This is a genomic window from Mycobacterium sp. Root265, assembly GCF_001428895.1.
Classification (GTDB): Bacteria; Actinomycetota; Actinomycetes; order Mycobacteriales; family Mycobacteriaceae; genus Mycobacterium.
Window position 1 is genome coordinate 1 of record NZ_LMJA01000018.1, and the last position, 56755, is coordinate 56755.

The following is a 56755-nucleotide window of genomic DNA, read 5'->3' on the forward strand; positions in this document are numbered from 1 at the left end:
GCGCCGTCCAGGACCGCATCCACTGGTTCTTCTCCATGGACTACGCCGGCCGCCGCCAATACTCCGAAGACACCGCCACCAACGCCTTCTACGAACAGCTGGCCTGGAACTGGCCCAACTGGGCCAAGATCTTCTTCAACAACAAAGGCGTCGTCGCCCACTCCACTGCCGTCTGCATGAACTACCCACCCGACGACATGTCCGTCTGGGTCTGGTGACCCTATAGATTGACCCGGTGCAGAAGCATCGGACCACGACGGTCGGCGTCCTGACCATTGTCGGTGCGCTGCTCTGCGCGGCGGCCATCGGCGGATTCCTGCTCTACCGCTTTCATCTGCTGCGCCCGTATGTGTTCCACCCGTTGCTGTTCGGGGTCACCGGTGGTCTGGCCCTCGCCCTCGCGTGCGGCCTCGGTCTGCGCCGCCCCCTCGCCCGCTGGATCGGCGTCGCGGTCTGCGTACTGGGTGCTGCCGCCATCGGTTTCATCGGCTGGTTCGCCTCGGCCTTCCAGACCGACCTGACAGCCGAATCGCGCCTGGAGTCCGCCGACGGCAGTATGGAACTCGTGGTCTACAGCGGCAGCGCCGTCATGGCCCCGGATCCGATCTGGGAGCTGCGTCTGCACACCCGGCAGGGTCTGCTGTCGCAGGAGCGTGACCTCGGCTGCGTCAATGCGGATGTGCTGTCGCTCAACGGTATCGGCTGGACCGGACCGCGGACACTGCGGGTGGCGCTGTCCAGCGGTGTCGTCGACATCGCCGTCGACGGTGACGGCCGACCGGACCGCACCGTCGACGGCGGCTGCTAGCTGAGGTGGTGGACTTCCTGCAGCCCGTACACCGGCGTCGGGAGTCCTTCGTAGCGGGCCTTCAGCTGTAGGGCCAGGTACAACGAATAGTGCCGGGACTGATGGAGATTCCCGCCGTGGAACCACAGGTTGGGTTGCTGGGTGGGCTTCCACATGTTGCGCTGCTCGCCCTCCCAGGGGCCGGGGTCCTTGGTCGTCTCGCTGCCCAGGCCCCACACCTTGCCGACCTTGTCGGCGACGTCCTGGCCGATCAGATCGGCGGCCCAGCCGTTCATCGAACCGAACCCGGTGGCGTACACCACCACATCGGCGGGCAACTCGGTACCGTCGGCCAGCACCACGCTGTCCGCGGTCAGGTGTGACACATCGCCGTGCGCCAGCTTGATGCTGCCGTCGGCAATGAGATCGCAGGCGCCGACGTCGATGTAGTAACCGGATCCGCGACGCAGGTACTTCATGAACAGCCCGGAGTCGTCATCGCCCCAGTCCAGGTCGAAGCCCGCGGCTTCCAGCCGGGCGTAGAAATCCTTGTCCCGCTCCCGGATCGCGTCATAGATCGGGATCTGGAACTGGTGCATGATCCGGTACGGCAGGGAGGCGAACGTCAGATCGGCCTTCTCGGTGGTCATTCCGGCCGCCAGCGCGCGCTCGGAGTACAGGTCGCCGAGCCCGAGATCCATCAGCGAATCCGATTTCACGATATGGGTGGATGAGCGCTGCACCATCGTCACGTCGACACCGTTCTCGACCAGTGCCTTGCAGATGTCGTGCGCGGAGTTGTTGGAGCCGATGACCACCGCGCGTTTGCCCGCGTACCGGTCCGGGCCCGGGTGATGGCTCGAATGGTGTTGGTCGCCGATGAATTCATCCTGGCCGGGGAAGGTGGGCACATTCGGCTTGCCGGACATCCCGGTGGCCAGCACGAGCTGGGTCGGGTGCAGGGTGAGTCGCTCGCCGTCGCGGTCCACCTCGACCGTCCAGCGCTGTTCGGACTCGTCGAAGGAGGCGGACAGGCAGGTGGTCTTCGACCAGTACGGCACCTCCATGACGCGGGTGTAGAACTCCAGCCAGTCGCCGATCTTGTCCTTCGGCGCGAACACCGGCCAGTTCTGCGGGAACGGCAGGTAGGGCAGGTGGTCGTACCAGACCGGGTCGTGCAGGCACAGCGACTTGTAGCGCTTGCGCCACTGATCGCCGGGACGTTCGTGGCGGTCGACCACGATGGCGGGCACACCGAGCTGACGCAGCCTGGCGCCCAATGCGATTCCGCCCTGCCCGCCCCCGATCACCAGGATGTAGGGCTGCTCGGAGTAGCCGAGCGCACGATCCTCGTCGAGCTTGCGTTCCGCCCAGGACCGGGTGTCCGGGTCGGACCCGTGTACCGCACCGAGCACCCGGGTGGCGCCCTTGCGCTCCTCATGGTCCTTGAGTTCCTGCAGCGCGGTCAGCAAGGTCCACGCTGTGTCCGATCCGTCGTCGCCTCGTTTCAGGCGCAGGTGACCGGTGCCACGGCCCACCGCGGTCTCGAACTCGATGAACGCCGACACCACGCCGTCACCGTCATCGGTGGCGGGCTCACGGGTCCGGAACCGTGACGGGTCCGTGCCGGTGAGCCGGTTCTCCAGCATCTCGCCGATCGCGTCACGGCCCTCCATCGTCTTCAGATTCCAGGTGAACGACACCAGGTCGCGCCAGAAGCTGTCGACGGCGAACATCCCGGTGGCCCGCTGGATGTCGCGGGTGGCCAGGACCGTCTCGAACTCGGACAGCCAGGCGTCCACGCGTTCTTGCGCCGAGATGCGGGAGGTGGGGGCAACCGGAAGGTCAGCGATCTGTGTCATGTGAGCCAGCACACACCTGGGCCCGATGCGAGCGCAAGGGCTGCAACCCCCTGCAACTCTTTCGCGGTGTGCGCCAGGTCACATAGAACTGCAGGCATGAGAGCAGCTGTGTACTACGGGCCGAACAAAGTCGATGTAACCGACGTACCCGAGCCGGAGCCGGGGCCCGGGACCGTCAAGGTGAAGGTCGGATTCAACGGCATCTGCGGCACGGACCTGCACGAATACTATGCCGGGCCGATCTTCGTGCCGACCGAACCGCACCCGCTGACCGGCCAGCAGCTGCCGGTGGTGATGGGCCACGAATTCTCCGGCACCATCACCGCACTCGGCGCCGGGGTCCGCGGCTGGGCCGAGGGGGACCGGGTGGCGATCGAACCGATCTACCGGTGCGGGAAGTGCGGACCGTGTCAGGCGGGCAACTACAACATCTGCGCCCAGATCGGCTTCCACGGACTGATGTCCGACGGCGGGATGGCGGAGTACACCGTCGTGCCGGTGAACATGCTGCACAAGCTGCCCGACAATGTGTCACTGGAACTCGGCGCGCTGGTGGAGCCGATGTCGGTGGCCTATCACGCGGCCACCCTGGGCGACGCGCACCCCGGCGACACCGCGATGGTGTTCGGCGCGGGCCCCATCGGCATCGGACTGTGGTTCGCACTGCGCGGCAAGGGTATCGAGGACACCTTCGTCGTCGAGCCATCCGCCACGCGACGCGCCGCCATCGAAGCGCTCGGCGCGCGCACCCTGGATCCGACCGCCGTCGACGTACCGTCCTTCATCGCCGACCACACGAGCGGCCGCGGTGCCGGCGCGGTATACGACGCCGCCGGGGTGGCCCCCGCCGTCGAGACCGCGCTGGCCTGCGTCGGTGCGCGCAAGGCCATGGTCAGCGTGGCGATCTACGAGAAGCCGCTGACCACCCCGCTGCTGAACCTGGTGATGAACGAATCCCGGATCCAGGGCTCGCTGTGTTACACCGCAGCCGATTTCGAAGCCGTCATCGACCTGATGTCGCGCGGGACCTACGACACCACCGGGTGGGTGACCGCCATCGGTATCGAGGATGTCGTCGATGAGGGCTTCGAGGCCCTGCATGCCGGAACCAAGATGAAGGTTCTGGTCGATCCCGCCGACTCGAAGGGTCGGTCATGACACGCACCATCCCCGCCCCGCTGGTCGGCAAGGTGGCACTGGTGACCGGCGCGGGCCGAGGTATCGGCCGCGGCATCGCCCACGAGCTGGCCGGCCAGGGAGCCGACCTGGCGCTGGTCGATGTCAGTGCCGACGCGCTGGCCGGCGTCGCCGACGAGATCACCGAAATCGGCTCCAAAGTCACCACATTCGTCGCCGACGTCTCCGACCGCGCGGCCGTCTTCGACGCGGTGGAGCACGCCGCGAGCGCCCTCGGCGGATTCGACATCATGGTGAACAACGCCGGGATCGCCTTGGTGGGACCGATTGCGGAGGTGACCCCGGAACAGCTGTCACGGTTGTGGGCGATCAACGTCGACGGTGTGTTGTGGGGCATCCAGGCCGCGGTCGCCAAATTCACCGAGCTCGGCACCAGGGGCAAGGTGATCAATGCCTCGTCCATCGCGGGTCACGAGGGGTTCGCGATGCTGGGCCCGTACAGCGCCACCAAATTCGCGGTCCGGGCGCTCACCCAGGCCGCGGCCAAGGAGCACGCCGGGGCCGGCATCACCGTCAACGCGTACTGCCCGGGGGTCGTCGGCACCGACATGTGGGTCGAGATCGACAAGCGGTTCGCCGAACTGACCGGCGCCGCGGAGGGTGAGACCTTCGCGAAGTTCTCCGCCACCATTGCACTCGGCAGGCCGGAGACGCCGGAGGATGTCGCCGGATACGTCGCCTACCTGGCCGGACCCGGCGCGGACTACATGACGGGGCAGGCCGGCCTGATCGACGGGGGCATGGTCTACCGGTGACCCGCACGTGACAGCCCGTGTGACGGGGAGCACAATCGGGGCAATGGCAGGCTCCTCGATCCCCGAGCCCGCGGTCGCCGTCGGTGACGACCCGCGTCGGTACGCCATGCTGCTGTCCGAGGTGTATGACGCGACGATGGCCGGGTCCCGGGCTCCGGCGAAACCGCGCACCGTCATCGCGGACTCCTGGAACAGGCTGCTGGGCAGTGGAATTGACCCCGAGCATCACGACCCGCCGGATGTGGATCGCAGTGGGCTGGATCTGCTGCGGCAGTCCTCGGGTCTGACGGCGGTGCTCGAGGACATCTCGCGGGGCCTGGAATCGGTGATCGCCGACGGCAACAACATCCTGGTGGTGGCGGATGCGCGCGGCCGGGTGCTGTGGCGCTCCGGCACACCCCGGGTGTTGTCACAGGCTGACCGGCTGGGCTTCGTCGAGGGCGCCCACTGGGGCGAACCTGCGGTGGGGACCAACGCGATCGGTACCGCGCTGGTGTCCCGGCGGGCGGTGCAGATCTTCTCCGCCGAGCACTTCCTGCGCAGCCATCACGCCTGGACGTGTGCGGGCGCGCCGATCCGCGACCCGCGCACCGGGCATGTGATCGGTGCCGTCGACGTGTCCGGACCTGCCTCGACGGTGCATCCCACCACCGTGGCGCTGGTGGACCTGGTGGCGCGGCTGGCCGAATCGCGGCTGCGTGAAGCCCATGAACGCACGCTGAACCGGTTGCGGGCGGTCGCTGCCCCGATGCTGGCCCGGATGGGCTCGCCGGCGCTCGCGGTCGACCCGGAAGGCTGGGTCGCGGCGGTGGATTCACTTCCGCCGCACAATCGGATCCTGTTGCCGCACAACGCCGGGGCCGGCCGCGCGTGGATACCCGCACTCGGTGCCTGTGAGCTGGAGCCGCTGTCGGGCGGGTGGCTGGTGCGGCCGGTCGAGGAGATGGCCGCCGACGGTCCGGCGGGGCGCGCCACGCTGGACCTGCGGAACCACAGTGCGCCGACACTGTCGATGGTGGGGCAGTCGGGCACCTGGTGTCGCGACATCTCGCCGCGGCACGCCGAGATACTGCTGGTGCTCGCCACCCGTCCGGAGGGGCGCAGCGCACCGGAGCTGGCCGCGGATCTGTATGGCGACCGTTCCCGGGTGGTCACCGTGCGTGCCGAGATGTCGCGGCTGCGAAGGCAACTCGTCGGTCTGATCGCCGGGCAGCCGTACCGCTTCGCGGACGGCGTCGTGGTGGACGTGCTTCGACCCAGCGATCCGCGGGGGTTGCTACCGGCGTCGACCGCGCCCGCGGTCCGTGCCGCCCGTGATCAGAGCGTGTAGGACGTCATCGACAACGAGCCATAGGTGTAACCCTGGACAAGCACGGTGGCGGGTGTGGCTCCGGCCAGTCCGGCGAAGTACAGCATCGGGATGAAATGGTCGGCCGTGGGCACCGCTCGATCGAAATCAGGGTGCTCGCGCAGTCTCAGCACCTCGGCGGGCGCTGAGGTCAGCAGCTCACGGGCAGCGTCGTCAAACCTTGCGGCCCAGTCGAATCCGCTGTCGGGCAGAGTCGGAGACATCACTCGTAAGTTGTGCACGATGTTCCCGCTGCCGAGCACCAGGACGCCGCGTCGGCGCAACGGGGCCAACCGCGCACCGAGGTCGAGATGGTATTCCAGCGGTTGCTCGGCGTTGATGGACAGCTGCACCACGGGGATGTCGGCGTCCGGGAAGGCGTGCAGCAGCACCGACCAGGTGCCGTGGTCAATGCCCCAGCTGTCCTGGTCGGCGCCCACCCAGGTCGGCTTCACGATCTCAGCGACCTCGTCGACCAGGGCGGGCAGCCCCGGCGCCGGGTACCCGACCGCATAGAGCTCTGGCGGAAAACCGTAGAAATCATGGATGGTCCGGGGCCGTGCCATCGCGGTCACGGCGGTGGCGTTGATGTACCAGTGCGCGCTGACCACCAGGATGGCGCGCGGCCGCGGCACCGACTGCCCGAACGCCTGCCAGGCGTCGGTGTAGCGATTGGTGTCCAGCGCATTCATGGGGCTGCCGTGGCCTATGAAGGCTGCGGGCATGGCGCTCATGGGACGAAACTACCGCACCCGGCCGGGGTAGGCCTTGCGGTACCCGCGTACCAAGTTAGGGTTGCCTTACCCATATCTAAGCGAGGTGCTCATGCGAGAGATCCGTGTGGCGGTCATCGGGGCCGGCCCAGCCGGCATCTATGCGTCCGACACTCTGACCAGTGAATATGCGAATGCGCGGGTCGACCTGTTCGATCGTCTGCCGGCGCCGTACGGCCTGGTCCGCTATGGCGTCGCCCCCGATCACCCGCGGATCAAGGAGATCATCAAGGCCCTGCGCCGGGTGCTCTCGCGGGACGAGATTCGCTTCATCGGCAACGTCCACTACGGCACCGACATCACGCTGACGGACCTGCGGCGTCACTACGACGCCGTCATCTTCTCCACCGGCGCGCGCCGGGACCGCCCGCTGGACATCCCGGGTATCGACCTGCCCGGCAGTTACGGCGCTGCGGACTTCGTCTCCTGGTACGACGGGCACCCCGACGTGCCGCGCACCTGGCCATTGGAGGCCCGCGAGGTCGCCGTGCTCGGGGCGGGCAATGTGGCCCTCGACATCGCCCGGGTGCTGGCCAAGCCCGCCGAGGAACAGCTCGGCACCGAGATCGCCGGCAACGTCTATCAGGGATTGGCGCTGAACAAGGCGACCGACATCCATGTCTTCGCCCGGCGCGGTCCGGCCCAGATCAAGTTCTCGCCCATGGAGTTTCGTGAGCTGTCGCATTCACCGAGTGTCGACGTCATCGTGCATCCGGAGGGTTTCGAGATCGATGAGGCCAGTCAGAAGGCCATCAACTCGACCAAGTCCATCAAGCTCGTCGTCGACACCATGATGAAGTACATGGACCGGGAGCCCACCGGCGCGCCGCACCGCATCCACATCCACCTATGCCAGTCGCCGGTCGCGGTGCTGGGCACCGATGCGGTGGAGGGACTGCGCACCGAGCGCACCGAGCTGATCGGCGACGGAACCGTGAGGGGCACAGGAGAGTTCACCGACTGGCCGGTCCAGGCCGTCTACCGCGCGGTCGGTTACCTGTCCTCACACCTGGCCGATCTGCCTTTCGATCACCATGCCGGCGTGGTCCCCAACGACGCGGGCCGGGTGCTCGACGCGGACTGGATGGTGGTCGACGCCACCTACGTCACGGGCTGGATCAAGCGCGGCCCGATCGGATTGATCGGCCACACCAAATCCGATGCGGCCGAGACGATCGCCAGCCTGCTAGCCGACCTGCCGGGCATCCGCCCGCCCGAGGTCGGTGACCCGGACGCCATCCTGGGCCACCTGTCCGCCAACAACGTGGACTACACCACCTGGGCCGAATGGGAACGTCTGGACGCCCACGAGGTCGCACTCGGTGGGGAACAGGGCCGCGAACGGGTCAAGGTGGTGCCGCGGGCCGACATGATCACCGCAGGTAGGCGTCCGCCCACGCCCCGATGATGCGGCCGGCGCGCTTGGCCTGACCCGGGCCGGTGAGCAGATGCTCGGAACCCTCCAGCGAGACGAAGCTGCGAGGGTGCCGGGCGGTCCGGAAGATATCGCTGGCGTTCTCGGTGCCGACGGTGTTGTCCGTCGGCGAATGCAGGATCAGCAGCGGCAGCCGGAGAGCCTTGATCTTGTCGTCCAGCTTCGCGCGCCGCACGTCCTCGACGAACGCGCGCTTGAGGGTCAGCGTCTTGCCGCCCACCATCCACTGCCCGCTGCCCTCGGCGAACACCTGATCCAGACACGCGTCGTACTGGTGCTCGACATGGGTCGGGTCGAACGGCGCGCCCACGGTGACCACCGCGCGCACCCCGGCGCAATCACGCGCGCAGGCCAGCACCGCCGCGCCGCCCCACGAATGGCCCACCAGCAGATCGGCGGGGGTACCGCGCGCGGTCATGAAATGGCATGCCGCGATGACGTCGTCGACCTTGCAGGTGAACGATCCGTCACCCCAGTCCCCCTCGGAGCCGCCGAGGCCGAGCGCATCGAAGCGCAGCATGCCGATCCCGTCGGCGGCCAGCTGCTTGCAGATCCGCGCCGCGGCCGGTGAGTCCTTGCCGAGCGTGAATCCGTGCGAGAAGACGCCCCAACCGCGCACCGGACCCTCGGGCAGGTCGATGAGACCGGCCAGGGCGGGCCCGGTCGCGCTGGGGAAGGTGACGCGTTCAGCCATGCCCAGGGTTTACCACGGCGATGCTCCGCACCTTAGGGTGGCGGTCGTGCCGCTCAACACCGTCGCGCTCGAACTCGTCCCACCGAACGTGGAACGGGGTGCGCAGTACGCCGTCGAAGAGGCGATCAAGGTCCGGGCGTTGTCGCAGGAAACAGGCGTCGAGGTCGGGCACGTCATGATCCCCGGGATGATCGACGAGGACGACGACCGTCCCATCGAGATGAAGCCCAAGATGGACGTGCTGGAGTACTGGTCGTTGATCCAGCCCGAGCTGCCCGGCTCCCGCGGACTGTGCACCCAGGTGACGTCGTTCCTGGACGAACCGGCGCTGCGCGGCAGGCTCACCGAACTGAACGGGGCGAACTTCGACGGCATCGCCTTCGTCGGGGTGCCCCGCACGCTCAGCGACGGCGAGGGCGGCGGTGTCGCCCCCACCGACGCACTGTCCACGTTCGACAGCCTGGTGCCCAACCGCGGGGTCATCCTGATCCCGACCCGCGACGGTGAGCAGGGCCGGTTCAACTTCAAATGCAACCAGGGCGCCACCTATGGGATGACCCAGCTGCTGTACTCGGACGCCATCGTCGGCTTTCTGACCGAATTCGCCAGGACCACCGAACACCGTCCGGAGATCCTGTTGTCGTTCGGGTTCGTCCCGAAGCTGGAATCCAAGGTCAAGCTGATCAACTGGCTCATCCAGGACCCCGGCAACGCGGCCGTGGCCGCCGAACAGGAGTTCGTCAGCAGACTGGCTCCGCTGGATCCCGACGCCAAGCGCCGCGAGATGCTGGATCTGTACAAGCGGGTGATCGACGGCGTCGGCGGGCTCGGCTTCCCGCTGAGCGTGCACTTCGAGGCGGCCTACGGACCCTCCAAGCCGGCCTTCGACACCTTCGCCGCGATGCTCGACTACTGGGCGCCGGAGAGCTCCAACTCGAACGCCGGATAGTCGTCGAGCATCCTGCGCAGCGCGCTCGAACTGCCACATCGAGGTGAGGTCGTGGTCGAGGCGGCAGTCGACCGCGGCCACCGACCCGCCCGGTGGCGGCACATCGTGCACCCGATCGGCGATCTGGTCGAACAGGCTGTGCGGTGCGGCCAGGTAATGCCAGGGGCGCCGGTGTGGCGTCGACAGCACCGCCGCGTACACCAGGCCGTGTTCGGTGGCCAGGATGTGGGTGGCGGTGATCGTGAAGGGCGCGTGGGCCTCGGCCTGTCCCCATTCGGCAGCGGCCACCTGCCCGGCCAGGACGTGCAACCGGACGTCGTCGGTGATGAGTGCGGGGAAGTCGGGCCGGCCGATCTGCGGACCGACGTCCAGGCAGTCACGCAGCATGGCGCCGAAGTAATCGAACATGGAGGCCTCCCGGGAGAAATCCAGACGTCGAGGCCTCGAGCCTGCACCCGGGCGGGGGTGACGGTCAACCGCCTATCCTTGCCCGGGTGTCCGCCCAGTCCGAGTCCATCCGTGCGTTGCGCGCCAAGCTGGACGATCTGACCTTCCGGGACGCGTCCCGGTTGGGGCGACGCCTCAAGGGGCTGCACGGCGACCCGCCGGAATCCCTGATCAAACAGTTCGGCGCCGCCGAAGCACTGGTGCTGACCCGGCAAGCCGCCGTCCCGGAGATCACCTACCCCGACCTGCCGGTGACCGACAGCCGTGCCGAGCTGGCCGCAGCCATCAGTGCGAACCAGGTGGTGATCGTCGCCGGGGCCACCGGTTCGGGTAAGACCACTCAGCTGCCCAAGATCTGCCTGGAGCTCGGGCGCGGTATCCGCGGCACCATCGGGCACACCCAGCCGCGCCGGCTGGCTGCCCGTACGGTGGCCCAGCGCATCGCCGATGAGCTCGGCACCCCGCTGGGGTCGACGGTCGGCTACACCGTCCGGTTCACCGATCAAGCCAGCGACTCGACCCTGATCAAACTGATGACCGACGGCATTCTGCTCGCCGAGATCCAGCGTGACCGCCGACTGCTGCGCTACGACACCCTGATCCTCGACGAGGCACACGAACGCAGCCTCAACATCGACTTCCTGCTCGGATACCTGCGCGAGTTGTTACCGCGCCGACCCGACCTCAAGGTGATCGTCACCTCGGCGACCATCGAGCCCGAGCGCTTCGCCGAGCACTTCAACGGCGCGCCCATCGTCGAGGTGTCGGGGCGCACCTACCCGGTGGAGATCCGGTACCGGCCGCTGGAAGTGCCGGTAGGCGGCGGCAACGACGGGGACGACTCGGCTGACCCCGACGACCCCGATCACGAGATCGTCCGCACCGAGATGCGCGATCCGACCGAGGCGATCGTCGACGCCATCGGGGAGTTGGAGGCCGAACCGGCCGGCGACGTGCTGGTGTTCCTGTCCGGGGAACGCGAGATCCGCGACACCGCGGACGCCCTGCGCGGCCTGGTGGATCAGGGCACCGAGGTACTGCCGCTGTATGCCCGGCTCTCGACCGCCGAACAGCAGAAGGTGTTCACGACCAGCACCGCCCGCAGGCGAATCGTGCTGGCCACCAACGTCGCCGAGACCTCGCTGACGGTGCCGGGCATTCGGTACGTCGTCGACCCCGGTACCGCGCGGATCTCCCGTTACAGCAGGCGCACCAAGGTGCAACGGCTGCCCATCGAACCGATCTCGCAGGCCTCGGCCGCGCAGCGCGCGGGCAGGTCGGGGCGCACCGCCCCGGGCATCTGTATCCGGCTGTACTCGGAGGACGATTTCGAATCCCGGCCCCGCTACACCGATCCGGAGATCCTGCGCACCAACCTGGCCGCGGTGATCCTGCAGATGGCCGCACTCAAACTCGGTGACATCGAGGACTTTCCGTTCCTGGACCCGCCCGACGCGCGCAGCATCCGCGACGGCGTGCAGCTGCTACAGGAACTCGGCGCATTCGACGCAGGCGGCGCGCTCACCGAAGTGGGGCAACGCCTTGCCCGACTGCCGCTGGATCCCCGGGTCGGCCGGATGATCCTGGCCGCCGACACCGAGAACTGCGTGCGGGAGGTGCTGGTGCTGGCCGCCGCGCTGTCCATTCCCGACCCGCGGGAACGCCCCGCCGATCGGGAGGACGCCGCGCGCCAGAAGCACGCGCGGTTCGCCGACGACAACTCGGATTTCGTGTCCTATCTGAACCTCTGGAACTACCTGCGCGAGCAACGCAAGGAGCGCTCCGGCAGCGCCTTCCGGCGGATGTGTCGCGACGAGTTCCTGCACTACCTGCGCATCCGGGAATGGCAGGACCTCGCCGGCCAGTTGCGCAGCATCGCCGGCGACCTGGGCATCCGCGACTCCGGGGAGGACGCCGACCCGGCCCGGATCCACGCCGCACTGGCAGCAGGACTGTTGTCGCACATCGGCCTTCGGGAGGGCGAGAGCCGCGACTACATCGGCGCACGCAACACCAAGTTCGTGCTGGCCCCGGGATCGGTGCTCTCCAAGAAGCCGCCGCGCTGGATCGTGGTGGCCGATCTGGTGGAGACCAGTCGGCTGTTCGGCCGCACCGCCGCACGCATCGACCCCGAATCCATCGAACGGGTGGCCGGGCATCTGGTGCAGCGCAGTTACAGCGAGCCGCACTGGAATGCGCAGCGCGGCGCGGTGATGGCCTTCGAGCGGGTGACGCTCTACGGGCTGCCACTGGTGCCACGCCGAACCGTCGGCTACGCCCAGGTCGACCCGGCGGTGTCCCGCGACCTGTTCATCCAGCACGCTCTGGTCGAAGGTGACTGGCAGACCCGGCACCACTTCTTCCGGGACAACACCGCGTTGCGCGCCGAACTGGAGGAGATGGAGGAACGAGCCCGCCGCCGTGACCTGGTGATCGATGACCAGGAGCTGTTCGCCCTCTACGATGCGCGCATTCCGCCGGAAGCGGTGTCGGCCAGGCACTTCGACGCATGGTGGAAGAAGCAGCGACACCAGACGCCCGACCTGCTGACCTTCACCCGCGCCGACCTACTGCGCTCCGATGATGCCGACGAACATCCCGACACCTGGCGCACCGAGGATCTGGCCCTGCCGCTGACCTACCGGTTCGAGCCGGGCGCCGCCGACGACGGTGTGACGGTGCACATTCCCGTCGAGGTACTGACCCGCATCGGAGGTGACGGATTCGCCTGGCAGGTGCCCGCCCTGCGGGAAGAACTGGTGACGGCGTTGATCAAGTCGCTGCCGAAGGATCTGCGCCGCAACTTCGTGCCCGCCCCGGACACCGCGCGGGCCATCCTGGATGACCTGAACCCGGGGACCGGGTCCCTGCTGACCGAGATGCAGCGCGAGCTGCGCAGGCGCAGCGGTGTGGTGGTGCCGGTCGAGGCCTTCGACCTGAGCAAGATCCCCGACCACCTGCGGGTCACCTTCGCGGTGGAGACCGCCGACGGCACCGAGGTGGCCCGGGGCAAGGACCTTGCCGGCCTACAGGATCGGCTGGCCGCCCCGGTGCAGCGGGCGGTCGCCCAGGCCGTTGCCGGCGAATGGCAGCGAACCGGTCTGACGTCGTGGCCGGCCGATCTGGCCGAATTGCCGCGCACCGTCGAACAACTCAGCGGCGGACACACCGTCCGCGGATTCCCGGCCTTCGTCGACACCGGCGCCGCGGTGGATGTGCGGGTCTTCGCCACCAAGGCCGAACAGACTGCGTCGATGCGGCCCGGTCTGCGCCGACTGCTGCGGCTGACGGCGCCGTCGCCGGTCAAGGCGGTGGAACGCGGGCTCGACACCCGGGCCAGACTCACCTTGAACGCGAACCCGGACGGATCGCTGACCGCGCTGCTGGAGGACTGCGCCGATGCGGCCGTCGATGCGCTGGCCCGGGAATTGGTATGGACCAAAGCCGATTTCGATGCCGTGGCCGCGCGGATAGGCAAGGGTCTGGTTGCCACGACCGCCGATATCGCCGGGCGGGTCGGCAAGGTGCTGGCCGCCGCCCACGAGGCGCAGGTCGCCATACCGGACCGGCCGCCGGCTGCGCAGGCCGACGCCGTCGCCGATATTCGGGCGCAGCTGGATCGGTTGCTGCCCGAGGGTTTTGTCACCGTCGCCGGGGCCGCCCGGTTGGCCGATCTGACCCGCTATCTGATGGCGATCGGCAGGCGGCTGGAGCGGCTGCCGCACGCGCTCGGCGCCGACCGGGAGCGGATGGACCGGGTGCACGGCGTGGAAGACGCCTATGACGACCTGCTGCGCACGCTGTCCCCGGCCCGCGCCTCCGGGGCCGATGTCACCGATATCGGTTGGCAGATCGAGGAATTGCGGGTCAGCCTGTGGGCCCAGCAACTGGGCACCCCGCGCCCCGTCAGCGAGCAACGCATCTACAAGGCCATCGCGGCGATCAACTAGCGGCGGCGAAGGATGCGGGGCCTGAAATTAGCCCAGCTATCAAAAACGCCACCGAAAGACTTGCCGCCGGTTACCGTGTCGTGGTGCAGCGTGTTGTCATCGCCGGGCTCGGCGACACCGGAGTCCTGACCGCACTCAAGCTGGCGAAGCGCTTCGAGGTCACCGGCATCTCCGCCAAACCCGGACTGCTCAGCGGGCAGGAACTCGGGGTACGCATCGCCCGTCCGCACGAATGGGCACGCGACTACTGGACCGGGTTCGAACGGTTTCGCGGGCTGGACCGGGTGCGCACTCTGCACGGCACCCTGACCGGGCTCGATCTGGCCGCCAGTACCGTCGGCGTCGACCGCTCCGGCGCCGTCGAGCACGTTCCCTACGACATCCTGGTCATCTCCACCGGTGTCACGAACGGGTTCTGGCGCAGGCCGCACCTGCAGTCCGCCGACGAGATCGATGCGGACCTGCAGGCGGTGCACCGGCGGCTGGCCGCGGCGAAATCCATCGCGGTGATCGGGGGAGGCGCCGCCGCGGTGAGCGCGGCCGCCAACCTCGCGGCCGCGCTGCCCGGCGCCCGGATCGGTCTGTACTACCCCAGCGAACACGCACTGCCGCAGCATCATCGGCGGGTGTGGCGCAGGATCGAGACCCGGCTGACGGCGGCGGGGGTCGGATTGCATCCCGGACACCGGGCGGTCATCCCCGAGGACCACGGGGACATCACCAGCGCGCCGGTGCACTGGAGCACCGGGCAGCCGGCGGTCAGCGCCGATGCGGTGCTGTGGGCGATCGGCCGGGTCAGCCCGAACACCGGCTGGCTGCCCGCAGAACTGCTCGACGACGGCGGATTCGTCCGTGTCACACCACAACTGCAGGCCCCCGGCCACCCGGAGGTGTTCGCGATCGGTGATGTCGCGGCCACCGATCCGCTGCGCGCCTCGGCACGCAGCCGCGCCGACGGTCTGCTCGCCCGCAACATTGCCGCGTACGCCGCGGGAAAGCCGATGGGTGCCTACAAGCCACCGAAGGCCCGCTGGGGGTCGGTGCTCGGCGCCCAGGCCGACGGACTGGAGGTGTTCGCCCCGTCCGGTCAGGCGATGCGCTTCCCGGCCTGGTCGGTGCGTAACGTGCTCCAGCCCTGGATCGTCAAGCGGGGGATATACCGAGGCGTGCGGTCAGACTGATCAACTGATCCAGCAGTGCGTCGAGTTCACCCGCGCGGCGCTCCAGCGGAGTGAAACCGTCGGCGCCGAACTCCTGGAACAGGGACAGCGCGACCTGGGCCCGGACATCGAACATCTGAAAGTTCGCCACGATCTGCCGCCACTGCTCCACGGCACGCACGCCGCCGTCCGCTCCGTAGGACACGAAGCCGACCGCCTTGCCGGACCATTCGGGCCCCAGGCTGTCGACCGCATTCTTCAGCGCGCCGGGGACCCCGTGGTTGTACTCGGGCGTGACGAACACGAATCCGTCGCAGGCATCGATCGCCCGGCTCCACCGCCGGACGTGCTCCGAGTCGTACTCGCGGTTCGCTGCTGCGGGCGGCACCGGGGCGGTCAGCAGCGGGACGTCGAATTCCTTGAGGTCGATGACCTCGAACTCGCTGGCGTCCCGGCGTGCCGCCTGCTCGGCGACCCACTGCGCGACGGAGGCGCCGGCGCGGCCCTCCCGTATCGATCCGATGATGATGCCGATGGTCATATTCATGTTCTCCCTTCGGTAGGTGCATCGCCTGTCAACGGCTCGAGTCTTCCCGAAACGCGCCGATCGGTACCGTCGTCAATACGGTACGGTCGCCGGTAGACCAGTGGAGAGGACGACATATGGGCAAGGTCATGGAGGGCGTCCGCGTCCTGGAGGTCGCGCAGTTCACCTTCGTCCCCGCCGCCGGCGCGATCCTGGCCGATTGGGGCGCCGACGTGATCAAGGTCGAGCACCCGGTGCGCGGTGACACCCAGCGAGGGTTCATCAACATGGGCGGGTTCGCGCTCGACCCCAACCGGCATCCGCTCATCGAGCACCCCAACCGTGGCAAGCGCAGCGTCGGCATCGACGTCTCCACCCCGGGCGGCCAGGAGGTGCTCTACGAGATCGCCAAGACCGCCGACGTCTTCCTGACCAACTACATGCCCGCCCAGCGACAGAAGAACAAGTTCGATGTCGAGCACATCCGCGCGGTCAACCCCAACATCATCTATGCCCGCGGCAGTGCCTACGGCGACAAGGGCGACGAACGCGACACCGGCGGTTTCGACGGCACGGCGTTCTGGACCCGCAGCGGTGTCGGGCACGCGCTGACCCCGGAGGATCTGGGCGGCGCACTGTCACAGGGCATCCCGGCTTTCGGTGACTCGATCGGCGGGATGAACATCGCCGGCGGCATCTCCGCGGCGCTGTTCCACCGCGAGCGTACCGGCGAGACCTCCGAGATCGATGTGTCCCTGCTGAGCACGGCGTGGTGGGCGGCAGGAGCCAGTGTCACCCAGGGGATGGAGACCGGCGAGACGATGCGCTCGGTGATGCCGAATTCGGTTGGCCCGACGGTGAACCCGTTCCTGGGCAACTATCTGACGTCGGACGGCGGCACCATCAACCTGTGTATCGTCAGCCCGACCGGCTACATCCGGGACGCCTTCGAGCATCTCGGGCTGCCCGAACTGGCCGACGATCCTCGGTTCTCCGATGTACTGCCGCTGATCGAAAATGCCGCGGCCGCCGTCGAACTGATCACCGAATCGATCCGAAGCAGACCGTTCGAGTACTGGCGCAAGCACCTCAAGACCATGAAAGGCCAATGGGCGCCGTTCCAGAGCCTGGTGGACCTGGGCAGCGATGAACAGGCGCTGGCCAACGACATGGTCGTCGAGGTCGAAGGCTCAGACGGTCAACCGTTCAAGGTGGTGCGCGGGCCGGTGCAGTTCAACCACGAACCGCTCCAGACCACCCGGGCGCCGCAGGCCTCCGAACACACCGAGCTCGTGCTGATGGAAATCGGCCTGGACTGGGATCGCATCGAGGAGTTGAAGGACGCCGGCGCGATAGCCTGAGGATGTGCACTCCCTCCTGCTCCGGGGCGCGCCGCTGCTGTTGACGCCGGTGCTCCTGGCAGTGAGCACCTTTCCTGGCGAGTTCCGGGTGTCGGCCGGCTACTGGGTACTGGGCTGCGCAGCGGCCGTGGTCTTCCTCTTCGGGGGCCGGTGGCCGTTTCCGGTGTCGCTGACGCTGTCCGCGCTGGCGATCCCGATGTTCGCGGCGCAGGCGTGGGGGCTGTCCGGACTGGTGCCCTATCTCGCAGCGGTGTCTTTGGCCGAGCTCACAGCACGCACCGACCGGGACCGGGTCATCGCCGCCGCGGCCGCCGGTTGGCTGCTCGCCCTGGTGCTGGGAGTACAACTCGACGATCACGCCCCGAGGTGGAGCGCCGCCGATGTCACCACGGTGGCTGCGGCGTTCGGGCTGCCGCTGTTGCTCGGCCTGTACCTGCGCGGCCAACGGCAGGTCCGGGCCCTCGCGGAATCGGAGGTCCGCGCTCAGGAACGGGGTGCCATGGCCCGCGAGTTGCATGACCTGGTCGCCCACCACATGGCGTCCATCGCGCTGCGCGCCGGCGTCGCCGAACACGTGATCGGAACGGCGGACCCGCGGGTCGCCGAGGTGCTCGACGATGTGCACCGCACCGCGGCCGATGCGCTGGCCGATATCCGGCGCTGGCAGGCCGCGCTGCGTGACCCGGCCCTGCACGAGGTGGCCATGGTGGAGCCCGAGGCGCTGTGGAGCGAGATCGAGGCCGCCGTGCAACGCACCCGCGCAGCGGGTTTCACGGTGCACGCGGAGATCGACCGGGCGATCACCGGACTGGACGCGATGGCGCGGCTGACCGTGCTGCGGGTGACCCAGGAGGCGCTCACCAACGTGATGAAGCATGCCGATCCGGGCGGGCCCGTCGAACTGTCCATCGCGCGACACGGTGGCGGTGTGGAGATCCGCGTCGACAGCGCCGGGGTCGACGAACATCAGGGTGGTCTTGGGGTCATCGGCATGTCGGAGCGGATGCAACTGTGCGGCGGCACGTTCACCGCAGGCCGCAGCGAGCACCGCGGCGCTGATCGCCGCGGTGCATCGGGTGGCCGACGGCGACTTCGTGCTTTCGCCACACCTGTTGCAGCGGTTGGTATCCCGGGCGGTCGGCGCGCGTGTCCCCGACGGTCCCGAGGCGGTACCGCTGACGACGCGTGAAGAGGATGTGCTGCCGCTGATCGTCGAGGGCCTGTCCAATCAGGAGATCGCCGACCGGCTGCACCTCGGCGTCACCACGGTCAAGACGCATGTGGCCAACCTGATGGACAAGCTCGGAGCCCAGAACCGGGTGCAACTCGCGGTGTACGGGTATCAACGCATGGCGTGAGGCATGTCCATGGCCATCGGCTGCGGCTGCTGTCCGGGGTTGAGCACCAGGAACTGGCCCATCATGCCCCGGTCCTCGTGCAGGGCCAGATGGCAGTGATACATGTACGGGAAGGTCGGATCGGTGTAGTCGGAGAATCTGACCGCGAGCCGGATCCGTTGTCCAGGTGGGGTGTACACCGTGTCCTTGAGACCTGCCAGCTGCGGCGGTGGCGGCGCACCGTCGATGTCGATGATCCGGAACTGGGTGTCGTGCACGTGGAAGTTGTGCGGCCAGTTGTCCACGTTGCGCACGGTCCAGATCTCGTCGGCGTCCACCGTCGCATGAAAGTCGATGCGGTTCATGTCCATCCGGTTCCCGTTGATCATGAACCACTGCAGATCGAACTCGCGGTGCACGGCCGTCGCCTCATCCGGCAGCGTCGCCGACGTGGCCAGCGCTGCGGGGAGCGCGGCGCTGGGGCGCAGGTTGCGCTCCGGTTGCAGCCGCATGACGGTGAACGAGTCGCCGATGCCGAAGCGAGCCGCTTCCTCCTTCTCCAGGCCGGCGCGGTGTTCGATCGGAAAAGACTGCAGTGCATAGTCTTGCCCTGGTCTGGACTCGACCACGATCTCGGCGCGCTCGCCGGGGCTCAGCTGTACCCGGGTCGCCGGGACGGGCGCGGCGAGCAGCCCGCCGTCACCGGCGATGACATGAAAGACCCTGTCATCGGAGAAACCCAGGTTGTACAGCCGCCCGCCGGAACCGTTGAGCACGCGCAGCCGGACCCGCTCGGTGCGCACCGTCAGATGCGCCCCGGCAATCCCATTGGTCACGATGGTGTCGCCGAGCAGGCCGACGTCCGTCGGGTCGGATTCGTCGAGCGCACCCGAAGGTGTGAAACGGCGGTCCTGGATGATCAGCGGGATGTCGTCGACGCCGTAATCGCCCGGAAGACCGTCGGTGTCGTCGTCGACGAGAAACATCCCGGCCAGCCCCCGGTAGATGTGCTTCTCGGTCGCGCCGTGCGGATGCGGGTGATACCAGAGCGTCGCCGCGGGTTGCCGTACCTCCCAGCGTGGCTGCCACTGCCCACCGGCCGGCACCGTCTGGTGCGGCCCGCCGTCGCACTGGGCGGGCACGTGCATACCGTGCCAGTGCACGGTGGTCGGTTCGGGCAACGCGTTCTCGACATGGACGGCCACCGACTCGCCGCGCCGCGCGCGCAGCGTCGGCCCCAGGATCGAGCCGTTGAATCCCCAGGTGGCGGTGCGTACTCCGGGCAGCATCTCGGTCTCGCCGGCCGTCGCCCGCAGGGTGAAGACGCGGGTACCGTCCGCGCCGACGGTCGCTTCGGCCAGCGGTGGGATCGGCAACGGACGGGTCAGCGGTGGCGTGCGCCGGCCGGGCTGGGGACCCGAACAGGCCAGGGTCAGGGCCAGTGGGGTTGCGGTGAGGCCGACGAGGAGCTGCCGGCGGGACAGGATGGGCACACGTCGAGTCTTCGGGGTTCGGTGCCGGCCCGGATCCTCCGTGGGGCCCGGAAGTGCGGTCCGCTGGGACCTTGCGCATGCCGGTACTACCTGCTAACCCCCACCCGGGATTGGTGGCTGGCGTCGATGCCTGCCCGGGCAGGTCACGGGAGAGTCATGCCATGACCACATTCGAGACCGCCATCGTCCCGCGGTTCACCACGATCGACGGTGTCCGCATCCGATACGCCGAAAGCGGCCCGGCGCCCGCCGACGCGATACTGCTCAGCCCGTGGCCCGAGACGGTCTACGCCTTCGATCAGGTATGGCCGGAGCTGGCTGCGCATGCGCACCTGGTGGCCGTCGACCCGCCCGGATTCGGCGGATCACAGGGCCGGGAAGAGCTGCTGAACCCGAAGGCCCTCGGCGACTTCATCGTCCGGGTCGCCGACGAGTTCGGGCTGGAACACCCCCACCTCGTCGGACCCGATATCGGAACCTCCGCGGCGCTGTTCGCCGCTGCCGCCGCACCGGGCCGGTTCGCCTCGGTGGTGGTGGGATCCGGGGGCGCGGCGGTGCCCATCACCGTCACCGGGGTCCTGCAGGACTGGGTGTTCGCCACCGATCTGAAGCCCTACCGGGACATCGGGGGCGAGGCCATCGTCGAGTCTGCGCTGGACACGATCTCCGGCTACACGCCACCACCTGCCGTGCGCGCCGACTACATCGCCGGCTATGCCGGCGACCGGTTTGCAGGCACCATCCTGTATGCGCAGAGCTACCGGCAGTGGCTTCCGGTGCTGGCCGACCTGCTGCCCGGCATCACCACCCCGGTCCGCGTGATCGCGGGCAGTGACGATCAGGTGGTCCCGCCGGTCAACGCGACGTACCTCGCCGAACGCCTGCCGTCCGGTCGCGCGGATCTGGTCGACGGCGCCGGGCACTTCGTCTGGGAGGAACGACCTGCCGAGTACGCGGCCCTGATCACCGAGTGGTGGCGCCGGTAGCCACTCGCGGCGCCCTGGCATCGGCGGTGTCGAGCACCAGCTCGGCGACCCGGTGGCGGTGCGCTTCGGCGCTGCCCAGCAGCGCAGCGTCGGTGGTGGCCCGCTTGAAGTACAGGTGTGCCTGGTGCTCCCAGGTGAAGCCGATCCCGCCGTGCACCTGGATGGTGTCGGTGGCGATCCGGGAGAACGCCGTCGATGCCAGGGCCTGCGCGATGGCGGCCGCCAGTGCCGGGTCGTCGGAGCCGTCGCCCAGCGCCCACACCGCGTGGTAGGTGGCCGAGCGGGCATGCTCCAGATCGACCATGCCCTCGGCCAGCCGGTGCTTGACCGCCTGGAAGGACCCGATCGGACGGCCGAACTGCAGCCGTGACTTCGCGTACTCGACCGACAGACTCAGCAGATGTGCTGCCGCGCCGATCTGTTCGGCCGCCAGCAGCGCCGAGCCGACCTGCAGTGCGTGGCTGATCACCCGGTCGGCCTCATCGGGTCCGGCCACCAGCCGGGCCGGCGCATCGGACAGCTCGATGGTCGCCTGCGGCCTGGTCAGATCGAGGGTGATCAGCGCGGTGCGCTGCACACCCGGGCCATCGGCGTCCACGGCGTAGAGGGCCACACCGTCGGGACCGGTTGCGGCGACGAGAAGTTCGTCGGCGGCATCGGCGTCCACGACGCGTTCGACACGACCGGTCAGCCGGTCGGTCCCGGTGACGGTGACGGCGGTGGCGTCGAATGCGCCGGCCCGGTCCGGGACGGCGAAGGCCGCGGTGCGGGTGCCCTCGACCAGGGCGCCGAGCAGCTCGTCACGGTCCGGGCGACTCGATGCCGCGACCAGCGCGGGAATGGCCAGGAACACGGTGCCGAAGAGAGGCCCGGTCGCCAGCGCCGCGCCGAGTTCCTCGACGGCGATGGCCTGATCGACCAGGGTGCCGCCGACGCCACCGTCGGACTCGGGCACGGACAGTCCGAGCACACCGAGCTCAGACCCCAACCGCTGCCAGACATTCCGGTTGAAGCGCGGTTCGGATTCCATCTGAATGCGGGCGTTGGCCTCGCCGAAATTGTCGGCGCTGAACTTGCGCACTGCATCCCGGAGTTGGGCCTGCTCGCCGCTGAACACGAACTCCTGCACATCAGCCACATTGTCGGGCTGATCCGTAAACTCCTCAGCCACGCGGGATCTCCTTCCACGGCATGCCGGCGTCGGCCCGCAGATCGCCGGGCAGGCCCAGGATCCGTTCGGCCAGGATGTTGCGCATCACTTCGGATGTCCCGCCTTCGATGGTGTTGGCCTTGCTGCGCAGGAAGCGCTGCTGGATGGGTCCCCGCCAATCCGTCTCATCGTCACTGTCGTGCAGCCCGTACCCGTGATACAGAAGGCCTTCGGCGCCAAGCAGATCCATGCACCACGTGTAGATGTGCTGGTTGAGTTCGGCGCCGACCAGCTTGCCGATCGATCCCTCGGGGCCCGGCCCGCCGACGGTCGCGGTGGCCCGCGAGCGTTGCGCGGTCAACCGCTGGGCCTCCGAGCGCAGCCACAGCTGGGTCAGCCGGTCGCGCAGCACCGGGGTCTGCAGATCGGGGCGCGAGGCCCACAGCCCGACGGCCTCGGCGATGGTGCCGGCGCCGCGCTGGGAACCGCTGCCGCCGAGCGCACTGCGCTCGTTCATCAGCGTCGTCATCGCCACCCCCCAGCCGTTGCCGACGTCACCGAGCCGGTGCGCGTCGGGGATGCGGGCGTCGGTGATGTAGACCTCGTTGAACTCGGCCTGCCCGGTCAGCTGCCGCAGCGGCCGCGTCTCGACACCGGGCGCGTGCATGTCGAGCACGAAATAGGTGAGCCCCTTGTGCTTGGCCACATCGGGATCGGTACGCGCGAGCAGCAGACCCCAGCGCGCCCGGTGAGCCAGGCTGGTCCATACCTTCTGCCCGTTGATGATCCAGTCCTCACCGTCGCGGACGGCGGAGGTGGCCAGGCCGGCCAGATCGGATCCGGCGCCGGGCTCGGAGAACAGCTGACACCAGATGTCCTCGGTGCTCGCCAGCGGCCGCAGCCAGAACTTCTTGAGGTCCTCGGACTGCGCGTGTTCGCGCACGGTCGGCGCGGCCATCCCGTAGCCCATCGGGTTGAGCCCCAGCGGCATCGGACCACCGGCGCCCTGCAGGATGCCGTCCGCGACGGCCTGCAGCCCGCGGGAGACCCCGAGGCCGCCGAGTCCCTCCGGGAAGTGCACCCAGGCCAGCCCGGCGTCGTAGCCGGCCGTCAGGAACTCGGGGATCGGAACCTTTTTCGGATCGTGGTCTGCCACGACCTGCCGGGCCAGGTCAGCGACCCGGTCCGCATCGGCTTGCGCGCTCATCCAGTCACCATAGGTAAGCGTGATCGACATCACGTAGGCGGGTCTACCAACCGGTGGGGCAGGATGTGGTCCATGCACGTCACCGCGAACGCCACCGCCAACGTCCCGATCGAGAAGGTGTGGGCCACCCTGACCGACCATGTCGGCATGGCCGGCTGGGGGCCGGGTGTCCAGGTCCGCCTCGGCAAACCCGGCACACCCGACCCGAACGGGCTCGGCGCGGTCCGCCGGATCAGCACACCGGGACCGGGCCCGGACATCGTCGAAGAGGTGGTCACCTTCGACGCGCCGCATGTGTTCGGCTACAAGGCGCTGTCGGGTACCCCGTTTCCCGGCTACACCGGTGAGGTGCGGCTGACCGAAGCGGGCGCAAGCACCCACATCGAGTACACCATCGGCTCCACCGCATCGTTCCCCCTGGTGAAGATCCCGCTCGCGGGCATCGGGCAGGTGCTGTTGCGACTGCTGATACGGGCCGCCTCGCGCGCGTGAATTGACGCGTTCCATCGCGTTTCGGTCGTTCTGAAGCGGGCACCTCCTAAAAGGAAGCGAAAAGCCGCATTCAGGAGACGAACGCCATGAACGCCAGAACAATCGCAGCGATGGCGGCCGGAGTCGCCGTCGCCTTCGGGGTGACCGATGGTCCCCAGGCATCCGCGGATCCCGCCGTGGCCGGGTTCGGCACCCAGTTGCAGGCCGCCGACACCGACGGCGCCGGAGTGGGCGGATACACCGTCCACGATCTGCAGCGCAGTCCCACGGACGTGTTGAATGTGCCGATCGTCGGCAATGTGCCCCTTGCGGGCACGCTGTGGGAGGCGCGCACCGATGTGGACGCAGTGACCGGCTCGGTCGTGCCGGCCATGCAGTTCTTCAACGCGCGCGCCGCCGATGGCCAGAGCTACCGGGTTCTCGTTCAGACGTTCGCTCCCGATCTCGGCATCTCACCGCTGAGCCAGGGCGGATCATCCGGCGGGAAGATCTACTTCGACGTCACCGGGCCCGCCCCGACCGAGGTGGTCTACGACGACGGCCAGAGCCGGCTCACCTGGGCGGGCTGAGCCCCGATGGACTGGCTCGCGGCGTCGGAGTCATGGTGGGGCCGGGTCGTGCTGGAACGCGGTATCGCCGCCGTATATGTGGTCGCGTTCCTCTGCGCGGCGCTGCAGTTCCGGGCCCTGCTCGGCAGCAAGGGCCTGACTCCGATCCCGAAGTTTTTGGAGCGGAGACCATTTCGCTCCTCGCCCAGCCTATTTCACCTGCACTATTCTGATCGCTTCTTTGCGGCGGTGTGCTGGGCCGGTGTCGCGGTGTCGGTGGCAATGGTCTTCGGACTGGCCGACGTGGTGCCGATCTGGGCCGCGATGGCAGTGTGGCTGATTCTGTGGGCGGCGTACCTGTCGATCGTCAACGTCGGCCAGGTCTGGTATTCGTTCGGCTGGGAGTCCCTGCTGCTGGAAGCGGGCTTCCTCGCGGTGTTTCTGGGTAACGACGAGACCGCGCCGCCGCTACCGGTACTGGTGCTCGCGTGTTGGCTGCTGTTCCGCGTCGAGTTCGGGGCGGGCATGATCAAGATCCGCGGCGACCGGTGCTGGCGGAATCTCACGTGCCTGGATTACCACCACGAGACACAACCCATGCCCGGGCCGCTGAGCTGGTTCTTCCACCGGATGCCGAAACCCCTGCACCGCATCGAGGTTGCGGGCAATCACGTCGCCCAACTGCTGGTTCCGTTCGGCCTCTTCGCGCCACAACCGGTGGCCGGTGTCGCGGCTGCGATCATCATCGTGACCCAGTTGTGGCTGGTGGCATCGGGCAACTTCGCCTGGCTCAACTGGTTGACCATCGTGTTGGCCTGCAGTGTGATCGACGACAGCACCTATGGCCGGACGGAACCGGGCGATGCGCCCACAACCTTGCCGGTCTGGTTCGGTGTCGCGGTCCTCGCGTTCACCGTGTTGGTGGTGGTGCTCAGCTGGCGGCCCGCTCGCAATCTGCTGTCCCGCGAACAACGGATGAACAGCACATTCGACCCTCTGCACCTGGTCAACTCGTATGGCGCGTTCGGCAGCGTCGGGAAGATCCGCCATGAGGTGGTGTTCGAAGGCACTTCGGATACGGCCATCGACGAGCACACCACGTGGCGGGAGTACGAGTTCAAGGGCAAGCCCGGCGCACTCGCACGGACACCACGGCAGTGGAGCCCGTACCACCTGCGCCTGGACTGGCTCATGTGGTTCGCCGCGATCTCGCCGTCCTACGCCCGGCCCTGGATAGGCGCCCTGTGCGACGCCATGCTGTCCAATGACAAGGACATCATGAAACTGCTGCGCCACAACCCTTTCCGTGAACAGCCGCCGACCTGCGTGCGTGCCGTCCTCTACCGGTACCGATTCACTACCCCGAGCGAGTTGATCCGGGACCGGGCGTGGTGGCACCGCGAGCTCGTCGGTGGATACCTCGCGCCCGTCAGCCCAGCGCTGCGACCTGGGCGACCGTCAACGCCGAGGTGAGCCGCAACAGATCCCGCGGCCGCGACAACTGCAGTCCGGTCAACTCTTCGAGGCGCTTGATCCGCTGGGCAACCGTGTTGGGATGCAGATGGAGTGCGGTCGCGGTGGCGCGACGGTCCAGGCTGTGCTCCAGGTGCACGCGCGCGGTGTGGATGAGCTCGGTCTGCCGGGCCCGGTCGTAGTCGAGGACGGGGCCGAGCACGGTGCGCGCGAACGCGCGCAGCCGTTGCGGATCGTCGAGCTGCAGCAGCAGATGGTCGATCGTCACATCGGCCATGTCGATCACGGTATTCGCCTGTGCATTGGCCGCTAAATTCATTGCACCGCAAAGAGTTCGGTGGGCATCGGGTAGATCGTTCACCGTGCCGGTGGCGGAGACCGCGGCCACCGCGAACTCGACGGCCCCGGCTGCGGACAGGTGGCCGACGAGTCTGCGGGCCAGGTCCGCAGCGGCTGTGTGCGACTCCGGTGAGCACACCAGCACCAGATCTCCGCGGAACAATGCGGCCAGCGGCCGGGGTGCGATATCGGCGGCGAACCGGTCGGTGATCGCGAGAACCCGCTCGGCGCGTTCATGTTCGGGCCAGCGGGTGGTGATCAAGGTCTGGCTGCCCGACAGGTCCCAGCCCAGACGCCGCGCCCGGTCGAGTAGCGAGCTGGTTGCCGCGGCATCGGTGAAATCAGCAGTCAGCAGGTCGGCCAGTAGCGAGCCGCGCAGGCGTTGTTCCACCTCGGCAGCGGTGCGGGCCCGCAACAGTTCCAGCGCGGTGACCACCGCGGCGTGTTCCACCGCGCGGATATCGAGAGCCGACAGCGCCGTCTCACCCGCGACCTGTATCCGGGCCACCACCGCGCCGTCGAGGACCACGCCGGATTCCCAGTGATCGTCGACCGGGGTGACGGTGGGGCTGAGATCGCCGCCGTGGACCTCGTCGATCAGCACGGCCCGGCCGAGCAACTCGGCCAGTGCGTCGGCGACTCCGGCGACCCCCTCGCCGCGCAGTGCGGTGGCCATCAGCAGCCCGTGCACCTCCTCGGCGCGGCGGAGTTCCCGGATGGTGGCCTGCTCCTGGGCCCGCAGTTGCGCGGTCCCCAGTGCGATGGCCACCTGGGTCGCCAGCGTGGTGACGAGGCTGACCTCGGCGGCATCGAAGCTGTGCGGCCCGGTGCGGTAACCGTTGAGCGCACCGACGACCGCGCCGGCCCGGCGCAGCGGCACCGAGATCAGTGCCCGGTAACCCTGTTCGTGGGCCACCCCGCCCCAGCCGAACCCGGGTACCAGCTCGATGTCCTCCAGGGTCACCACCTCGCCGGTGCGGAACGCGATGCTGGTCGGGGCCTCCTGTTCGCCGTGGACGTCCAGCAGGATCGGGCGGTCGGCATTGACCTGCGCGATGTAGTCGCCGGACAGGCCGTGCGACCCGACGATGGTGAGCGCCGCGCGTGCGTCATCGGGCAGGAACACCGCGCAGAAGTCGTAGCCGAGCAGAGTGCAGGCGGTGCGGGCCACCCGGTCCAACAGCTGTGCGACGGGCTCATCCCCGCCGACGGCCTCACCGATACCGGCCAGCGCGTGCAGCCAGCGTTCCAGGATCGGGTCATCCTGGTGGTGTATCTGATCAGACATAATCTCCAGCATAAGTGTGTGCCTGACAACATTGCCCGACCGGTTGCGCCACGAGCATCGTGTTCTGGTGATCACCGTCACAAGACACCGTTCGAGGAGAGTGCCGATGCGCAGAACTGCCAAAGCTCTGATGGCCCTGGTGGCCGCTGCCGTCTTGGCGCTGACCGCGGCGTGCTCGGCCGGCCTCGGTGGGCCCGCGTCCTCGCGGTCCGCCCAGGACGGCGTCATCCGGTTCACCTTCGCGCCCGACCCGATCTGGGACTACATGCACGACGCCGGCATCGTCGAGGAGTGGCAGCGCGACACCGGCTACACCATCGAGACCAGCGCCACCTGGGACGAGTTCGGCCTCTTCGCCGGCGGGCACGCCGACATCATCTCCACTGCTTCCTTCGAGGTGCCCGGCCTGGAGGAGCAGACACAGCGCGAGACGGTCATCATCGGGCGATACAACGCCGAGCGCAGTCGCATCATGGTCCGTACCGATGATCCCGCCCAGTCGCTGGAAGACCTGCGCGGCCGGCGGCTCGGGGTGTTCACCACGGTCTCGGGGACGCTGGTGTGGAGCGCGCTCATCAAACAGATGCACGATATGCAACTACTGGACGGCGATTTCGACATCGTCGTCGCCGACATCCAGAACCTGTCGAACCTGTTGGCGCGCGGCGAGATCGACGCGTGCATCTGCTATCCCGACCTCTCTGCGAGGGAGCTGCGCAGCGGCGCGGTGCGGGCGCTCTACGACGGGAAGTCCTCGGCGGACCTGTTCGCCGAACTCAACGCGCCGGGCCACGACGGTCCGATGGGCAATGTGTTCGTCGCCCGCAAGGACTGGGTCGACGGCCATCCCGGTGAAGTATCGGCCTTCCTGGATCTGTGGGACCGCGGCCTGCGGGAATGGCAGCAGCACCGCGACGTCATGATCGAGCGCTACCCACAGCACTTCGCCGTCTCCACCCCGGAGGACATCGAGTTCATGAAGCAGTATGTGGCCGAACATGACTGGGTGGTCGACGAGGTTCGCTTCGACCAGAAATGGGCGGATGACGAGAGTTCGATCTTCGACCTGATGCGTACCACCGGCGTGATCGGCGACGACATCACCGATCCGCAGTTCCTGCCAGCAGAAGGAGTCCACCAGTGACCCAGACCGTCACGGCGCGGCCGGCCCAGCGTGAACCGCGCGACACGCCGCCACGAGCCACCGTCCACCGACCCTGGGGGAGTCGCCGCTGGCTGGTGTCCGGGCTCGCCCTGATCGGCGCGGTCGGACTGTGGGCGCTGGCCGCGGTCATCGTCAACGACCCCATCCTGCCGAACCCCGCCGACGTCGCGGACCGGGTGCTCGCGATCGTCGTTTCCGGTGAGGCGCTCACCAACTTCGCGGCGAGCATTGCCAAGATCGCAGCAGGATTTGCCATCGCCATGGTGATCGGATTGCTCATCGGATTCGCCATGGGCCGTTCGAAATTCATGACGTCCTATTTCTCGCTGCCGTTGTTCGTGCTGGGCAACATGCCCGGTCTGACCTACGCGGTGTTCGGCCTGCTGATCTTCGGTGTGGGCGCCGGCGGACCGATCGTGGTGTCCGCGCTGGTGGCCACCCCGTTCATCGCGATGAACGTGGCCGAGGGGGTGCGGTCGGTGGACGGGAACCTGCTGGCGATGTGTCACGCCTTCGAACGCCGGCGGTCCGACATCCTGCGCCACCTCTATCTGCCCGCGGTGACGACCTTCGTCTTCGCCGGTGTGCGTTACGGGTTCGCGATGGCGTGGAAGGTCGAGGCACTCACTGAGGTGTTCGGCGCCAGCAGCGGAGTCGGGTTCATGATCCGCAAGGCCTACCAGGAGTTCCAGGTCGACGACATGCTCGCCTGGACCGCGCTGTTCATCATCGCGATGGTGCTGATCGAACGTGGCCTGGCCCATCTGGAGAATCGCTTCTTCGCCTGGCGGAAGGAAATCGCATGACCACCCTCACCTCCTGGCAGCGCCAACTGCGCAGCCAGAGCAGCTCCGCGGCAGCCGTTCTCGCGGCGCTGGCGACCATCATCGGGGCCTGGCAGCTCGCGGTGATCGTCGGTAACCGGGTTCCGTCACTGGCCGAAACCATCGGCAGGCTCGGCGCCGAAGCCGCCATCGGCGAGCTCTGGGGCAACCTGGCCATCAGCATGAACCGGTTCCTGCTGGGACTCGTCGCGGCGCTGGTCGTCGGCGCGGTCATCGGCGTGCTGATGGGACTGTCCAAGATCGCCGACCTCGCCTTCTCCGACCTGAATGCGGCGGCGCTGGCCATCCCGGCGGTGATCTGGGCGCTGCTGACCACCATGTGGTTCGGGTTCGGCTGGCTGACACCGGTCGTCACGGTCTTCCTGTCCGGGCTGCCGTTCGTCGTCGTCAACATCGCCAAGGCCACCAGGGCGGTGCCCGCCGACCTGATCCTGATGGCACGGGCGTTCGGGGTATCGCGTACCCGGGTGCTGCGCGAGATCGTTGCGCCCGCGGTCGCCGGATCTACCGTGGCCGCAGTGCGTTTCGCGATCATGAGTGCCTGGAATGGCCTGCTCCTCGCGGAGTGGTTCGGGTCTACCTCCGGTGTCGGGTGGCGGTCGCGCTACTGGTACGACGCCAACCAGCTCGACGGCTTCCTGGCCTGGGTGCTGGTCTTCATCCTGCTGCTGGTCATCGCCGACCTGCTCATCCTCGGCCCCATCGAACGCCACGCCACCCGCTGGCGTACCGCCTAGAAAGAGAGCGACACCATGGCCTCCATCGAAATCCAGAGTCTGGTCAAGGAATTCACCGACCGGCGCGGCGACGTCACCCGCGTGATCGACGGCATCGACCTGACCATCACCGGCGAGACCTTCGTCTCGGTCGTCGGGCCGTCGGGCAGCGGAAAGACCACGCTGCTCAACATCGTCTCGGGCATCGAGACCCACACCTCCGGCAGTGTGCGGCTGCGATCCGGCGGGCGCGACGCCCGCGTCGGCTATGTCTTCCAGGACCCCCGGCTGCTGCCGTGGCGCACCGTGATGGCCAACCTCGGATTCGTCCAGCACGAGCGGGACGGCTGGCAGCAGCGCGCCGAGCACTACCTCGACCTGGTCGGGCTGAGCCACTGCGCCAACAGGTTCCCCGCCCAGCTGTCCGGCGGTCAGCAGCAGCGCATCGGTATCGCGCGCGCCTTCGCCGTCGAACCCGATGTGCTGCTGATGGACGAGCCGTTCAGCCATCTCGACGCCATGACGTCACGGACCCTGCGCGAACATCTGGAACGCATCTGGCTGGAATCCCGGCGCACGGTCATGTTCGTGACCCACGATGTGACCGAGGCGGTGCAACTGTCCGACCGCATCGTGGTGCTGGCTCCCGGCGGCCGCGTGCACGAGGTCATCGACGTGGACCTGCCCCGGCCACGCCGGGCGTCCGATCCCGCCGTCGCGGTGCTGCAGGCCGAGGTGCTGGCCCGGTTCGAGGCGCTCGAAGCGATGGGAGTGGCATCGTGACGCTGCGCACCGGCCCCATCGACGTCCACGCACACTGGTTGCCGCAGGAGCTGTTCGGGCTCGCACCGGGATCGCCGTTGCCCGCGCTGCGGGACCGCGACGGCGAGCTCTGCCTCGGCGAACTCCCGCTGTCCATCGAGACGGGCGCGATGAGCGATGTGACCCGGGTGCTCGCCGACACCGATGCGGCCGGCCTGGGCTCCCGGGTGCTGTCCGCGCCGCCGTTCGCATTCCCCGTCGCTCACACCGACGGTGTCGACGATTTCGTCGGCGGGTTCAACGGCGCACTGGAAAAGGTGTGCCGTGACAACGCGGACCGGCTGCTCGGCCTGGGCCTGGTCACGCTGCACGACCCGGACGCGGCCCGCAAACAGATCGAGACGATGGCGTCTGCGTCGGTGATCCGCGGTATCGCGGTGCCCCCGCTGCTCGGCGGCACATCGTTCGACGTCGATCCGATGCGTGAGATCCTCACCGCCGCAGCCGAGAACGACATGGCGGTGCTGGTGCACCCGATGCAGCTGCCGCGCCCGGAATGGTCGTCGTACTACCTGGCCAACCTGATCGGCAACCCCGTGGAGTCCGCGACGGCGGCCGCCGCGCTGACCCTGGGCGGGGTGCTGGACGCGCTGCCCACGCTGCGGATCGTGCTGGTGCACGGCGGCGGGTGCGCTCCGGGGATCGTCGGCCGCTGGCAGCACGGCTGGGATCAGCGCGCCGACGTGCGGGCGGGGAACGGCAGGCCACCGCGGGAGGCGTTCGCCGACCTGTGGTTCGACACCCTGACCCACGATGTTGCCGCGCTCGAACTGCTGCGCGCACAGACCGACCCCACCCACCTGATGTGCGGGAGCGACTATCCGTTCGACATGGGAACGCCTGACCCGCTGGGGCTTCCGCGTGCGGCCGGTATCGACGACACCGCGCTGGAGACCAATGCCCGGGCATTTCTCGGGCTCGACAACGCAGGAGAGAGCGCATGACCGAGGCGAAGAAGAACTGGGCCGGTCACCGGGCATTGGTGATCGGTGGCTCGATCGGTGGTCTGACCGCAGCGCTGTTGCTGCGCAGGGTCGGTTTCGACGTCGACGTGTTCGAGCGCACCCCGACATCGCTGGACGGGCGCGGCGGCGGGATCGTGCTGCAGCCCGACACCCTGCGCTGGTTCGTGGAATGCAGTGACCAGCATCCGGAAAATGTCAGCACCTCAACCCATTTCGTGCAGTACCTGGGACCGGACAACGAGATCCTGCACCGTGACCCGGCGCCTTGGAGCTACACCTCCTGGGGCACGTTCTACCGGGCGCTGCTGTCCGATTTCGGCACCTCGCACTACCACCTGGGTGAGTACGCGGCCGGATACGATCAGGACTCCGACGGTGTCGAGGTGCGGTTCACCTCGGGCCGGTGTGAGCGGGCCGACCTGGTGGTGTTCGCCGACGGGATCAGCTCGCCGAGCCGGCGCCGGATCTCACCGGGATCCACGCTGGAGTATTCGGGCTACGTCGGCTGGCGTGGCACCGTGCCCGAAAATCAGGTCAGCGCAGGGACCTTCGACCTGCTCCATGATGCGATCAGCTACAGCGTCGCACCGCACACCCACATCAACGTGTACCCGATCCCGTCCGGAGACGGCGGACTCGGTGTGGGGGAGCGCCTGCTGAACTATGTCTGGTACCGCAACGTCGCCGAAGGTCACGAGCTCGACGAGCTGATGACCGACAAGCGTGGCTTCCTGGCGGGGGTGTCACTGCACCCGGGCCAGGTGCAGGACCGGTTCATCGACGAGATGCGTGCGGCGGCACCGGAACTGCTGGCTCCGGCGGCAGCAGAGGTGGTACTGCGCACCGAACAGCCCTACCTGCAGGCGGTCTACGATGTGCAGGCGCAGCAGATGGCGACAGGACGGGTCGCGCTCATCGGTGATGCGGCCAGCGCCGCGCGCCCGCACGCCGCCGCGGGCACCGCCAAGGCCGCCGCGAACGCCTGGGCTCTGTACGACGCGCTGTCCGACAGCGCCGATATCTCCGAGGCACTCGCCAAATGGGAGCCCGGCCAGCTCGAGCTGGCGCACAGCCTGATGCGCCGGGTCAAGGAGATGGGCACCCGCTCGCAGGTGGACTGCACCTGGGTGCCCGGCGACCCCGACAACCGGTTCGGCCTCTACGGCCCGGGCCACTGACAAGGAGACAACGATGACCACAAACAACCCCCTAGTCGCTTCGCTCCTGCCCGCCGGAGCCTTCCTCACCGACGCCCCGCTGGCCGGCACCTTGGTGGCCACCGATTTCGAGGGCTGGAGCGATGAGCTGCGCGCCGAGTTCGACGCCTACTCCCACGACGGCTACGTCGGCTCCCGGCTGCTGAGCCAGAACGAGCGGGTCCGGGTGTGGGAGATCCGGCTGGCACCCGGGGAGCGCTGGCATGCTCATCGGCACGTGCTGGACTACTTCTGGACCGCGGTCAACGCCGGTCGCAGCCGCCAGCACACCTCCGACGGCACCACCCGGGACGTGTCCTACGGCGCCGGTGAGACCCGGCATTTCACCTTCGCGGCGGGCGAGTTCCTGTTGCACGATATCGAGAACGTCGGCGACACCGACCTCGTCTTCACCACGGTGGAACACCTCGACTCGGCGAACGCACCGCTGGACGTGTGAAATGGGGGCATGACCGAGAAATTCGATCCGCATGCGCTGCTGGCCGAGGCGAGGCTCGGGGTGCTGGCCACCATCAAGTCCAGCGGCGTCCCGCAGCTGTCGCCGGTGACACCGTTCTACGACCGGACCGCCGACGTGATCTACGTGTCGATGACCGAGGGCCGCGCGAAAACGACGAACCTGCGCCGTGACCCGCGCGCGGCGGTGGAGGTCACCAGCGCCGACGGGTGGGCATGGGCGACGGCGGAGGGGCCGGTCACGCTGACCGGGCCGGGTGCCGATCCGCACAGCCCAGAGGTCGAGGCGCTGGTGGATTACTACCGCAGCGCAGCGGGTGAGCATCCCGATTGGGATGAGTACCGGTCGGTGATGGTGTCGGACCGCCGGGTACTGATGGCACTGCGGGTGGAGCGGGTGTACGGCGAGAAGCTGCGCTAGCCGAATTCAGCGGCGGACCGGATGGTCCGCCGCCGAACGAGATCAGCTGGTGAACGTGTCCTTGATGTTCTCGCCGACCTTCTTGACGCCCGAGACGCCCTGGTCCTTCTTGCCTTCGGCCTTCAGTTCGTCATTGTTGGTGACGTCGCCGACGACCTCTTTGGCCTTGCCGATGGCGTCCTCGGCTGCGTTCTTGGCCTTGTCCACGATTCCCATGTTCGTTTCCTTTCTGGGGGTTACGTCTATTGGTCGTAACCGGACCTCGGAACCGCACGCGCAGTGGGGCGTGAGGCTGCTCACAGGTGCCTCAGGTGATGCGCGGGATCTCCGCGTTGATCGCGTTCAGCAGCGCCGGGTAGCGCTTGGCCTCCGGGTGCCCGCTCGGTTTCCCGCTGCTGACCACCGCCACCGAGAGCGCCCGCTGCGGGTCCGCCCACATCGCGATATCGGTCAGCCCGGTGTGCCCGAACGCACCGTCCGCGTCACGGCCGAACGGCCCGAAACGCTTGGACCCGAGCATGTATCCGGTGCCCCAGCGCATGGGCGCCAACCCGGTCGCGAGGTCGGGACGCAGCCGTCGCGCTTCCTTGGTCGCGGCGCTCAATGTCTCGGGTGAGAGCACCCGCACGCCGTCGAGTTCGCCGCCACGGCGCAGGATCTCGGCGAAGCGCGACAGCTCGTGTGCGTTGGACACGGTGTTCGACGACGGGACGACGCCGGTGAGGAACTCCGGGGTGTTCGAGAACGGGATGATCTGCTGCGGGGTGCCGCCGACCGCGGTCTTGAACGCCTTGGCGATCGGGGCGGGTAGCGGTTTGCCGGTGACATGGCTGGGCGCCACCAGCGGAACATCCTGTGCGGCAACACCGTAATTGGTCCAGCGGAACCCCAGCGGGTCGAGGATCTGCTCGGCGAGGATGTCGCGGATGCTACGTCCCGTTGCCGCGGAGATGATCTCGCGCATCAGCGGGCCCCACGTCACACCGTGGTAGATGTGCACCAGGCCGGGCCGGTACACCGGCTTCATCCGGCCCAGCATGTCGCGGGCGTACTCGCTGTCGTCCATCCGTTTCAGATCCGGTTTCGGCCCGGTCGCGAACGGGATGCCCGCGCTGTGGGTGACCACGTGGCGGATGGTGGTGCGGTCCTTGCCGTGGCTGGTGTAGTTGGGCAGGTAGTCGCACACCCGGTCTTCCAGGGAGAAGTTGCCGCGTTCGACGAGCATGTGGGTGACGGTGGTGGTGATCGCCTTGGCCGTCGAGTACACGCAGAACGGCGTGCTGGTGCTGACCGGAATCTGTTCGGCGTCAACGGGATCATCCGGACCGTTGCCCCAGCCGTGGCCGATGGCGCGGTCGAGGATCACCTTGCCGTTGCGGCGCAGGCAGACCTGGATCGCCGGATGCATACCGGCGGAGTACCAGTGCCGGGCCGCCGCCCAGATTCGTTCCACCGCTGCGGAATCGACCTCGGAATGGTCTTCCTCCGCGCGGTCGGTGACGGCGTCGAGGTCGGCGGGGACCCGGATGCGGCGGTCGTCGGTCACGGTTGTTCCTTTCGCAGCACGGCGGCGAGGTGATGCTGCAGCGGTTGGCCGACGGCAGCCATCCGCACCGTGTAGCTCAGATGGTCACCGCGCAGGGTGAGGGTGCGGGACAGGGCGGTGACCTCCTTGGCTGATGCCGAGCGCCCGATGGTGGAGGTGAGTTCCATGGTCACGGTCCCGTCGCCGGCGATGTCCAGCGGGCCCTCCAGCACCTCCACGATGCCGGTGGGGTGCGCCAGCAGCCATTCCACCCGCCCCGGTGCGGGGACCCGGACGTAGCCGGTCTCGGCGTGCAACGGCCGGCTGTCGTCGACGGCCTTGGTGCGCTGGGCGTAAGCCAGGAACGGCTTGCCGATATGGCCGAAGGTGACGGTCTCGGAATATCCGAACGTCTCGATGGTGGGGTATTCGCCGGTACCGGACCCGGTCCAGGTGCCCAGCAGGGGAGCGAGTACCGCCACCGCGGGGTGCAGGTCGACCATGGGGCCAACGTTACGTCGGCCTGATGAAAGTGGTGTACTGGCGCCGTTATGACCTCAGATATCGCACTCGTCACGGTCGCGGAGCGCCCGCATCCGGCCCGATTGTCCAAGGCGTTGTACCCGGTGACCGGGCTGGCGCTGGCACGCTACGGCGATATGGACGCCAACGGTCACGTGAATAATCTGGCCCTGGAGTCCATGCACGAGAACGCCCGCGCCGAGTTCAACGAGGCCACCTTCCCCGGTATCTATGACCCCGCGACCCGCACGATCCGGCTGGTCACGGCCAACAATGTCGTGCACTTCCTGGCCGAGGTGCACTGGCCGTCGACCATCGAGACCGGGCTGGGCATCGGACGCCTGGGGCGGACGTCCTACGTGGTGTCGACGGCGTTGTTCGTCGGCGAGGACTGCGTCGGGTTGTGCGACACCGTCCTGGTCATGCTCGGCGACGACGGTCCGATACCGATCCCCGAGCAGGCACGCGAACTACTGGGCGCGCACCTGCTCCGGGGGTAGCCCTACAGCGCCGCGTCCGCGGCGCCCAGTGCGCTGTCCAGGATCGCCAGCCCCTCGGCCACCTCGTCGTCGGTGATGTTGCAGGCGGGCACGGCGTGGATGCGATTGAAGTTCGCGAACGGCAACAGCCCTCCGGACTTACATGCGGCGATGACCGCGTTCATGGCGGGACTCGAGCCGCCATAGGGCGCCAACGGTTCACGCGTCTGCTGGTCGGCGACCAGCTCGATGGCCCAGAACACCCCGAGGCCTCGGACCTCGCCCACGCAACGGTGCTTGGCGGCCAGCTCACGCAGGCCGGGGCCGAGCACATCGGAGCCGATGCGCTTGGCATTGGCCACCATCGCCTCGTCCTCCATCGCGTTGATGGTGGCCACGGCCGCCGCGCAGGCCAGCGGGTGACCGGAGTACGTCAGACCGCCCGGGTAGGCCCGATCGTTGAACGTGGCGGCGATCTTCTCGCTGATCGCCACGCCACCCAGCGGGACGTAGCCGGAGGTGACGCCCTTGGCGAACGTGATCAGATCCGGCGTCACGCCGAAGTTCTGGATCGCGAACCACTCACCGGTGCGGCCGAATCCGGCCATCACCTCGTCGGCGATCATCACGATGCCGTACTTGTCGCAGATCTCCCGCACCCCGGCCATGTACCCGGGCGGCGGGACCATGATGCCGGCGGTGCCGGGCACCGACTCGAGGATGATCGCGGCGAACGACGTCGCACCCTCGTGCTGGATGAGCCGGTCCAGGTACTCCAGCGCGCGCTCGGACTCCTGCTGCTCGTTCTCGGCATGGAACGAGCTGCGGTACAGGAACGGGCCGTTGAAGTGCACCACGCCGCTGCTGGCGTAGTCGTTGGGGTAGCGGCGCGGGTCACCGGTCAGGTTGATCGCGGTGTCGGTGCCCCCGTGGTAGGAGCGGTAGCGCGAGAGCACCTTGTAGCGGCCGGTGTGCAGCCGTGCCATCCGCACCGCGTGCTCGACGGCGTCGGCGCCGCCGTTGGTGAAGAAGACCTTGTTCAGGTCGCCCGGGGTGCGCTCGGCGATCAGGCGGGCCGCCTCCGAGCGGGCGTCGTTGGCGTGCTGCGGCGCAACCGTGCAGAGCTTCGCGGCCTGGGCCTGGATGGCCGCGACGACCTTCGGGTGCTGATGCCCGATATTGGTGAAGACCAACTGACCGGAGAAGTCGAGCAGCTTGTTGCCTTCACCGTCCCACACGTAGGAGCCGTCCGACGCCACGATGGTCATCGGCTTGATATGCGCCTGTGCCGACCAGGAATGGAAGACGTGCGCACGGTCCAGTTCGTAGGTGCGGGCCGCTTCGGCCCGCGCGTCGTCGACGGTCAGTCCATTGGGCAGCAACGCGGTGCCCTCGTCAATCACACTCATATCGACAAGTCTCTCACTTGTTCTCGGGGAAGCCGAGGTTGATTCCGCCGTGCGACGGGTCCAGCCAGCGGCTGGTGATGGCTTTCTGGCGGGTGAAGAAGTTGACGCCGTCCATGCCGTGGGCGTGGCTGTCGCCGAACAGGGAGGCCTTCCAGCCGCCGAAGCTGTAGTAGGCCATGGGGACCGGGATGGGAACGTTGATGCCGACCATGCCGACCTCGACTTCGTTCTGGAAGCGTCGGGCGGCGCCGCCGTCGTTGGTGAAGATGGCGGTGCCGTTGCCGTAGGGGNGGAACGTTGATGCCGACCATGCCGACCTCGACTTCGTTCTGGAAGCGTCGGGCGGCGCCGCCGTCGTTGGTGAAGATGGCGGTGCCGTTGCCGTAGGGGTTGGTGTTGATCAGTTCCAGCGCCTCGTCGTAGGTCTCGACGCGCAAGACCGAGAGGACGGGACCGAAGATTTCGTCGGTGTAGACGCTCATCTCGGGGGTGACGTTGTCGAGCAGGGTGGGGCCCAACCAGAACCCTTCGGCGCCGCCATCGGCGGTCACGTTGCGTCCGTCGACGACGACCTTGGCGCCGTCGGATTCGCCGGCGTCGATGTAGGAGGCCACCTTGTCGCGGTGCGCCTTGGTGACCAGGGGTCCCATATCGGAGTCTTTGGTGCCGTCGCCGATCTTGAGCGGGGTGGTGCGTTCGGCGATTTTGGCGACCAGGTCGTCGGCGACGGGGCCGACGGCGACGCAGGCCGAGATGGCCATACAGCGTTCGCCTGCGGAGCCGAAGCCGGCGTTGACCATGGCGTCTGCGGCCAGGTCGAGGTCGGCGTCGGGCAGGATGACGGCGTGGTTCTTGGCTCCGCCGAGGGCCTGCACGCGCTTGCCGGGCCTGCACGCGCTTGCCTGCGGCGGTGCCGGTGGCGTAGACGTACTGCGCGATCGGGGTGGACCCGACGAAGCTGATGGACTTCACCTTCGGGTTGGTCAGCAGTTCATCGACGACCGTCTTGTCGCCTTGAAGCACGTTGAACACGCCGTCGGGCAGGCCCGCTTCCTTCCACAGTGCGGCCAGCCACAGCGAGGCGCTGGGATCTTTCTCCGACGGCTTGAGGATGACGGTGTTGCCGGTGGCGATGGCGACCGGGAAGAACCACATGGGCACCATGGCGGGGAAGTTGAACGGGGAGATGATGCCGACAGGACCCAGGGCCTGGCGGATGGAGTACACATCGACCTTGGTCGAGGCGTTCTCGGTGAACCCGCCCTTGAGCAGATGCGGGATACCGCAAGCGAATTCGACGACTTCCTGGCCGCGGGCGACCTCGCCCAAGGCATCGGAGACGACCTTGCCGTGCTCGCTGGTGATGATCTCGGCGAGCTCACCCTTGCGCTCGTTGAGCAGTTCGCGGAAGGCGAAGAGCACCTGGGTCGCCGGGTTCGTGACCGGAGCGGTCTTGCCGGCGGTCCCTTCGAAGAACGTGCCGTCACTCCAGTGCTGAACGGTGGCCTGCATCGCGATGAGCTCACTTTCTGTCGGGTTGTCTTCCAGTCTGGGGGTCTGCCACGCAGTTCGATCGAAACACAGCGTCTACGCTTTGTCTGTTGGGATTACACTGTGTAAATGCAGCTCACGGTCGCCGAGGTGATTGCGCTGCCGGTCATCCAGGCCGGTGACCCCGAGGTGCTCAGCGCGCACCGCTTCGGCGAAACCATCCGCTGGGTGCACGTGAGCGACGTGCCCGACCTGTCGGCTCTGGTGCAGGGCGGTGAGCTGGTGCTGACAACCGGTGCGGCGCTGCGTGATTCACCGCGCCGGTACCTGAGCGGGATGGCTGCGGCCGGAGTGCTGGGGGTGGTCGTCGAGATCGGCGAGACCGATCTGGACGCGGGCATGGGGGCCATCGCCGCCGAGTTCGATCTGGCGCTGGTGTCGCTGCACCGTCAGGTGCGATTCGTCGAGGTGACCGAGGCCGTGCACCGGCTGATCGTCGCCGACCAGTACGAACGGGTGGACTTCGATCGCCGCGTGCACGAAACCTTCACCGAGCTCAGCCTGAAACGTCCGTCCGCGGCGGGCGTCGTCGAGGCCGCCGCCGCGATCCTCGATGAACCCGTCGTGCTGGAGGACCTGACGCACCGGGCGCTGGCGGTGTCGCTGCGGGGGCGTCCGGCGGATCTGCTGCGGGACTGGGAGCGGCGTTCACGACTGCGTGCGACGGCCGAAGAGTGGGCGGTGACCGCGGTGGGACCACGGGCCGAACAGTGGGGCCGGCTGATCGTCCCGCAACCGTCACCGGATCCGGACCGCACTCGGATGGTGCTGGAGCGCGCCGCGGTGGCGTTGGCGTTGCAGCGGATGATCGAACGCGACCGCACCGGGCTGCACCATCAGGCCCAGAGCGGACTGATCGACGACGTGCTGCGCGGGCGTATCACCGATGAACGGGAGGCCGCGGCCCGTGCACATGCGCTGGGTCTGCGCTCGGCGGCGCGGTACACACCCGTGGCGGTCCGAGTGGGACGCGCGGCCGCGGCGACGGATCCTGTTGTCGCACAACGCCGCAATGCGCTGCTGGTGGACACCGTCCTGCACACCGTCAACGCCTCGGGCCACGCCGGCCTGTGCGCGCTGCGCCGAGACGGAGAGGTCGGCGCGGTGCTGGCACTCGGCGTGACCAGGCCGGAGGACGATGCGCTGGCCGCGCTGGGGACGGCGCTGCGGATCGAGATCGCCCGGGTGGACGGCACCGCCGGCGCGGTGCTCGCCGTCGGGCCTGCGGTGGAGGGCGTGATCGACGCGGTCACCGGGCTCGGTGAGGCCGCACACATCGCCGAGGTGGCGCTGGCCATGCGCGGCGAGCCGAGACCCTTCTACCGCGCCGCGGATGTCCGGTTGCACGGGCTCATTTCGCTGCTGCGTGACGACCCACGGGTCCAGACCTTCGCCGAGACCGAACTGCGGGCCCTGCTGGCCGGCGACCCCGCGCATCTCGACCTGCTGCGCGAGTACCTGAAGCTGGCCGGCAACAAGGCCGCCGTCGCCGCCCGCCTGCACATCAGCAGGCCTGCGCTGTACAAGCGGCTCGCGGCGGTGCGGTCGGCGCTCGGGGTGGACCTCGATGACGGCGAGTCGATGACCTCACTGCATGTCGCGCTAATGGTGCTGGATGCGCAGGGGCGCGGGGTACTGTCCTGACATGGCGGGTGGGGGGACAACCGTGCTGGAGACCGTGCGCAGGATCTTGAGTTACGAGATGCAGATCTCGGAGTGGATCGGCCTGGCGATTCTGCTTGCCATCCCGTATCTGGTGATCGGAACCGTCTGGGCCTTCACACATTCCGGGCCGTTCCTCGGCTCCGTGCTGGCCTGGCCCCTGCTCTTCCTGTACAGCCTGTGCGGATTATGACCGGCTTCCTGAGCCGGCCGGTCAAGGTCGAGGCCATGATCGAGACGCTGATGTGGCTGGCGGTGCCCTACATCGTCATCGGACTGGTGTTCACTATCGCCAATCCCGACGATGTGCGCGCCCTGGAGAAGCAGGTACAGACCCAGCTGCCGGCCGGCGCGGATGTGGCGTCCTTCGGCGCGACCACCCTACTGTGGCCGATGATGCTGATCACCGGTCCAGTAGAGGAGCACTGCAATGTCGGATGACGATCTGTCCGATTTCGAACAGACCGATTTCACCCACGACGGTAAGACCCGCACGGTGTACCGGAAGGGCACCGGCCCGGCGGTCATCGTGATCTCCGAGATGCCCGGCATCACGCCCAAGGTGCTGGCCTTCGCGCGCCAGGTCGCGGGCATCGGCTGCACCGCGGTGCTCCCGCATCTGTTCGGGGTGCCGGGCCGGGATCCCAACGGCAGCAACCTGTATGCGCTTCGTACGCTGGGAATGTCCATGGTGCCTGCCTGCATCAGCAAGGAATTCGTCACCCTGGCCACCGGCCGCACCTCTCCGGTCGTCGGATGGCTGCGGGCGCTGGCCCGCGCCGAGCACACCCGGTGCGGCGGACCGGGTGTCGGGGCCGTCGGCATGTGCTTCACCGGTGGCTACGCGCTGGCGATGGCGACCGACGACGTGCTGCTCGCGCCCGTGCTGTCCCAGCCGTCGATGCCGACGGGGCTCACCGAGGCGCAGCGCCGGTCGATCGACATCTCGCCCGCAGATCTGGAGATCGTCAAGGGGCGCTGCGCCCGCGGGTTGACGGTGCTCGGATTGCGGTTCGACTCCGACAAACTGGTTCCCCCCGAGCGTTTCGAGTTCCTGCGCGAGCAACTCGGCGACGCTTTCGTCGCGGTGGAACTGGCCGGGGCGGCCGCCAATCCGGACGCCATGATGCCCCCGCATTCGGTGCTCACCGAGCACCTGATCGACGAACCGGGGCAGCCGACCAGGGTCGCGCTCGATCAGGTGCTGGACCTGTTCCGCAGCCGCCTGCTCGTCACCGCCTGACGCGGCTCAGCCGGCGCAGACCCGGTCGGGATGAGACTGCGGTCGCGATGTGTTGTCACCTACATGCTCACCACAAGACGATTCGTGCAGTCGGTCGTCGCCTCCGCCGCCGCCCTGGTCGCCATCGCCATCGCCATCCCGACTGTCGCACTGTTACAGGACGGACCGGTGCAATTCCCGATCCAGATCACCATCGCGGATCCGCTGCCCTAACCTGACCGGCCGCCCCCGGGACGGTCATCGGGCCCGTCGTCCTCGACGGTGGCCAGCGCAGGTGACAGCAGCAGCCGCATCTGGTTGCCGCCGGACTTGCGCGCCTCATACATCGCGTTGGTGCCGATCGTGACGAGCTCGTCGAGCACATCGTGAGATCCCTGACCGGTCAACGGTTTCAGCGGGGTGCTGATCACACCGAGGCTCGCCGTCAGCTGGAACGGCGCCGATTTGATGGTGCCCAGGATCCGCTCGGCCAGCGGGGTGGGGTCCGGCGTGGTGAACACATCGGCCACCAGATATTCGGCCTCACCGAGAGCGCCGATCACGGCGTCGCCACGCACCGTCTCGCGCAGACGCTGACCGATCGCGACGCGGGCCTTGTTGCCGCCGGCCTTGCCCGACATGGCGGTCAGCAACGAGAAGCTGTCCAGGTTCACCACGATGAGGATGAGATAGCGATCGTCGCGGCGACTGCGTGACCCGATCAGGGTGGCCACACTGTCATAGAAGCTCTGCCGGTTCGGCAGGCCGGTCAGCGGTTCGATCTCCCCGTGCGGCTTCTCCGAGCCGATGATCCGCAGCACCAGCTCACACCCGAACGCGACGAACGAATTGATCAGCGCGACAAAGACGACGCTGGCCAGCGCGAGCGCGTGGTCGATCTCCACCAGGCGCCAGGCCAGTACCACCAGGGTGGCCGTCTGGACCGCCCAGATCGGGACGAGCCACGTGCGGGAGTGGAAGAACACCGCGTAGGCCGTGGTGACGGTGAACGCCGCCGAGCTCAGCAGGCCCAGAACCGGATCGGGCTCCAGCAGGCACACGGTGGCGATGAGGACGGTGCCCAGGATCAGACAGAAGTGCGACTGCCGCCGGGACGGCCAATCCGAACGCAACCAGACGAAGGCCATCACCGCGCACGTGACGAACAGCAGGGCCGCGATGACCGGTCGGTACGGCTGCTCGGACGTGGTGGCGGCGACGATCACCACAACCGACATGGCGCCGAGGCTTGCGATGATCCAGGCGACCACCCGGCAGGTGGCGACCTGCAGATCGCGGGCCGCCAGAAACGCTGTCAACCACTCGTAGTGGTCGCCGCCATGTCGCCACCGCGAAGGGTTCACCACAGCCCGGCGCACCCGGAACCGGGCCGTGCACATCTACGCCCCCACAGCATCAGCGAACGGTACCAGCACAGTCGCCGCTAGCCTGGCCCTATGGCATCCCGATGGACGACAGCACGACTTGGCGATCTGACCGGCCAGACGGTCGTCGTGACCGGAGCGACCAACGGTGTCGGGCTGGCCACCGCGGCCGCCCTGACCCGGGCCGGCGCCCACGTGGTGATGGCGGTGCGCAATACCGAACTCGGGGCACAGCGCGCGGCCGAGATCGGCGGGCACACTTCGGTGCTGCGACTCGATCTGGCGGACCTCTCCTCGGTGCGCGCATTCCCCGGGCTGCTCGACGATCAGGGCATCGATGCGGTGGACATCCTCATCAACAACGCCGGGACGCTGGCCGAGAAGCGCGCGGACACCGTCGACGGTTTCGAGACGACCATCGGCACCAACCTGCTCGGGCCGTTCGCCTTGACCAACCTGCTGATCGACCGGGTGCGCTCGCAGATCATCAATGTCGGTTCGCAGGCCCACGAGTCGGCGACGCTGCACCTCGACGATCTGCACATGCGGACCCACAAGTGGACGGTGATGGGCGCCTACGCCCAGTCGAAGCTCGTGGTCATGCTGTGGGGCCTGGAACTGGACCGGCGCCTGCGGGCCGCCAAGTCGCCGATCATCAGCCACCTGACCCATCCGGGATGGGTGGATTCGAACCTGCCGCAGCTGTCGGATTCGCCGCTGATGGGGGTGGTGCAGCGCGGCGTCAAACTGGTGGCCGGCGCGTTGGCCAACGACCCGGCGGCCGGCGCGGCCACCACGCTGTACTGCATCACCGAGCCGATCCCGCCGGGCAGCTACGTCGGGGTGGAAGGCCGGTTCGGTCTGCGTGGGGGTCCGGTGCTGATCGGGCGTTCGGCGCTGGCATGTGACTACGCGACGGCCGCCCGGGTCTTTCAGTTCGCCGAGCACGAAACGGGTACAACACTTCCGGTTGCTCAGCCCAGCCGTTAGCCCGGCCATAACGAAGCTGTCACCTGCCGGTGGGACAGTCACCATGTGACCGCCGACCTCGATCACGGAATCGTCGAGCGGTTCCACCGATTCTGCGAGCGGGTGGCGGCGCGACTGCCTTTCGGCCTGAGTTCGGTTGTCGCCCCGACCTTTCTGGGCTTCGCACTGATCAACAGTTTCACCTTCGGCGTGGACATGGCGCTGTTGACGGTGCTGCACAGCGGTTACGGGGTGCGGCTGCCGGTCGCGCTGACGGTGGGCTACGTGTGCGCGTTCACGCTGGCGTTCTTCCTGAACCGGACCCTGAACTTCCGGTCACACGCCACCGTCGGCCCGCAACTGGTCGTCTATGTGGTGGTGGTCGCCGTCAACTACCTGGCATTCATCGTCGTGCTGCCGACCTCGCTGGCCGCGGCCGGCCTGCAGTATCACCTTGCCCGGCTGGTGGCCGGCTGCTGCGAGGCGGTCTACATGTATACCGCGATGCGGATGGTGGTGTTTCGGCGCTGAAACCCCAACAATGGCTGCATGGCTCCTCAGCTGGCTCGCAGGCACGTGCTCGTCGGCGCGGGCGCCGTGGTGGGGGCCGGGGCACTGGTCGCCTGCGCGGGCTCCGAGGACGAACCCGCGGCAGCCCAAGCTGAAACCGGAGTTCTGGCCGCCACCTCCGAGGTGCCCGTCGGATCAGCGCTGATCGTGGACGGCATCGTGCTCACCCAGTCGAAGGCTGGCGAGTTCACCGGCTTCTCCGCGGTCTGCCCGCACGCCGGATGCGCGGTGTCCAAGGTCGACGGCGCGAAGGTCCTCTGTCCGTGCCACGGCAGCACCTTCGGGCTCGACGGCGCGGTGATCTCCGGCCCGGCGCGCGAACCGCTGGCCCCGGCGCCGATCACAGTCCGGGGCGATTCGATCGTGGCGGGCTGAAAGCTCGTTACGATCATCGGCTGTGGTGGACGACCAGCGCGGTGAACCGGCGCCGATACCGTGGTACGAGGAATCGTGGGCGGTCGTCACTGCCGGCGCGGCGGGGGTTCTCGCGGTCGGTGTGCTGATCTACGCCGTCGTGCAGACCTCGGAGAACTCGGTGGAACCCTCCTACGGTCCGCAGTACACCGACTACTCCGCATCGACGACCAGCGCCACGTCCACGTCCACGACCACATCGCGGACCACCAGGTCGACGACCACGACCACGACGACCACCACCACGACCACCGAATCGACCAGCACGGAGACGACCCCGTCGCTGGACGACGAGAACCCGTTCATCCTGAATCCGTTCGCCACCACGACGACGGAATCGGGTTGAGCGTTTAGCAGGCCGATTAGCCGGGGATGTGATCGTCTGACAGAATCAGCCCCGAGGGGAGTACTCCTGCGCTGCAGTGTCGTCATCACGTCGTCTGTCATCGGACGACCGGTGCTGCAGGCCCACGCGATGTCTGCGCGGGCGGAAGAGACCTCGGCCGTTGATCGACGACCGGAGGCTCCAACCATATGAACGTGTCCGCACTCGAGTGGGGGATCACCCTCGCCGTCACCCTGGGCGTCCTGCTCGTGGATGTCGTGGTGTTCGGCAGACGGCCGCATGAGCCGTCCACCCGGGAGACCTCCATCGCCCTGACGTTCTACGTCGGCCTCGCCATCGCCTTCGGCATCTGGACCTGGACCTTCCATGGCAGCCAGTTCGGTGTGGAGTTCTTCGCAGGCTGGCTCACCGAGTACAGCCTTTCGGTGGACAACCTGTTCATCTTCTTGATCATCATGGCCAGCTTCAAGGTGCCCAGGATCTACCAGCAGCAGGCGTTGCTCGTCGGCATCATCCTGGCGTTGATCTTCCGCGGCATCTTCATCGCCCTCGGCGCGGTGGCCATCGAGCAGTTCTCCTGGGTCTTCTACATCTTCGGTGCGTTCCTGATCTACACCGCCTTCAAGCTGGCCAAGGACACCGAGCACGATGACGACGCCGAGAACGGCGTCGTCCGGTTCGCCCGCAAGCACTTGAAGTTCAGCGAGCAATGGGACGGCCTGCGGTTGTGGGTCAAGGAAAACGGCTCCCGGGTGATGACGCCGATGTTCCTGGTGATCGTCGCGCTGGGCACCACCGACCTGCTGTTTGCCCTGGATTCCATCCCGGCCATCTACGGGCTCACCCAGGAGCCCTACCTGGTGTTCACCGCGAACGTGTTCGCCCTGATGGGTCTGCGCCAGCTGTACTTCCTGCTCGGCGATCTGCTCAAGCGCCTGGTGTACCTGTCGCAGGGCCTGGCCTTCATCCTCGGTTTCATCGGCGTCAAGCTGGTGCTGCACGCTCTGCACGAGAACGAAGTGCCGTTCATCAACGGTGGCGAGCCGCTGCACGTCCCGACGATCCCGACGCTGGCCAGCCTGGGCGTCATCATCGTCACGCTGGTCATCACCACGGTCGCCAGCCTGTACAAGACACGTGCCGACGCCAAGAAGGCCGACGACACAGCCGAGAACACGGCCGACGGGGAAGCCCCGGCCAAGCCGGCCGAGTAACGGTTGAGCGGGGCGCCGATATAAGCGCCCCGCTCAAACCCGTTATCCCGCCGGTCAATTCACTAACGTAGGTCGGCATGTCGTCCGCTGCCGTCCGTAAAGCCGTCATCGGCGCCTCCATCGGCAACGCCGTGGAATGGTTCGACTTCGCCATCTACGGGTTCCTGGCCACCTACATCGCCGCCAACTTCTTCCCGTCCGGCGACGAGACGGCGGCGCTGCTGAACACCTTCGCGATCTTCGCGGCCGCGTTCTTCATGCGTCCGCTCGGTGGGTTCGTCTTCGGGCCGCTCGGTGACCGCATCGGCAGGCAGAAGGTGCTGGCCCTGGTGATCCTGCTGATGTCGGCGGCCACCCTGCTGATCGGACTGCTGCCGACGTATTCGGCCATCGGCGTCGCGGCCCCGCTGTTGTTGCTGGTGCTGCGGTGTGTGCAGGGCTTCTCGGCGGGTGGTGAATACGGCGGCGGCGCCGTGTATCTGGCCGAATATGCCGCCGACAAGCGCCGCGGATTCGTCGTCACCTTCATGGTGTGGTCGGGGGTGCTCGGTTTCCTGCTGGGCTCGATCACCGTCACCCTGCTGCAGGCCGGGTTGCCGGCCGCGGCGATGGACAGCTACGGCTGGCGCATCCCGTTCCTGCTCGCCGCGCCGCTGGGTCTGGTCGGCCTGTACATCCGGCTGCGGTTGGACGACACCCCGGAATTCACCGACCTGAGCAGCCGCGACGAGGTTGCCGACCGCCCGTTGCGGGAGGCCTTCGCGACCTCGTGGCGGCCGATCCTGCAGGTCATCGGGCTGTTCCTGATCTTCAACGTCGGCTACTACGTGGTGTTCACCTTTCTGCCGACCTACCTGATCAAGACCCTGGCGTTCTCCAAGACCGCATCGTTCGTCTCCATCACGCTGGCCAGCCTGGTCGCCCTTGTGCTGACGCTGCCGTTCGCGGCGCTCTCGGACCGGATCGGGCGCAAGCCGATGCTGATCGCCGGTGCGGTGGCCTTCACGCTGCTCAGTTATCCGCTGTTCCTGCTGCTGACCTCGGGGTCGCTGGTGGCCGCCGTCACCGCGCACTGCGTGCTGGCCGCGATCGAATCGATCTACATCTCCACGGCCGTGACGGCGGGCGTCGAGCTGTTCGCCACCCGGGTGCGCTACAGCGGTTTCGCCGTCGGCTACAACATCTGCGTGGCCGTCTTCGGCGGCACCACCCCGTACGCGGTGACCTGGCTGACGGCCGAGACCGGTAACCCGCGGGCGGCGGCGTTCTATCTGGTGATCGCCGCGGTGCTGTCCCTGGGCACGGTGCTGACCCTGCGCGAATCGGCGGGTAAACCGCTGGTGACCACCTGACCCCGGTGCCGGGGCGAGCGAAGCGACGGGATGGCGGGTGGACCTGCGATGATGTCGGAATGAGACCGGGGACCAGGCCGACCAAAGCGGATGTCGCGCGGCTGGCCAACGTCTCACCGGCGACCGTCAGCTATGTGCTCAACAACGTCAAGGGCCAGACGATCTCAGCGCAGACCCGCGCGGCCGTGCAGGACGCGGCCAAGTCCCTGGGGTACCGGCCCAACCTGGCCGCCCGCAATCTGGCCCGCGGCGGCAGCGGCGTGGTGCTCTACATCGTGCCCCGAATTGCGTTGGGCGAGTTGCTGCTTGAGGTGGGTAGCCGGCTGACCACCGAACTGGCCCGCCACGGTGTGGTGCTGTCGCTGCAATTCGAGACCGATGACGGGCGCAATGTCGTCGACGCGGTGGCCGACCTGAACCCGATCGCGGTCACCAGTGTGTTCCCGCTCGGTGGTGCCGCACTGGAGGCGGTGACCCAGGCGGGCATCCCGCAGATCTATCTGGGCAGCGCGCAACTGCATGCGATGGGCGAGCTGCATCTGTCGATCGGCGCGATGCGGATCGAGCACCTGGTGGCCCGGGGACATCGCCGGATCGCGTTCGCCTTCGCCGGCGACGAGACGCTGCGACCACTCGGCGACTACTGGCTGACCGGCCTGCGGGCGGCGGCCGCGGAGCTGCCCGAGATCGTCACCGCGACCGTCGCCGCCGACGGCTCCGATGCCGCCGACGTGGTGCGGAACTGGATCGCGGCCGGTGTGACGGCGGTGTGCGCGCAGAGCGACGAGACCGCACTGGTGGTGCTGCACGGCATCAGGGAGGCCGGCCTGCGCTGCCCGCAGGACCTGGCCGTGATGGGCGTCGACGCGATCCCGCTGGGCGCAGTCAGCGGCCCGCCGCTGACCTCGGTGGGCCTGGATGCCAAGACGATCGTCGAGGTGTCGGTGGCGGCCATGATGACCGAACTCGGATTCCCCAGCGTGCAGGAGCCCAGCAGCGACAACGTCGCGCACCTGATCCAGCGCGCCTCGACCTGACGGTCACATCCACGCTTGCCCTCTGGGGAGTGACCCGCGTAACTTACGCGAGTAAGTGATTGCCCCCGGAGAGGTGAACAGGTGACCGTCGACGCCAGCAAAGACGTGTACTTCGACCCGTACAACGTCGAGATCAATGCCAACCCCTATCCGGCGTTCGCCCGCCTCCGTGAGGAGGCGCCGCTCTACTACAACGAAGAGTTCGACTTCTACGCGCTGAGCCGGTTCGCCGACGTGAACAAGGCGCTCATCGACCATGAGACGTTCAGCTCGGCCCGCGGCGCGATCATCGAACTGATCAAGGCCAATATCGAGATTCCTTCGGGCGCATTGATCTTCGAGGATCCGCCGATCCACACCACCCACCGCAAACTGCTCGCCAGGATGTTCACCCCGCGCAAGATCGCGGCGCTGGAACCCAAGATCCGCGAGTACTGCGCTGCAGCGCTGGACCCGCTGGTCGGCGCCGGGAAACTCGATTTCATCACCGACTTCGGCGCCATCATGCCGATGCAGGTGATCAGCACCCTGCTCGGCATCCCCGAGGACGACCAGGAGATGATCCGCGACCACGGCAACGACCAGATGCGCACCGAGGCCGGTAAACCCATGAAGGCCGCCTCGGAGGGCATGATCGACGGCTCGATCTTCGAGACCTACATCGACTGGCGCAAGGACAACCCGTCCGACGACATCATGACCGACCTGCTCAACGTCGAGTTCACCGACGAGCAGGGCGTGACCCGGCACCTCACCCGCGAAGAGCTGCTCATCTACATCAACGTGGTCGCCGGCGCCGGCAACGAGACCACCACCCGGCTGATCGGCTGGGCGGCCAAGGTGCTCGCCGAGCATCCCGACCAGCGTCGTCAGCTCGTCGAGAACCCGGGGCTGATCCCGCAGGCGATCGAGGAACTGCTGCGCTTCGAACCGCCCGCCCCGCACGTGGCGCGCTACGTCACCCGCGACGTCGAGTATTACGGCCAGACGGTGCCCGAGGGCGCCTCGATGATGATGCTGATCGGCTCGGCCGTCCGCGACAGCCGCCAGTTCCCGCCCGACGGCGAGGTTTTCGACATCCACCGCGAACAGCGCCAGCACCTCGCGTTCAGCGTCGGCACGCACTTCTGCCTGGGCTCGGCGCTGGCGCGCCTGGAGGGCCGGATAGCGCTGGAGGAGATGCTCAGGCGGTTCCCCGAGTGGGAGGTCGATCTGCCCAACGCCAAGCTGTCGCCGACCTCGACGGTGCGCGGCTGGGATTCGATGCCGGTCGTCATCCCGTGAGCCTGAGCGTGCCGGCTTCGTGGGAGGACGTCACCCCCGCGTGGCTGACCGCGGCGCTGGCCCGCGATTTCCCGGGCGCGGTGGTCGGTGAGGTGACCGTGCAGATGCGCGATGACGGCACCAACCGGCGGGCGCGCCTCGGCGTCCGCTACGCCGAGGGCGCGGGGCCGGGGACGGTGTTCGTCAAGGCCGTCGACCCCGGCCACAAGGAGATGATCAAGTACACCAGCGGGCTGCTGCACGAGCCACGGCTGTTCAACGCCGCCGTGGGATTGCCGCTGGAACATCCCGCGGTCTACGCGGCGCCGATCGACGAGGCGGCCGAGGACTTCATGCTGGTCATGGAGGACCTGACCGCCCGGAGTGCCGACCCGCGCGATGCCACCCGGCCGCTCACGGTCGATCAGGCCGCGAGCGGGGTGCGCGGCCTCGCTCGTCTGCACGGCGAGTTCTGGGGTGAGCGGCTGGCCCGGACCGGGCTGGAGTGGCTGGAACCGTTCGTGCCGTGGGACGGGATGCAGTACGCGCCGCTGCCCGCGGCGCTGGAGCGGCTCGGCGATGACGCGCCGGCCACGGTGCAGGTACTGACCATCGATCACCTGGTGGAGGGCATCTGGAAGCCCTTCATCCGGACGTTGACCGCGCCGGGTGTGCCCACCACCCTGCTGCACGGTGACCCGCACATCGGGAACACCTACCTGACCCCGGGCGGCGATACCGGGTTCCTGGACTGGCAGGTCGCCCGGCGCGGGAACTTCTCCGTCGACCTCGGCTACTTCCTGCAGGGTGCGCTGGTCACCGAGGACCGCCGCATCCATGAGCGTGAGCTGCTCGGCGTGTACCGCGACAATCTGGGTCTGCCCGCCGACGAACTGCCGTCGGCGGAGGAGATCTGGCTGCGCTACCGGGCGTCGGTCGCGCACGGCCTGACCACCTGGCTGGCCACCGCCAGCGCGGGCGAGTTGTGGCAGCGCCCGGACATCGCGCTGGCATTGGCGCAGCGCTACAGCGCCGCCTACCAGGACCTGAACACCGCGGAGGCTCTGGCGGAATTGACCACCTAGTCTTGGTGGCGTGACGAGAGCGCTGCGACGGTGATCGATCAGCTGCTCGTCGTCGTCTTTGCACTGTGCGCAGCCATTTTCGCGGCCGTCGGCATCGTGGTGCGTCAGCACGCGACGATGGATGTGCCCGAGGAGGACGGCGTCAGCACCGTGATGCTGGCCACTCTGCTGCGCCGCCCGCTGTGGTGGGCCGGAACCGCCGCGGCGGTGGCCGGCTTCGTCTTCCAGGCCTTGGCGCTGGACAACGGATCGCTGATCGTGGTGGCGCCCCTGCTGGTGTCGGCGCTGCTGTTCGCGCTGCCGCTGAGCGCCCGGCTGGCGCACCGCCGGGTCACCCGCGGCGCCTGGCTGTGGGCGATGCTGCTGACGGTGTCGCTGGCGATCTTCATCCTGCTCGCCCATCCCCGGGTCAGCGATCAGGTCGCGCCGGTGGCCACGATCGTCGTGGTCGCGGCGGTGTGCTCGGTGCTGGTCTTCGGCTGCGTGGTGATCGCGGTGCGCCGGTCGGGTTGGCAGCGTGCGGTGCCGCTGGCCGTCGCCGTCGGGGTGCTGTTCGGTCTGGTCGCGGTGCTCACCAAGATGCTGATGCACGAACTGGACCGCAATTCTGTGGCCGAGGTGTTGTCGACGCCGCTGCCGTACGCGCTGGTGCTGCTCGGCGTGCTCGCCACCCTGTTGCAGCAATCGGCGTTCCACGCCGGGTCGCTGCAGACGTCGGTGCCCACCATGCTGGTGATCGAACCGATGGCCGCCGTGCTGCTCGGTGTGTTCCTGCTCGGCGAGACGCTCACCGCGAACCGGTGGGAGGCCGTGGTGCTGACTGTCGCGGTGGTCGCCATGACCGCGGCCACCATCGCGCTCGGACGTGACGAAGGCGCCTACGAGGCCGAATTGGAAGCCACGTCACGCGCCGTCTGAGGACCGTTTTCACAGGGAATCGGCAGGTCGCAGGGTCTCGGGCATATCTTTAGTTTTGCTAACGTTGTAGGGGTTGGTCGGTGCGGACGACGAGGTCCCCGGAGCGATTTCCCGTCGCTCCGCTCGCCCTGGCCAACGAATAGCGATAGAGAACCGAAGGATTACTCATGCCCGACGAAAACTTTGAAGACCGCATCGCGCGGCTCTACGCCACCGACCCCGAGTTCGCCGCCGCCAAACCGAGCGCGTCGGTCAACGCCGCCGTCAGCGAACCCGGACTGACCCTTCCCGACGTCGTGCGCACCGTACTGACCGGCTACGCCGACCGGCCCGCGCTGGGCGCCCGCGCCGTCGAGTTCGTCACCGACGAAACCGGCCGCACCGTCGCCGAGCTGCAGCCGCGTTTCGAGACCGTCACCCACGGACAGCTGTGGGAGCGCGTGCGCACCCTCGCCGACGCGTGGCGCGGGGACCCGGTGCACCCTGGCGACCGGGTCGCCCTGCTCGGCTTCACCAGCGTCGACTACACCGTCGTTGATATCGCGCTGACTCAGCTCGGCGCCGTCTCGGTGCCGCTGCAGACCAGCGCATCGGCCGCTGCCCTCGCCCCGATCATCGCCGAGACCGAACCGGTGCTCATCGCGTCGAGCATCGACTATCTCGATGACGCCGTGGAACTGGCGCTCGGATCGGGTGCCACCCGCCTCACGGTGTTCGACTACCGGCCCCAAGTCGACGACCAGCGCGATGCGCTCGCCGCCGCGACGGCCCGGCTCGGTGGCCGGATCGCCCTGGAGACCCTCCAGGGTGCGCTGGACCGCCCGGCCTCCACCATCGAACCCGTTGCCGCGCAGGAGGAATCAGACCCGCTGTCGCTGTTGATCTACACCTCCGGGAGCACCGGAGCGCCCAAGGGTGCGATGTACCCGGCGAGCAAGGTCGCCGACATCTGGCGCCCGGCGGCCAACGCCCACTGGGACGACAGCCAGGGCGTGGTGCCCTCCATCGTGCTGAGCTTCATGCCGATGAGCCACGTGATGGGCCGCGGCATCCTCTACAGCGCGCTGGCCAGCGGCGGTTCGGTGAACTTCGCCGCCCGCGCCGACCTGTCCACCTTCCTGGAAGACCTGGCCCTCACCCGGCCCACCCAGATGAACTTCGTGCCGCGTATCTGGGACATGCTGTTCGGCGAGTACCAGAGCCGGATCGCGCACGGCGCAGAAGAATCCGCGCTGCTGGCCGACATGCGGGAGAACCTGCTGGGTGGACGTTTCGTCAGCGCGCTGACCGGGTCGGCGCCCATCTCGCCCGAACTCAAGGCGTGGGTGGAGAAGCTGCTGGACATGCACCTGCTGGAGGGCTACGGCTCCACCGAGGCGGGCGCGGTGTTCGTGGACGGCAAGATCGCCCGGCCACCGGTGCTGGAGTACAAGCTCGTGGACGTGCCCGAACTGGGCTACCACCTCACCGACCGGCCGCATCCGCGCGGTGAGTTGCTGGTGCGGTCCGAGCAGCTGTTCCCCGGCTATTACAAGCGCCCCGAGGTCACCGCGCAGGTCTTCGACGAGGACGGCTTCTACCGGACCGGCGATATCGTCGCCGAACTCGGCCCCGATCAGGTCGCCTATGTCGACCGGCGCAACAACGTGCTCAAGCTCTCCCAGGGTGAGTTCGTCACGGTGTCCAAGCTGGAGGCCGCCTTCAACACCGCACCGCTGGTGCGCCAGATCTACATCTACGGCAACAGCGCCCGGCCCTACCTGCTGGCCGTGGTGGTGCCCACCGACAGCGGCGCCACCAAGGCGGACATCGCCGCCTCGCTGAAGGAGGCCGCGCGCGCCGCGGATCTGCAGTCCTACGAGCTGCCAAGGGATTTCCTGATCGAGACGACCCCGTTCACCGTGGAGAACGGGCTGCTCACCGGCATCCGGAAGCTGGCTTGGCCCAAGCTCAAGGAGCGCTACAGCGCGGAGCTGGAGCAGCTCTACACCGACCTGGCCGACGGCCAGGCCCAGGAGCTGCAGGCGCTGCGCACCGCGGGGTCCACCGGGCCGGTGCTCGACACCGTCAGCCGCGCCGCCGTCGCACTGCTGGGAGCGGCCAGCGCCGATATCGCACCCGATGTGCACTTCACCGATCTGGGTGGAGACTCGTTGTCGGCGTTGACCTTCGGCAACCTGCTACAGGACATCTTCGACGTCGAGGTCCCGGTTTCGGTGATCGTGAGCCCGGCCTCGGATCTGCAGACCATTGCCGATCACATCGAGACCCAGCGTGCCGGCGGCACCGGCCGCCCGACGTTCGCGTCCGTCCACGGTGCCGGAGCCACCGAGGTGCACGCCGCCGATCTCACCCTGGACAAGTTCCTCGACGCCGCGACTCTGGCTGCGGCGCCGTCTCTTCCGGGCCCCGTGAGCGAGATCCGGACCGTGCTGCTGACCGGCGCCACCGGCTTCCTGGGCCGCTACCTGGCACTGGAGTGGCTGGAGCGGATGGACCTGGTGGACGGCAAGGTGATCTGCCTGGTCCGCGCCAAGTCCGACGAGGAGGCCCGGGCGCGGCTGGACAAGACCTTCCAGACCGGTGACCCGAAGCTGGTCGCGCACTACCGCGAACTGGCCGACCGTCACCTCGAGGTCATCGCGGGCGACAAGGGCGAGGCCGACCTCGGCCTGGACCCGGCGGTCTGGCAGCGCCTGGCCGACACCGTCGACCTCATCGTGGATCCGGCCGCACTGGTCAATCACGTGCTGCCCTACAGCGAGTTGTTCGGGCCCAACGCCCTCGGCACCGCCGAACTCATCCGGATGGCGCTGACCACCAGGATCAAGCCGTTCGCCTACGTGTCCACCATCGGTGTCGGCTGGGGTATCGAGCCCGGCAGCTTCGTCGAGGACGCCGATATCCGGACCATCTCCGCCACCCGGCGGGTCGACGACACCTACGCCAACGGCTATGGCACCAGTAAATGGGCCGGCGAGGTGCTGCTGCGCGAGGCGCACGACCTGACCGGACTGCCGGTGTCGGTGTTCCGCTGCGACATGATCCTGGCCGACACCACGTACGCCGGCCAGCTGAACCTGCCGGACATGTTCACCCGGATGATGCTCAGTCTGGTGGCCGCCGGTATCGCCCCCGGATCGTTCAATGAGCTTGACGCCGAGGGCAATCCACAGCGCAGCCACTATGACGGTCTGCCGGTGGAGTTCATCGCCGAGGCGATCTCGACGCTGGGCACCCAGGTGGCGCTGGAGCCCGGGCGGTCATTCGAGACCTATCACGTGATGAACCCGTACGACGACGGCATCGGCATGGACACCTTCGTGGACTGGCTGATCGAGGCCGGCTACCGGATCGAGCGGGTCGGCGACTACGCGCAGTGGCTGTCCCGGTTCGAGACCGCGCTGCGGGCACTGCCGGACAAGCAGCGCCAGGCGTCGCTGCTGCCGTTGCTGCACAACTACACCGCACCGGGTGTGCCGGTGAACGGGGCGATGGCGCCGACCGATGTGTTCCGCACCGCCGTGCAGGACGCAAAGATCGGGCCGGACAAGGACATCCCGCACGTGAGCCGGGAGGTCATCGTCAAGTACGCGAGCGATCTGGAACTGCTCGGCCTGCTCTGACGCGCCACACGGGAATGGGGCACCTCCGACCGGGGGTGCCCC

General features: G+C 67.9%; 54 protein-coding genes and 2 pseudogenes. 41 read left to right on the forward strand and 15 right to left on the reverse strand.

Going from position 1 to position 56755, the window contains the following annotated elements; genetic code table 11:
- Together ASE48_RS16015 and ASE48_RS16020 are read left to right on the forward strand one after the other, a co-directional pair.
- A partial coding sequence (locus ASE48_RS16015) for a DUF5078 domain-containing protein (protein ID WP_156409229.1) occupies positions 1-218 on the forward strand: 218 nt, incomplete at its 5' end.
- A gap of 17 nt (positions 219-235) precedes the next feature.
- The gene (locus ASE48_RS16020) at positions 236-808 is read left to right on the forward strand and encodes a hypothetical protein (protein ID WP_057168108.1); all 573 of its coding nucleotides are present in this window, start codon (positions 236-238) and stop codon (positions 806-808) included.
- On the opposite strand, the gene ASE48_RS16025 is transcribed toward ASE48_RS16020, so the two are convergent.
- Complete coding sequence (locus ASE48_RS16025; protein ID WP_057168109.1) at positions 805-2649, reverse strand: flavin-containing monooxygenase; 1845 nt, start codon at positions 2647-2649, stop codon at positions 805-807. The genes ASE48_RS16020 and ASE48_RS16025 overlap by 4 nt on opposite strands.
- Before the next feature lie 96 nt (positions 2650-2745).
- On the opposite strand from ASE48_RS16025, the gene ASE48_RS16030 reads away from it, so the two are divergent.
- The 3 genes from ASE48_RS16030 to ASE48_RS16040 are packed head-to-tail and all read left to right on the forward strand — an operon-like array spanning position 2746 to position 5931.
- Positions 2746-3807: a 2,3-butanediol dehydrogenase gene (locus ASE48_RS16030; RefSeq protein ID WP_057168110.1), complete on the forward strand. Its 1062-nt coding sequence runs from the start codon at positions 2746-2748 to the stop codon at positions 3805-3807.
- The gene (locus ASE48_RS16035; protein WP_057168111.1) at positions 3804-4601 is read left to right on the forward strand and encodes an acetoin reductase; all 798 of its coding nucleotides are present in this window, start codon (positions 3804-3806) and stop codon (positions 4599-4601) included. The genes ASE48_RS16030 and ASE48_RS16035 overlap by 4 nt, the downstream gene beginning before the upstream one ends.
- A 43-nt stretch (positions 4602-4644) precedes the next feature.
- Positions 4645-5931: a helix-turn-helix domain-containing protein gene (locus ASE48_RS16040; RefSeq protein ID WP_057168112.1), complete on the forward strand. Its 1287-nt coding sequence runs from the start codon at positions 4645-4647 to the stop codon at positions 5929-5931.
- On the opposite strand, the gene ygiD is transcribed toward ASE48_RS16040, so the two are convergent.
- A complete protein-coding gene (gene ygiD / locus ASE48_RS16045) occupies positions 5919-6683 on the reverse strand; it encodes a 4,5-DOPA dioxygenase extradiol (RefSeq protein ID WP_200962174.1) in 765 nt (254 codons plus the stop codon). The genes ASE48_RS16040 and ygiD overlap by 13 nt on opposite strands.
- Positions 6684-6774: 91 nt before the next feature.
- On the opposite strand from ygiD, the gene ASE48_RS16050 reads away from it, so the two are divergent.
- A complete protein-coding gene (locus ASE48_RS16050; protein WP_057168113.1) occupies positions 6775-8130 on the forward strand; it encodes an FAD-dependent oxidoreductase in 1356 nt (451 codons plus the stop codon).
- On the opposite strand, the gene ASE48_RS16055 is transcribed toward ASE48_RS16050, so the two are convergent.
- Positions 8096-8851 (reverse strand): alpha/beta hydrolase family protein, encoded by a 756-nt coding sequence (locus tag ASE48_RS16055; RefSeq protein ID WP_057168114.1) that lies wholly within the window; start codon positions 8849-8851, stop codon positions 8096-8098. The genes ASE48_RS16050 and ASE48_RS16055 overlap by 35 nt on opposite strands.
- 46 nt (positions 8852-8897) lie before the next feature.
- On the opposite strand from ASE48_RS16055, the gene ASE48_RS16060 reads away from it, so the two are divergent.
- The 3 genes from ASE48_RS16060 (at position 8898) to ASE48_RS16070 (ending at position 15378) form a co-directional block, all read left to right on the forward strand.
- Positions 8898-9800, forward strand: a complete 903-nt coding sequence (locus ASE48_RS16060) for a mycobacterial-type methylenetetrahydrofolate reductase (protein ID WP_057168171.1) — start codon at positions 8898-8900, stop codon at positions 9798-9800.
- Positions 9801-10294: 494 nt separating this feature from the next.
- Positions 10295-14197, forward strand: coding sequence for an ATP-dependent RNA helicase HrpA (gene hrpA, locus ASE48_RS16065; RefSeq protein WP_057168115.1), 3903 nt, complete (start codon positions 10295-10297; stop codon positions 14195-14197).
- Positions 14198-14280: 83 nt separating this feature from the next.
- Positions 14281-15378, forward strand: coding sequence for an FAD-dependent oxidoreductase (locus tag ASE48_RS16070; protein ID WP_082614230.1), 1098 nt, complete (start codon positions 14281-14283; stop codon positions 15376-15378).
- Here the strand turns inward: ASE48_RS16070 and ASE48_RS16075 are convergent.
- Positions 15341-15898: an NADPH-dependent FMN reductase gene (locus ASE48_RS16075; protein WP_057168116.1), complete on the reverse strand. Its 558-nt coding sequence runs from the start codon at positions 15896-15898 to the stop codon at positions 15341-15343. The genes ASE48_RS16070 and ASE48_RS16075 overlap by 38 nt on opposite strands.
- 134 nt (positions 15899-16032) lie before the next feature.
- Here ASE48_RS16075 and ASE48_RS16080 point away from each other — a divergent pair, with 134 nt between their 5' ends.
- The 3 genes from ASE48_RS16080 to ASE48_RS33425 are packed head-to-tail and all read left to right on the forward strand — an operon-like array spanning position 16033 to position 18602.
- Positions 16033-17244 carry a CaiB/BaiF CoA transferase family protein gene (locus ASE48_RS16080; RefSeq protein ID WP_057168173.1) on the forward strand — a complete coding sequence of 404 codons (1212 nt, stop codon included), beginning with the start codon at positions 16033-16035 and terminating at the stop codon, positions 17242-17244.
- Between the two features lie 4 nt (positions 17245-17248).
- Positions 17249-18433 carry a sensor histidine kinase gene (locus tag ASE48_RS33420; protein WP_082614224.1) on the forward strand — a complete coding sequence of 395 codons (1185 nt, stop codon included), beginning with the start codon at positions 17249-17251 and terminating at the stop codon, positions 18431-18433.
- A 7-nt stretch (positions 18434-18440) separates the two neighbouring features.
- The gene (locus ASE48_RS33425; RefSeq protein WP_235571239.1) at positions 18441-18602 is read left to right on the forward strand and encodes a response regulator transcription factor; all 162 of its coding nucleotides are present in this window, start codon (positions 18441-18443) and stop codon (positions 18600-18602) included.
- On the opposite strand, the gene ASE48_RS16095 is transcribed toward ASE48_RS33425, so the two are convergent.
- Positions 18587-20068 (reverse strand): multicopper oxidase family protein, encoded by a 1482-nt coding sequence (locus ASE48_RS16095; RefSeq protein ID WP_057168174.1) that lies wholly within the window; start codon positions 20066-20068, stop codon positions 18587-18589. The two genes, ASE48_RS33425 and ASE48_RS16095, sit on opposite strands and share 16 nt — an antisense overlap.
- Positions 20069-20235: 167 nt before the next feature.
- Between ASE48_RS16095 and ASE48_RS16100 the strand changes: the two genes are divergently transcribed.
- Positions 20236-21060, forward strand: a complete 825-nt coding sequence (locus ASE48_RS16100; RefSeq protein WP_057168117.1) for an alpha/beta fold hydrolase — start codon at positions 20236-20238, stop codon at positions 21058-21060.
- Here ASE48_RS16100 and ASE48_RS16105 read toward each other — a convergent pair.
- Complete coding sequence (locus ASE48_RS16105; protein ID WP_235571251.1) at positions 21038-22231, reverse strand: acyl-CoA dehydrogenase family protein; 1194 nt, start codon at positions 22229-22231, stop codon at positions 21038-21040. The genes ASE48_RS16100 and ASE48_RS16105 overlap by 23 nt on opposite strands.
- The gene (locus ASE48_RS16110; RefSeq protein WP_057168118.1) at positions 22224-23417 is read right to left on the reverse strand and encodes an acyl-CoA dehydrogenase family protein; all 1194 of its coding nucleotides are present in this window, start codon (positions 23415-23417) and stop codon (positions 22224-22226) included. Before ASE48_RS16110 ends, ASE48_RS16105 begins: the two co-directional genes overlap by 8 nt.
- 72 nt (positions 23418-23489) lie before the next feature.
- Here ASE48_RS16110 and ASE48_RS16115 point away from each other — a divergent pair, with 72 nt between their 5' ends.
- The 3 genes from ASE48_RS16115 (at position 23490) to ASE48_RS16125 (ending at position 25930) form a co-directional block, all read left to right on the forward strand.
- Entirely contained in the window at positions 23490-23909 is a 420-nt protein-coding gene (locus ASE48_RS16115) for an SRPBCC family protein (RefSeq protein ID WP_057168176.1), read from the forward strand.
- Positions 23910-23995: 86 nt separating this feature from the next.
- Positions 23996-24478, forward strand: coding sequence for a DUF1942 domain-containing protein (locus ASE48_RS16120; RefSeq protein WP_082614227.1), 483 nt, complete (start codon positions 23996-23998; stop codon positions 24476-24478).
- A 6-nt stretch (positions 24479-24484) separates the two neighbouring features.
- Positions 24485-25930, forward strand: coding sequence for a lipase maturation factor family protein (locus ASE48_RS16125; protein WP_057168120.1), 1446 nt, complete (start codon positions 24485-24487; stop codon positions 25928-25930).
- Here ASE48_RS16125 and ASE48_RS16130 read toward each other — a convergent pair.
- Positions 25887-27557, reverse strand: a complete 1671-nt coding sequence (locus tag ASE48_RS16130; RefSeq protein WP_162264240.1) for a helix-turn-helix domain-containing protein — start codon at positions 27555-27557, stop codon at positions 25887-25889. The two genes, ASE48_RS16125 and ASE48_RS16130, sit on opposite strands and share 44 nt — an antisense overlap.
- Before the next feature lie 106 nt (positions 27558-27663).
- Between ASE48_RS16130 and ASE48_RS16135 the strand changes: the two genes are divergently transcribed.
- The 8 genes from ASE48_RS16135 to ASE48_RS16170 are packed head-to-tail and all read left to right on the forward strand — an operon-like array spanning position 27664 to position 34164.
- Positions 27664-28701 (forward strand): ABC transporter substrate-binding protein, encoded by a 1038-nt coding sequence (locus ASE48_RS16135; RefSeq protein ID WP_057168122.1) that lies wholly within the window; start codon positions 27664-27666, stop codon positions 28699-28701.
- The gene (locus ASE48_RS16140) at positions 28698-29528 is read left to right on the forward strand and encodes an ABC transporter permease (protein WP_057168123.1); all 831 of its coding nucleotides are present in this window, start codon (positions 28698-28700) and stop codon (positions 29526-29528) included. The genes ASE48_RS16135 and ASE48_RS16140 overlap by 4 nt, the downstream gene beginning before the upstream one ends.
- Entirely contained in the window at positions 29525-30304 is a 780-nt protein-coding gene (locus ASE48_RS16145; RefSeq protein ID WP_057168124.1) for an ABC transporter permease, read from the forward strand. Before ASE48_RS16140 ends, ASE48_RS16145 begins: the two co-directional genes overlap by 4 nt.
- A 15-nt stretch (positions 30305-30319) precedes the next feature.
- Entirely contained in the window at positions 30320-31066 is a 747-nt protein-coding gene (locus ASE48_RS16150; RefSeq protein WP_057168125.1) for an ABC transporter ATP-binding protein, read from the forward strand.
- Complete coding sequence (locus ASE48_RS16155) at positions 31063-32049, forward strand: amidohydrolase family protein (RefSeq protein ID WP_235571253.1); 987 nt, start codon at positions 31063-31065, stop codon at positions 32047-32049. The genes ASE48_RS16150 and ASE48_RS16155 overlap by 4 nt, the downstream gene beginning before the upstream one ends.
- Positions 32046-33248: an FAD binding domain-containing protein gene (locus ASE48_RS16160; protein ID WP_057168126.1), complete on the forward strand. Its 1203-nt coding sequence runs from the start codon at positions 32046-32048 to the stop codon at positions 33246-33248. The genes ASE48_RS16155 and ASE48_RS16160 overlap by 4 nt, the downstream gene beginning before the upstream one ends.
- Positions 33249-33261: 13 nt before the next feature.
- Positions 33262-33726 carry a hypothetical protein gene (locus ASE48_RS16165; RefSeq protein WP_057168127.1) on the forward strand — a complete coding sequence of 155 codons (465 nt, stop codon included), beginning with the start codon at positions 33262-33264 and terminating at the stop codon, positions 33724-33726.
- 9 nt (positions 33727-33735) lie between these two features.
- Positions 33736-34164 carry a PPOX class F420-dependent oxidoreductase gene (locus ASE48_RS16170; protein ID WP_057168128.1) on the forward strand — a complete coding sequence of 143 codons (429 nt, stop codon included), beginning with the start codon at positions 33736-33738 and terminating at the stop codon, positions 34162-34164.
- Between the two features lie 42 nt (positions 34165-34206).
- Here ASE48_RS16170 and ASE48_RS16175 read toward each other — a convergent pair whose 3' ends face one another.
- The 3 genes from ASE48_RS16175 to ASE48_RS16185 all read right to left on the reverse strand — a co-directional run bounded on the left by ASE48_RS16175 (position 34207) and on the right by ASE48_RS16185 (position 36192).
- Positions 34207-34380, reverse strand: a complete 174-nt coding sequence (locus tag ASE48_RS16175; protein WP_057168129.1) for a CsbD family protein — start codon at positions 34378-34380, stop codon at positions 34207-34209.
- Between the two features lie 91 nt (positions 34381-34471).
- Positions 34472-35710 (reverse strand): lipase LipE, encoded by a 1239-nt coding sequence (gene lipE / locus ASE48_RS16180; protein WP_057168130.1) that lies wholly within the window; start codon positions 35708-35710, stop codon positions 34472-34474.
- On the reverse strand, positions 35707-36192 hold the full coding sequence (locus ASE48_RS16185; RefSeq protein WP_057168131.1) for a peroxynitrite isomerase: 486 nt from the start codon (positions 36190-36192) through the stop codon (positions 35707-35709). The genes lipE and ASE48_RS16185 overlap by 4 nt, the downstream gene beginning before the upstream one ends.
- A 48-nt stretch (positions 36193-36240) precedes the next feature.
- On the opposite strand from ASE48_RS16185, the gene ASE48_RS16190 reads away from it, so the two are divergent.
- Entirely contained in the window at positions 36241-36711 is a 471-nt protein-coding gene (locus tag ASE48_RS16190; RefSeq protein WP_057168132.1) for an acyl-CoA thioesterase, read from the forward strand.
- 2 nt (positions 36712-36713) lie between these two features.
- Here ASE48_RS16190 and ASE48_RS16195 read toward each other — a convergent pair whose 3' ends face one another.
- The 3 genes and pseudogenes from ASE48_RS16195 to mmsA all read right to left on the reverse strand — a co-directional run.
- A complete protein-coding gene (locus ASE48_RS16195; protein ID WP_057168133.1) occupies positions 36714-38099 on the reverse strand; it encodes an aspartate aminotransferase family protein in 1386 nt (461 codons plus the stop codon).
- 13 nt (positions 38100-38112) lie between these two features.
- A pseudogene (locus ASE48_RS33430) lies at positions 38113-38307 on the reverse strand (methylmalonate-semialdehyde dehydrogenase (CoA acylating)); the annotation flags it as partial.
- 83 nt (positions 38308-38390) lie between these two features.
- Positions 38391-39611 (reverse strand): annotated as a pseudogene (gene mmsA, locus ASE48_RS16200) (CoA-acylating methylmalonate-semialdehyde dehydrogenase); the annotation flags it as partial.
- 108 nt (positions 39612-39719) lie between these two features.
- On the opposite strand from mmsA, the gene ASE48_RS16205 reads away from it, so the two are divergent.
- The 5 genes from ASE48_RS16205 to ASE48_RS16225 all read left to right on the forward strand — a co-directional run bounded on the left by ASE48_RS16205 (position 39720) and on the right by ASE48_RS16225 (position 42768).
- Positions 39720-41294 (forward strand): PucR family transcriptional regulator, encoded by a 1575-nt coding sequence (locus ASE48_RS16205; RefSeq protein ID WP_057168134.1) that lies wholly within the window; start codon positions 39720-39722, stop codon positions 41292-41294.
- A 1-nt stretch (position 41295) separates the two neighbouring features.
- Positions 41296-41505 carry a hypothetical protein gene (locus ASE48_RS16210; RefSeq protein WP_235571257.1) on the forward strand — a complete coding sequence of 70 codons (210 nt, stop codon included), beginning with the start codon at positions 41296-41298 and terminating at the stop codon, positions 41503-41505.
- Positions 41502-41753, forward strand: a complete 252-nt coding sequence (locus ASE48_RS16215; RefSeq protein ID WP_057168136.1) for a hypothetical protein — start codon at positions 41502-41504, stop codon at positions 41751-41753. The genes ASE48_RS16210 and ASE48_RS16215 overlap by 4 nt, the downstream gene beginning before the upstream one ends.
- Entirely contained in the window at positions 41743-42555 is an 813-nt protein-coding gene (locus ASE48_RS16220) for a dienelactone hydrolase family protein (RefSeq protein ID WP_057168137.1), read from the forward strand. The genes ASE48_RS16215 and ASE48_RS16220 overlap by 11 nt, the downstream gene beginning before the upstream one ends.
- 63 nt (positions 42556-42618) lie before the next feature.
- The gene (locus ASE48_RS16225; RefSeq protein ID WP_156409234.1) at positions 42619-42768 is read left to right on the forward strand and encodes a hypothetical protein; all 150 of its coding nucleotides are present in this window, start codon (positions 42619-42621) and stop codon (positions 42766-42768) included.
- Here the strand turns inward: ASE48_RS16225 and ASE48_RS16230 are convergent.
- Positions 42765-43934: a GGDEF domain-containing protein gene (locus ASE48_RS16230; protein ID WP_057168139.1), complete on the reverse strand. Its 1170-nt coding sequence runs from the start codon at positions 43932-43934 to the stop codon at positions 42765-42767. The two genes, ASE48_RS16225 and ASE48_RS16230, sit on opposite strands and share 4 nt — an antisense overlap.
- Before the next feature lie 57 nt (positions 43935-43991).
- Here ASE48_RS16230 and ASE48_RS16235 point away from each other — a divergent pair, with 57 nt between their 5' ends.
- The 11 genes from ASE48_RS16235 to car all read left to right on the forward strand — a co-directional run bounded on the left by ASE48_RS16235 (position 43992) and on the right by car (position 56713).
- Positions 43992-44909, forward strand: a complete 918-nt coding sequence (locus ASE48_RS16235) for an SDR family NAD(P)-dependent oxidoreductase (protein WP_057168140.1) — start codon at positions 43992-43994, stop codon at positions 44907-44909.
- 45 nt (positions 44910-44954) lie between these two features.
- Complete coding sequence (locus ASE48_RS16240; protein ID WP_057168141.1) at positions 44955-45419, forward strand: GtrA family protein; 465 nt, start codon at positions 44955-44957, stop codon at positions 45417-45419.
- 18 nt (positions 45420-45437) lie between these two features.
- Positions 45438-45833: a QcrA and Rieske domain-containing protein gene (locus ASE48_RS16245; protein WP_057168142.1), complete on the forward strand. Its 396-nt coding sequence runs from the start codon at positions 45438-45440 to the stop codon at positions 45831-45833.
- A gap of 22 nt (positions 45834-45855) precedes the next feature.
- On the forward strand, positions 45856-46218 hold the full coding sequence (locus tag ASE48_RS16250) for a hypothetical protein (RefSeq protein ID WP_057168143.1): 363 nt from the start codon (positions 45856-45858) through the stop codon (positions 46216-46218).
- Between the two features lie 188 nt (positions 46219-46406).
- Entirely contained in the window at positions 46407-47432 is a 1026-nt protein-coding gene (locus ASE48_RS16255) for a TerC family protein (protein WP_057168144.1), read from the forward strand.
- 77 nt (positions 47433-47509) lie between these two features.
- On the forward strand, positions 47510-48784 hold the full coding sequence (locus ASE48_RS16260; protein ID WP_057168145.1) for an MFS transporter: 1275 nt from the start codon (positions 47510-47512) through the stop codon (positions 48782-48784).
- A 59-nt stretch (positions 48785-48843) separates the two neighbouring features.
- On the forward strand, positions 48844-49821 hold the full coding sequence (locus ASE48_RS16265; RefSeq protein ID WP_057168146.1) for a LacI family DNA-binding transcriptional regulator: 978 nt from the start codon (positions 48844-48846) through the stop codon (positions 49819-49821).
- Positions 49822-49902: 81 nt separating this feature from the next.
- A complete protein-coding gene (locus ASE48_RS16270) occupies positions 49903-51105 on the forward strand; it encodes a cytochrome P450 (RefSeq protein ID WP_057168147.1) in 1203 nt (400 codons plus the stop codon).
- Positions 51102-52169 (forward strand): phosphotransferase, encoded by a 1068-nt coding sequence (locus ASE48_RS16275; protein ID WP_057168148.1) that lies wholly within the window; start codon positions 51102-51104, stop codon positions 52167-52169. Before ASE48_RS16270 ends, ASE48_RS16275 begins: the two co-directional genes overlap by 4 nt.
- 30 nt (positions 52170-52199) lie before the next feature.
- Positions 52200-53087 carry a DMT family transporter gene (locus ASE48_RS16280; protein ID WP_057168149.1) on the forward strand — a complete coding sequence of 296 codons (888 nt, stop codon included), beginning with the start codon at positions 52200-52202 and terminating at the stop codon, positions 53085-53087.
- A gap of 167 nt (positions 53088-53254) precedes the next feature.
- Entirely contained in the window at positions 53255-56713 is a 3459-nt protein-coding gene (car, locus tag ASE48_RS16285) for a carboxylic acid reductase (protein ID WP_057168150.1), read from the forward strand.
- Positions 56714-56755: the final 42 nt, after the last annotated feature.

Coding starts and splice junctions, on each gene's coding strand:
- ASE48_RS16050 (WP_057168113.1), top strand. CDS start 6,775: ATGCGAGAGATCCGTGTGGCGGTCATCGGGGCCGGCCCAGCCGGCATC.
- ASE48_RS16175 (WP_057168129.1), bottom strand. CDS start 34,380: ATGGGAATCGTGGACAAGGCCAAGAACGCAGCCGAGGACGCCATCGGC.
- ASE48_RS16035 (WP_057168111.1), top strand. CDS start 3,804: ATGACACGCACCATCCCCGCCCCGCTGGTCGGCAAGGTGGCACTGGTG.
- ASE48_RS16125 (WP_057168120.1), top strand. CDS start 24,485: ATGGACTGGCTCGCGGCGTCGGAGTCATGGTGGGGCCGGGTCGTGCTG.
- ASE48_RS16235 (WP_057168140.1), top strand. CDS start 43,992: ATGGCATCCCGATGGACGACAGCACGACTTGGCGATCTGACCGGCCAG.
- ygiD (WP_200962174.1), bottom strand. CDS start 6,683: ATGAGCGCCATGCCCGCAGCCTTCATAGGCCACGGCAGCCCCATGAAT.
- ASE48_RS16260 (WP_057168145.1), top strand. CDS start 47,510: ATGTCGTCCGCTGCCGTCCGTAAAGCCGTCATCGGCGCCTCCATCGGC.
- ASE48_RS16055 (WP_057168114.1), bottom strand. CDS start 8,851: ATGGCTGAACGCGTCACCTTCCCCAGCGCGACCGGGCCCGCCCTGGCC.
- ASE48_RS16135 (WP_057168122.1), top strand. CDS start 27,664: ATGCGCAGAACTGCCAAAGCTCTGATGGCCCTGGTGGCCGCTGCCGTC.
- ASE48_RS16165 (WP_057168127.1), top strand. CDS start 33,262: ATGACCACAAACAACCCCCTAGTCGCTTCGCTCCTGCCCGCCGGAGCC.
- ASE48_RS16170 (WP_057168128.1), top strand. CDS start 33,736: ATGACCGAGAAATTCGATCCGCATGCGCTGCTGGCCGAGGCGAGGCTC.
- car (WP_057168150.1), top strand. CDS start 53,255: ATGCCCGACGAAAACTTTGAAGACCGCATCGCGCGGCTCTACGCCACC.
- ASE48_RS16225 (WP_156409234.1), top strand. CDS start 42,619: ATGCTCACCACAAGACGATTCGTGCAGTCGGTCGTCGCCTCCGCCGCC.
- ASE48_RS16185 (WP_057168131.1), bottom strand. CDS start 36,192: ATGGTCGACCTGCACCCCGCGGTGGCGGTACTCGCTCCCCTGCTGGGC.
- ASE48_RS16210 (WP_235571257.1), top strand. CDS start 41,296: ATGGCGGGTGGGGGGACAACCGTGCTGGAGACCGTGCGCAGGATCTTG.
- ASE48_RS16220 (WP_057168137.1), top strand. CDS start 41,743: ATGTCGGATGACGATCTGTCCGATTTCGAACAGACCGATTTCACCCAC.
- ASE48_RS16215 (WP_057168136.1), top strand. CDS start 41,502: ATGACCGGCTTCCTGAGCCGGCCGGTCAAGGTCGAGGCCATGATCGAG.
- ASE48_RS16100 (WP_057168117.1), top strand. CDS start 20,236: ATGACCACATTCGAGACCGCCATCGTCCCGCGGTTCACCACGATCGAC.
- ASE48_RS16025 (WP_057168109.1), bottom strand. CDS start 2,649: ATGACACAGATCGCTGACCTTCCGGTTGCCCCCACCTCCCGCATCTCG.
- ASE48_RS16190 (WP_057168132.1), top strand. CDS start 36,241: ATGACCTCAGATATCGCACTCGTCACGGTCGCGGAGCGCCCGCATCCG.
- ASE48_RS16110 (WP_057168118.1), bottom strand. CDS start 23,417: ATGAGCGCGCAAGCCGATGCGGACCGGGTCGCTGACCTGGCCCGGCAG.
- ASE48_RS16040 (WP_057168112.1), top strand. CDS start 4,645: ATGGCAGGCTCCTCGATCCCCGAGCCCGCGGTCGCCGTCGGTGACGAC.
- ASE48_RS16120 (WP_082614227.1), top strand. CDS start 23,996: ATGAACGCCAGAACAATCGCAGCGATGGCGGCCGGAGTCGCCGTCGCC.
- ASE48_RS16195 (WP_057168133.1), bottom strand. CDS start 38,099: ATGAGTGTGATTGACGAGGGCACCGCGTTGCTGCCCAATGGACTGACC.
- ASE48_RS16230 (WP_057168139.1), bottom strand. CDS start 43,934: ATGTGCACGGCCCGGTTCCGGGTGCGCCGGGCTGTGGTGAACCCTTCG.
- ASE48_RS16245 (WP_057168142.1), top strand. CDS start 45,438: ATGGCTCCTCAGCTGGCTCGCAGGCACGTGCTCGTCGGCGCGGGCGCC.
- ASE48_RS16115 (WP_057168176.1), top strand. CDS start 23,490: ATGCACGTCACCGCGAACGCCACCGCCAACGTCCCGATCGAGAAGGTG.
- ASE48_RS16150 (WP_057168125.1), top strand. CDS start 30,320: ATGGCCTCCATCGAAATCCAGAGTCTGGTCAAGGAATTCACCGACCGG.
- ASE48_RS16130 (WP_162264240.1), bottom strand. CDS start 27,557: ATGTCTGATCAGATACACCACCAGGATGACCCGATCCTGGAACGCTGG.
- ASE48_RS16075 (WP_057168116.1), bottom strand. CDS start 15,898: ATGACCATCGGCATCATCATCGGATCGATACGGGAGGGCCGCGCCGGC.
- ASE48_RS16080 (WP_057168173.1), top strand. CDS start 16,033: ATGGAGGGCGTCCGCGTCCTGGAGGTCGCGCAGTTCACCTTCGTCCCC.
- ASE48_RS16205 (WP_057168134.1), top strand. CDS start 39,720: ATGCAGCTCACGGTCGCCGAGGTGATTGCGCTGCCGGTCATCCAGGCC.
- ASE48_RS16265 (WP_057168146.1), top strand. CDS start 48,844: ATGAGACCGGGGACCAGGCCGACCAAAGCGGATGTCGCGCGGCTGGCC.
- ASE48_RS16030 (WP_057168110.1), top strand. CDS start 2,746: ATGAGAGCAGCTGTGTACTACGGGCCGAACAAAGTCGATGTAACCGAC.
- ASE48_RS16160 (WP_057168126.1), top strand. CDS start 32,046: ATGACCGAGGCGAAGAAGAACTGGGCCGGTCACCGGGCATTGGTGATC.
- ASE48_RS16145 (WP_057168124.1), top strand. CDS start 29,525: ATGACCACCCTCACCTCCTGGCAGCGCCAACTGCGCAGCCAGAGCAGC.
- ASE48_RS16255 (WP_057168144.1), top strand. CDS start 46,407: ATGAACGTGTCCGCACTCGAGTGGGGGATCACCCTCGCCGTCACCCTG.